Genomic DNA, 57,671 nt, shown 5'->3' on the forward strand with positions numbered 1-57,671 from the left:
TGCGTATTCCGGTCCAACGTGACCGTTGATTCCGGCGGATCGTGACCGCCGATTCTGGTTCATCGTGACCGGCCATTCTGGTCGAACGTGACCGATTTTTGCACCTGACCGGAATCTCGGTCACGATGCCGGAATCACCGGTCACGATGCCAGCATGGCGTCGTATGCCACCGTGATGGTGTTGCGCAAGTTGTCTCACCCAATGCAGTTAGCCTGCCCAGTTTTTTGCTGGAGCCGGCATGCCTGCACCAAGGATTCACATGCGCAAGATCAAGGACGTTCTGCGTCTCAAACTCGATGCTCGGCTCTCGCACGAGCGTATCGCCGCCGCCCTGGGCATCTCCAAAGGCGTGGTTACCAAGTACGTCGGTTTGGCCTCGGTCGCAGGTCTGGATTGGCACTCCATCCAGCCCCTGGACGAGACCGCTTTGCAGCATCGCCTGCTGGCACCGCCGCCACGGCCGCAGCACTTCGTGCACCCCGACTACGCCCAGATTCACAAAGAACTGCGCCGCAAGGGCATGACGCTCATGCTGCTGTGGGAGGAGCACACCCAGCAGCACCTGGACGGTCATACGCACTCCTACTCGCAGTTCTGCGAGAACTACCGCCGCTACGCCAAGACACTCAAACGCTCGATGCGCCAGACCCACCGCGCAGGCGAGAAGCTGTTCATCGACTTTGCAGGTCCCACGATCGAGTTGGTGGACGGCAGCCGTGCCCACATCTTCGTGGCCGCTCTGGGCGCTTCGAGCTACACCTTTGCGTGTGCCACACCGCGCGAGACCATGGCCGACTGGCTTGATGGCTGCGCCCGCGCCCTGACATTCATCGGTGGGGTGCCCCAGCTCATCGTGCCGGACAACCCCAAAGCCCTCATTGCCAACCCCAACCGCTATGAGCCTCGCGCCAACGAGACGGTGGAGGACTTCGCTCGCCACTACGGCACCTCGATGCTACCGGCGCGGCCCTATCACCCGCAGGACAAGGCCAAGGTCGAGTCTGCCGTGCAAGTTGTCGAGCGTTGGATCCTGATGCGACTGCGCCACCAACGCTTTGCGAGCGTGGACGATGTCAACGAGGCCATCGCGCCGCTGCTGGAACAACTCAACAACAAGGCATTCCAGAGGTTGCCTGGCAGCCGAGTCAGCACGTTTGCAGAGTTGGATGCGCCAGCACTGCAAGCCTTGCCTCTGCAGCCCTGGGAATTCGCCACCTACAAGACCGTGCGCGTGCACATTGATCACCACGTCGAGATCGAGGGGCATCGCTACAGCGTGCCGCAGTCCTTGGTCGGGCTGGTCCTGGAGGCACGCATCACCACGCGCGGCGTGGAGATCGTCCACCGTGGTCAGCGTGTTGCCGCTCATCTGCGCTGTCTCCACAAGGGGGGCTTCACCACCGTGGCGGAGCACATGTCGGCAGCGCACCGCGCGCATCGGGAGTGGACCCCTGAACGCCTGATTCACTGGGGCGGCACCATTGGTGTGGCCTGTGCCAGCACCGTCCAGCGTCTGCTGGAGGAGCGACGCCATCCCGAGCATGGCTACCGCGCCTGCCTGGGGCTGCTGTCACTGGCCAAGAAGTACGGCAAGCCCCGACTGGAAGCCGCTTGCCTCATCGCCCTGGAGCTCGGCACCGTCAAGTACAGGCACGTCAGCGACATTCTGGCAAACGGCCGGGATCAGGTGCCCGCCACGACCGCCACCGACTGGACCAGCCCGCACCATGCCCACGTTCGTGGCCCCGGTTACTACCAGTGAACAGACAGGATTGCACCATGATGATGAACACGACTTTGAACCAGCTGCGTGAACTCAGGCTGATGGGCATGCTCACAGCCCTTGATGAGCAACTGACGCAGGCCGGCATGAGCGCTGTCAGCTTTGAAGAACGCATGGCTCTGATCGTCGAGCGCGAGCTCCATTGGCGCCACGACAAGCGGCGTGCACGCCTGCTCAAAGAGGCCAAGCTGAAGTACCCCCAAGCCGCCATTGAGGACATCGATACACGAGCTGGACGCGGCCTGGATCGCAAGGCTGTCATGAGCCTGGCCTTGGGTGATTGGATCGACAGCGGCCACAGCGTGCTGATCACCGGCCCCACCGGAGCTGGCAAATCCTGGCTGGCTTGTGCGCTGGCCCAGCACGCCTGTCGCCGCGGTCGCTCTGCCTTCTACCAACGTGTGCCACGTCTGAGCGAAGAGCTGCGCATCCGTCACGGCAATGGCACCTTTGGCAAGTGGCTCATCCAGTTGGCCAAGACCGATGTCCTGTTGCTGGACGACTGGGGCATGGCTGGGCTGGACAACCAGGCCCGCGCTGACTTGCTGGAGATCATCGACGACCGAGCTGCCAGCAAGGCCACCATCATCACCAGTCAGCTGCCCATTGAACACTGGCATGCCTGGGTCGGTGACGCCACGATTGCCGACGCGATCCTTGATCGCCTGATGCAGCGAAACCACCGATTCACTCTGACCGGTGAGTCCCTGCGACAAAAGCCCAAACCCACGAAAAAGGAGCCCGACTCAGACCCATCGTGACCGACACCCCTACAATTTGAACGCGCAACACCTCACACGGTGCAACCGGTCACGATGGGCCGGAATCGTCGGTCACGTTCGCCAGAATACGCATCAAGCTGATCAAGGGCCGATCAGCCCTGCCAGAGCGTGCATGCAAGGCTTGGGCAACCAGTTCTTTGCCCACACCCGTCTCACCGGTGATCAACACCGTCAACTCACTGGCGCCAACCAGGTCAATCTCCTTGAGCAACTGCTTGAACGCGACGCTGTGTCCGATGAGTTCGCGCTCAGGCTGTCCTGCAGCTCGCCTGTAGGACTCGGCACGCAGGCGCTCGGTTTGCAGCAGTGTCGCCAATCGGTTGATACGCATCACAGCACCGACCGTGGCCGACGCAAGGTTCGCAAACGACTGCAGCCGCTCCAGATGTTCATCGCTGAAACGCCCTCTCTCAACGGCATCCAGCGTCAACAGCCCCCAGATTCGCCCTTCCACCTGCAGCACGCAACCCATGCAGTCATGAACCTCCAGGTGCGCATGATCTCCCTCGATCAGCCCATCGTAGGGATCGGGCAGGGTGCTGTCGGCATCGAAGCGTTTGGCTTGTCCACTGGCCAACAGAAATTGAAAGCGCGGGTGATCTGCCACCTTGAAGCGTCGCCCCAGGGTGTCTCTGCTCAGCCCCTCGGTCGCCAGGGGCAACAACACATCCCCGTCCAGCTTGAGCAAAGCCACGGCATCACAAGGAAAAAGCGAGCGCGCCGCGTGCAGCAAGCGCCGATAACGCTCCCCCTCTGGCAGGTCCTGAGGCAAGTCCCCCACCAGAGCAACCAAGGTTCTCAACCAATCAGCTGTTGTCATACCGACATGCAATCGAGTCAATATGACTCGAATCAATTATGGGTCAATTGGACATTTTCACCCGCAAGTACTTGATATGACAGGACAAGGGTTTTGGCATGTGCATTGCGATGTATCAATGCCGACCACTCCAAGTGTGGAGTCACGCTCTTTCAGATACCACAGGCATGCAGACCATCTCCAGAACCGTACAGATCAAGACTTTCATGCTCATGCGCTTGCGCCATTGGCTGCCCGCACCACCCATGCCGGTCGGCCGGCAAACGCTGTTTCTCGGCGTGCTGAGCGCCGCCATCGGCTTGAGTTTCATGGAGTGGGTGAGCCATCACTGGCTGGGTGCCCACGCCCATGGGTTCATTGCGCCCATGGGCGCTTCGGCGGTGTTGCTGTTCATGCTGCCACTGAGTCCCATGGCGCAACCCTGGTCCGTGATCGGGGGCAACGTCGTGTCTGCCTTGATCGGCGTCTTCCTGCAGCACTGGCTGGGCGACACCGGATGGTGCGTGGCCTTGGCGGGTGCCACTGCCATCGGAGCCATGTGCACACTGCGGTGCTTGCACCCGCCAGGCGGGGCGGTGGCCATCATGGCCGCGCTGGGAGGAGGACCCGCACACGAGATCGGGTACGAGTTCGCGCTGACGCCCGTGGGGCTGAACTCGATCCTGCTGGTGCTGATGGCACTGCTGCTGAACAACCTCACGGGGCGGCGATATCCACACCGTGCGTCAGTTCCCCCCTCTTCGCCCCATCACACGAATGACCCTCGGCCCAGTCACCGCATGGGTGTTCAAGCCCAAGATCTGGATGCCGCCCTGGCATCGTTTGGCGAGTTGCTGGACATTGAGCGCGACGATCTGGAGGAGATCGTCTCTCGCGCGAACTTGCAAGCACAGCGCCGCCAGTGGGCGGACGTGCACTGCGAGGACATCATGTCGCGCGATGTCGTCACGGTCAGGGACACCGAGAGCGTGGAAACCGTCTGGATCCGATTGTCACGACACAAGGTCAAAGCTCTGCCGGTGACCAACAAGGCCCACCAACTGGTCGGCATCGTGTCCCTGCACGACTTCTTTCTCAGCCATACCGATCAGACCTTGAGGAAGCTGGCGCCCGGCAGGCTTGTCAGCGACATCATGACCACGTCGGTGAGCAGCGTGTACCCAGATCAACCCATCGCCGATCTTGTCCCCGCCTTCTCCGACGGGGGACTGCATCACATGCCCGTGGTCAATGCAGAGGGGCATGTGGTGGGCATGGTGACGCAATCTGATCTGGTGGCGGCGCTGTTTCACCAAACCATCCGCCGTTCACATGTGACAGGTCGGTGAGGATTCGGGGCGCGCGCGCTTCACGCGTCGCTGCGACGACAAACAAAACGGGCCAGCACCTCACGATGCTGACCCGTTGGATTCAATGGTCGGGGCGGTGGGATTCGAACTCACGACCCTCTGCTCCCAAAGCAGATGCGCTACCAGGCTGCGCTACGCCCCGACTAGACCGCTAGTATAGCCTGTGAAGCACCCTGCCCCACACCCCGGTGTGCAGAAAAATGCAACGGGGCGCGGCAATGTCTTTTTGACGCGCTATAAAGAGACATGCTCACCCCTGTTCAACAGGCCATCACGCTGCTGGGTGACACGCTGCTGGCGGTGTGGCGTGGCACGCGGCGCGGCTGGCAGTTCCGCCCGCAAGACTTTGCGCGCATCCTGGCCGATGCCAGTGCGCGGGCCTTGCTCATCGTGCTGGTGGTCAATGTGCTGGTGGGCGCCATCATCGCTTTCGTCGGCGCGGTGCAGTTGCTCAAGTTCGGGGCCGGCATCTTCGTGGCCGACCTGGTGGCGATTGCCATCTCCCGCGAAATGGCTGCCGTCATCACCGCCGTGGTGATGTGTGGGCGCACCGGCGCGGCCTTTGCGGCCGAGCTGGCCACCATGCAGGCCAATGAAGAGATCGACGCGCTGGCCGTGCTGGGGCTCAATGCGGTCGACTACCTGGTGTTGCCGCGCGTGCTGACACTGCTGTTCATGATGCCCCTGCTGTATCTGTTCGCCTGCGTGGGCGGATTGGTGGGCGGATTCGCGGTGAGCTCGTCGCTGCTCGACCTGGCTCCGGTGGCCTACTTTGACCGCAGCGTGGCCGCACTCACCTACACCCACCTGGGCCTGGGCTTTTTCAAGAGCATGGCCTTTGGCCTGCTGGTGTCGCTGGCAGCCTGCTTTCACGGCCTGTATGCACCGCGCAATGCGGCCGGCGTGGGTTCGGCCACCACGCATGCGGTGGTGGCGGGCATCGTCGGCGTGATCGCGCTGGATGCCGTGTTCGCTGTGTGTGCGGACGCGCTGGGGATCTGACATGAGCTTGCTCGGCGTGCGTGACCTGAAGCTGCAGTACGGTGCCAACCTGATCCAGGAGCACATCAGCTTCGACATTGAACCCGGCACCATCTTTGCCGTGATGGGCGGCAGCGGCTGCGGCAAGAGCACCTTGCTCAAGTGCCTGATCGGCCTGCTACCACCGGCCTCTGGGCAGGTGCTCTACCGCGAGCAGGATTACTGGGCCAGCCCGGAGCGCACCCGCAACGAACTGCGTGCCGACATTGGCGTGCTGTTTCAGAGTGCGGCGCTGTGGTCCTCGATGACGGTGCTGGAAAACGTCCTGCTGCCGCTGGAGGTGCAGGGCACCTTGCCCAAGGCACAGCATGAAGCCCGCGCCCTCGAAGCACTTGAATGGGTGGGCATGGCGGCCGCGCGCGACCGCCCGCCCGCCGATCTGAGTGGCGGCATGAAAAAGCGCGTGGGCCTGGCACGCGCCATCGTGGCCTGCCCTCACCTGCTGTTCCTCGACGAGCCCTCGGCCGGGCTGGACCCGATCAGCTCGGTCAAGCTCGACCGTTTGATTCTGGACATCCGTGAACGCACCGGTGCGGCCATCGTCATCGTCACGCATGAGCTGCCCAGCATCTACGCCCTGGCCGACGACGGCATCTTCCTGGACGCAGAGCACAAACGCCCCATTGCCCATGGCAAACCCACGCTGATGCGCGACACGGTCATGCACCCCACGGTGCAGGCCTTCATGCGCCGAGAGGAGATCGACACCCTATGAAACGCCATGCTTTTCTGGTGGGCGCCTTCGTGCTGCTGGCCCTGGTGCTGGTGGTGGCCGGCGTGCTCACCCTCAACAAATCCGGCTGGTTCCACACTCGACACCAGGCGGTGGTGTACTTCGATGACAGCGTCAAGGGCCTCTACATTGGCGCGCCGGTCACCTTCCGCGGCGTGAAAATGGGCGAGGTCACACGCATTGGTGTGGAAGTGAACCAGCAGACCCTGGTCGCACGCATCCCCGTCACCCTGACTCTGGGCGCCGAATCGCTGCAGATGGACTCGGGCAGTGGGCAAGCCCAGGAGCTGGATCTGCCAGAGCTGGTCAAACGTGGTCTGCGCGCTCGTCTGATCCTGCAAAGTGTGGTCACGGGGCAGACCGCCATTGAGCTGGACTTCCGACCGGACCTGCCTGGTCGTTTGCTCGCTGATGGCAAAGGGCCCATCCCGGAGATCCCGACCATGCAGGACAAGCTGGACGCCCTGATCACCCAAGTGCAAGAGCTGCCGCTGGGCGAGATGGTGGCCGAACTGCGTCAGACCATGCGCACCCTCAACGACACGCTCAAGACGAGTCAGACTGCGATTGAAAAGACCAGCCAACAGCTGAACGCCACCGGTGTTCAAGCCCGCCAGACCCTGGCCACCGCCGATGCGGCCTTGAAGAATGTGGAGGCGCAAACCACGCTCACCTTGCAGTCCCTGCAGCAACTGAGCGACACGACGCGCGGCACCGTTACGCAGATGCAGCCGACTCTGCAACAGACTTTGCAGGAAACCCGACTGGCCGCCGAAGGCGCACGCCGGGCCATGCAGGACCTGGCGGCGGTGGCCGCACCGGGCTCTCCCTTGCGCACCGATGTGAATGCGGCGGTGAGCGACCTGTCGCAGGCTGCACGCAGCCTGCGTTCGTTTGCCGACCAGGTCGAGCGTGAACCCAACAGCCTGATCTTTGGAGGAAGCCAGCCGTGACGATGCAAGCTGTTTCGCCGGCCCGTCGTAAGACGCAGCCTGGGCGTGCGTTCAAAGCCTGTTGCCTGCCGCTGTGTGTGGTGCTGGGCATGACGCTGGCAGGCTGTGCCAGCTCCCCGCCTGAGCGAACCTGGTTGTCGCTGCCTTGGGACGCCAGTCCCGCAACGCCGCAGGCGCCTGCGCCGGCCACCGGGAGTGCCTCGACGCCTGTCACCACCGGCATCGCGTCGCGCGGCACCCCACAGCTGCGCCTGCTGCGCGTGCAGATCCCCGAATACCTGCAGAGCAACCGAGTCCGCTACCGCGACAGCGCCGCCACCCTGGCGGAATGGCCGGGCGTGAGATGGGCGGAGCGTGTCGAGATCGGCCTCACCCGCCACCTGGCTGCGCAATTGAATGGTCTGGTGGGCGCAGGCGCGGTGTGCGACGACATCTGTAACGCCACGCCCAATGTCGGCAACCTGCAAGTGAGCTTTGTCGTGCTGGACCACGACCGGCCCCAGGCACGTCTGCATGCCCAGGTGAGCTGGGCGCTGACCCCGACACCAGGCAGCGCCGCCACCCCGCGTCAAGGGCAAGTGCGCTGGGCGGAACCCGTGCAGGACGACAGCCCAGCGGGACAGGCCGCGGCCATGGCACGTGTCAATGCCGCCATCGCTCGAGAGCTGGCGCAACAACTGGGCCTGTGAAACGTCTAGCTCGGCAGATCAGGCCTTGCACGGATCAGGCGGCGCACACCCTGGCGCTTCCGCCTCGGGTGATCAAGCCGTGATCTGCGCCCAGGCCTTTTCCAGTCGCTTGATGCTGACGGGCTGGGGCGTACGCAGCTCCTGCGCGAACAGGCTCACGCGCAGCTCTTCCAGCAGCCAGCGGAACTCGTCGGTGCGCGCATCCAGCACGCCTTTGAGCTCGGCCAAGCGGCGGGTGTAGCGCTGGTCCAGCGGGCGCAGTTCGCTCAGGCGTTGTGCGTCGCGGGCCGGGTCACCTTTGAGCTTGTCCAGGCGCAGCGTGATGGCCTTGAGGTAGCGCGGGAAGTGCTGCAGCTGCGTGTACGGCGTCTGCACGATGAAGCGCTTGGGCATCAGGCGCTGGAGCTGGCCCGCGATGTCGTCGGCCACGTCCTTGGGCGGCTTGGCGTCTTTCAGCTTGCGCGTGGCGGCGGCGTACTCCACCAGCACCGTGCCCACCAGGCGCGCCACTTCCTGCGCGATCAGGTTCAGGCGGGTGCGCCCTTCTTCCACGCGCGCCTTGAAGCTGGCGGCATCGGTGGGCAGTGGTTCGGCCAGGTAGGCGCGGTCCAGCGCCACGGCGATGATCTGGTCGCGCAACTCGTCCGCCGTGCCCAGGCTCATGTAGGCCATGGCCATCTTCTGCAGATCGGGGATGTTCTTTTCCAGGTACTTCAGCGGCTCCTTGATCTGCAAGGCCACCAGACGGCGCAGACCGGCGCGGTGTTTGGCCGCGGCCACGTCGGGTTCGTCAAAGATGTCGATCTCAACGTGAGCGCCCTTGTCGATCAAGGCAGGGAAGCCCACCAGGGTGTGCCCACCGCGTTGGATCTCCATCAGCTCGGGCAGTTCGCCAAAGGTCCAGTCGGTGAAGGCTTGCGCAGCCTGAGGCTTGGCGGCGGCACCGCCGGACGCCCCACCTGAGCCACCCTTGCCTGCGCCCCCCTGGGCGCCTGCAGGCACGCGCTGCGCCCCACCACCCGGCATCGCACCTCGACCGTCGGCCTTGCTTGGCGCTCCCTGTGTTCGCACCCCGGGCTGAGAGGCAGAGGCCCCCTCGCCTGCCGCACCACCCGAAGTAGCACCGCTCGCACCGCCTTGTGCCACCGCCTGCGCCTTCAGGGCCGCCAAGGCTTGGAAAGCCCCCCGCGCCAGGGAACCCAGCTCAGCCTTGAGCACCGCGAGATTGCGTCCCATGCCCAGCTGTCGACCATGCTCGTCCACCACGCGGTAGTTCATGAACAGGTGGGGCGAGAGCATGTTCAGCTTGAAGTCGTTGCGCTTCACATCCAGCTGGGTCTTGTCGCGCACGGCCTTGAGCAGCACGTCCATCAGGCCGCCCTGCCCGAACGGCACCGACTGCACGAAGGACTCGGCGTAATCGGGCAGCGGCACGAGGCGCGCACGGGGCTTTTGGTGCAGGCTCTTGAGCAGCGCCAGCACCTTGTCCTTGAGCATGCCAGGCACCAGCCATTCGCCGGGCTCTTCCTGCACCTGATTGAGCGCGAAGATGGGGATGGTCACAGTCACGCCATCGCGGGCGTCGCCGGGTTCGTGCAGGTAGGTGGCCGAGCAGTCCACGCCGCCCATGCGGATCACCTTGGGGAATGCCGCGCTGGTGATGCCTGCCGCTTCGTGGCGCATCAGCTCCTCGCGGCTCAGGTAGAGCAGCTTGGGGTTCTCGCGGCTGGCCACCTTGTACCAACGCTCGAAGCTGTGGCCGCTCATCACCTCGGGCGGGATCTGTGCGTCGTAGAAGGCGTAGATCAGCTCGTCGTCCACCAGCACGTCTTGGCGGCGCGACTTGTGTTCGAGCTGCTCGACCTGGCTGATCAGCTTGCGGTTGGCCGCCAGGAAGGGCAGACGCGTCTCCCACTCCTGCCCCACCAGCGCTTCGCGGATGAAGATCTCGCGGGCCTTGAGCGCATCGACCAGACCGAAGTTGACGCGCTTGTTGTTGTAGACCACCAGGCCATACAGCGTCGCCCGTTCCAGCGCCACCACCTCGCTGGCCTTCTTTTCCCAATGCGGGTCGAGCAGCTGCTTTTTGAGCAAGTGGCCACCCATCTGCACCAACCAGGGCTGTTCGATGTTGGCAATGCCACGTCCAAACAGGCGCGTGGTCTCGACCAGTTCGGCCGCCAGAATCCAGCGCCCCGGCTTCTTGCTCAGGTTGGCGCCGGGGTGCTTGTAGAACTTGATGCCACGCGCGCCCAGGTACCAGTCTTCCTCGTCGCTCTTGCAGCCGATGTTGCCCAACAAGCCCGACAGCAGCGACAGGTGCACCTGCTCGTAGGTGGCCGGGGCACCGTTGAGGCGCCAGCTGTGCTCGGCCACGACGGTGTGCAGCTGGGTGTAGACATCCTTCCACTCGCGCACGCGGCGCGGGTTGATGTAGTTGTCGCGAAGCAGCTGCTCGTACTTGCGGTGGCTGAGCTTGTGCTTTTCTGGCTGGCCCGGTTCGTGGTGCCCATGCCCACCGCGCGACTCGTCCAGCCACTTCCACAGCTTGAGCGTACCCATGAACTCCGACTTCTCGTCGTCGAACTGCTTGTGCTTGGTGTCGGCCTGCTGTTGCTGGTCAATGGGCCGGTCGCGCACGTCCTGCACGCTCAAGGAGGCAGCGATCACCAGCACCTCGGCCAGCGCCTGCCGGTCCTTGGCTTCCAGGATCATGCGGCCCACGCGCGGGTCGAGCGGCAAGCGGGCCAGGTCCATGCCCAGCTTGGTGATCTCGTTGTTGTCGTCAACCGCGCCCAGCTCGTTGAGCAGCTGGTAGCCGTCGGCAATGGCCTTGCGCAGCGGGGGTTCAATGAAGGGGAAGTCGTCCACCAGGCCCAGGTGCAGCGACTTCATCCGCAAGATCACCCCGGCCAGCGAGGAGCGCAGGATTTCAGGGTCGGTGAAACGCGGGCGGGCGTTGAAGTCCTTCTCGTCGTACAAACGGATGCAGATGCCGTTGGCCACCCGGCCGCAGCGACCGGCCCGCTGGTTGGCCGCCGCCTGGCTGATCGGCTCAATCTGCAGTTGCTCGACCTTGTTGCGAAAGCTGTAGCGCTTGACACGCGCCAGGCCCGAGTCGATCACGTAACGGATGCCCGGCACCGTCAGTGAGGTTTCGGCGACGTTGGTGGCCAGCACGATCCGGCGTCCACCCCCGGTTTTGAAGACCTCGTCTTGCTCCTGTTGGCTCAGGCGTGCAAACAGCGGCAGGATGTTGGCGGTGACGCGGTGGTGGGCAAAGTGCTTGCGCAGGTGGTCGGCGGCTTCGCGGATCTCGCGCTCACCGGGCAGGAAAACCAGGATGTCGCCACTGCCTTCGCGCCATAACTCGTCGGCGGCGTCGGTGATGGCCTCGTTCAAGCCGTATTCGCGGCTTTCCTCAAAGGGACGGTAGCGCTGCTCGACCGGGAACAGGCGCCCGGACACCATGATGACTGGCGCCGGGCCCTTGGCAGACTCGAAATGCTTGGCAAAGCGGTCGGCATCGATCGTGGCCGAGGTCACGATGATCTTCAGGTCCGGACGGCGCGGCAGCAACTGACGCAAGTAGCCCAGCAGGAAGTCGATGTTGAGGCTGCGTTCGTGCGCCTCGTCGATGATGAGGGTGTCGTAGGCGCGCAGGTCCGGGTCGCCCTGCGTCTCGGCCAGCAAGATGCCGTCGGTCATCAGCTTGACGCTGGCGCCTGGCTGCAGCCGGTCCTGGAAACGCACCTTGTAGCCCACCACCTCGCCCAGGGGCGTGTTCAACTCCTCGGCAATGCGCTTGGCCACACTGGAGGCCGCAATCCGCCGCGGCTGGGTGTGGCCGATCAGCTTGGGTCGCAGGTGACGCGGCGCCTTCGGGTCACGCGGCTGGCCCCAGCCCCCGCGCCCCATGGTCAGCGCAATCTTGGGAAGCTGCGTGGTCTTGCCCGAGCCCGTCTCGCCGCAGACGATGATGACCTGATGCTCGCGCAGGGCGGCTTCGATCTCGTCGCGTTTGCCGCTGACGGGCAGCGATTCCGGAAAGGTGATGGCGGGAAGGAACACGGGTAAGACTGGAGAAAGCCGCAGGGGAAAAGTGCGCATTATCCCGCCATGCACTTCGACGACTACCAACGCTACGACGCCCTGGGCCTGGCCGATCTGGTCCGCCGGGGCGAGGTTCACCCCAGCGAGTTGCTGGACGCGGCCCTGGTGCGCGCCGACGCCACGGCTTCACTGAACGCCATCGTGATGCGGCTGGATGACAGTGCACGCGCACGGACCCAGGCGCCATTTGATCCCTCGGCCCCGTTTGCCGGCGTGCCCTTCCTGGTCAAGGACCTCTTCCAAGACCTGAAGGGACTGCCCTCCTCAGGTGGCTGTCGCGCCCTGAAAAACGTGCCCGTGCCCGAGGATGCCGACGTGGTGCGTCGCTGGCGTGAGGCCGGCCTGGTCATTTTCGGCAAGACCAACACGCCCGAGTTCGGCGCCAAGAACGTGACCGAGCCCCTGGCCTGGGGTCCGGCTCGCAATCCCTGGGATCCCACCCGCACCCCCGGTGGCTCCTCCGGCGGCTCGGCGGCGGCCGTAGCGTCGGGCATCGTGCCCGTGGCGGGCGCCAACGATGGCGGCGGCTCCATCCGCATCCCGGCAGCGGCCTGCGGGTTGTTCGGGCTCAAGGCGGGCCGCGGACGCATCTCCATGGGCCCGATGATGGGCGAGGCGCTTAACGGCGCGGCCGTGCAAGGCGTGGTCTCCCACAGCGTGCGCGACACCGCCGCGATGCTCGATGTGCTGCAAGGCCCGGAGGCGCACGCGCCCTATCACATGCCCGCGCCCGAGGTGCCCTACCGGAAATGCCTGGAACGCCCGCCGGGCCGCCTGCGCATTGGTTACAGCACGCACTCTCCCATCGGCACCCCGGTGGACCCGCAGGCCATCGCGGCCGTGGCCGACGCGGCGGCCTTGCTCACCGACCTCGGCCACCACGTCGAGCCTTGCGACACGCCCTTCAACGGCGTGCAACTGGCGGAAGACTTTCTGCTGGCCTGGTTCTGCGCCCAGGCCGTCATCATCGACCACATCGAGCGCACCCACGGGGCCAGCCGGAACGACTTTGAAGCCGACACGCGCCTGATGGCCGCCATCGGTCGCCGCACCTCGGCCTTGCAACTGCTGCAGTGCGAGGCACGCTGGCATGAGCACAACCTGGCGCTGTCCACCTTCCACGCCCAATACGATCTGTGGCTGTCCCCCACGCTGGCCGCGCCACCGCCCCTGATCGGCAGCCTGGCCACCCCGCCGGCCCTGGCCATGGTCAGCGACGTGGCCGCTCGCCTGGGCCTGGCCGGATGGCTCAGCGACACGCCGCAGTTCAAGCAAACGGTGCTGAGCAACCTGGGCTGGACGCCATACACCCAACTCGCCAACCTCACTGGGCGCCCCGCGATGTCGGTGCCGCTATACCGCACACCCGAAGGCCTGCCCCTGGGTGTGCAGTTTGTGGGGCCACTCAACGGTGAAGCGCAGTTGCTGCAATTGGCATCGCAGTTGGAAGCAGCACGCCCATGGCATCAGCCCCTCAGCGCAATTGCAGCCTGAAAAAGAGGTAGAGAAAACGGATGGGCTGTTTCGAATACACGGATCAAGACCCGGATTTTCGGAAACGGGGAAGACAACCGGTAAGATCAGGACAGACTGGTTCGTCACTGCCGGAGTCTCATGGCCCTGCCCCCTCCACTGTTGCGCCTGTTGCTGGGCTCGGATCCTGAACGCCATGCGGCGATCGGTCTGACCCTGTCAACCAGTGGGCGCTACCTGTTCAACGCGGGGCTGGTCCTCGCGGCCGTGCCGCTGGGGTATGCATCCGCCAAAACGGCGCCCTACCTGCTCGCCTGCATGCTGACAGGCGCGGTGGTGTTTTACGCCTTGCTCCGCTTAGGGCTGAGTCGGCGCTTGCCTGACCCGAACCTGGTCATGGCGCAAGCCCTTTACTGCGCACTCACCGTGGCCGTGGGTTATCTGACGGTACACATGCACTTTCGAGGCGTCGTGCTGGCCTTCATGCCGGCGATCCTGTTGCCCACACAGTTTGCCCTGTCGCCACGGCGCATCCGTCAGCTGACCCTGGCCATGTTCCTGCTGTTGATCGGCACGACTGCGGTCAACTGGTACGTCAACGAGGGAGAAACTCACATCTACGGCGACATCCTGCGGTGTGCATATGTCAGTGCCATCTTGCTGGCAGTGTGTGAGGTGGCCCTGCGCGTCAGCCGCGCCCGACACGACATGAAGCTCAAAAGCGAAGCCTTGGCCAAGGCCCTGCACAAGGTGGAGCACATGGCCTCTCACGATCAACTCACCGGCTTGATCAACCGGCACCGCATGCACGAGATTCTGGACAAGGAATGGCATCGACTGCAGCGCCAGCATCATCCCACCACCCTGATCATGATGGATCTGGATCACTTCAAGCGGGTCAATGACAGCCATGGTCACCAGGTGGGCGATGCCGTCTTGCGGCAGTTTGCGCTGCTGGCCGACACCTGTCTTCGTGACGCTGACGTGGTGGCGCGTTGGGGCGGAGAAGAGTTTCTGGTGTTTTGCCCAGACACCACCCCTGAGCAGGCTCTGGTCGCCCTGAATCGCCTACGCGAGCAAGTGCGCTTCCAGCCCTTCCTGGGGCAGCATCCCACCGTGACCATCACCTTTTCGGCCGGTTTGGCTGCGGTTCGCCCGAGCGAGAGCATGGATAGCGCCATCGATCGCGCTGACCAGGCGCTGTACCAAGCCAAAGAGGCGGGGCGTGATCGCTTCATGCAAAGCCCATAATACGGCCGGCTGACGCTTTTCACCTACCCCCATGGATCTGGTCTTCCCCCACACCTTCGTGCCCTGGTTTCGTTCGGTGGCACCCCACATCCACGCCCATCGAGGCAAGACCTTCGTGGTCGCCTTGTCGGGGGAGTTGATTGCGGCCGGCAAGCTGGAAAGCTTCGTGCAAGACCTTGCGCTGATGCACGCCATGGGCATCAAGATCGTGCTGGCGCACGGCTTCCGCCCCCAATTGGAAGAGCAGTTGCGCGCCAAGGGGCAGACCTCGCACTTCAGCCATGGCATGCGCATCACGGACCCGGTGGCACTGGACTGCGCCCAGGAGGCCGCCGGCCAGCTGCGCTACGAAATCGAGGCCGCTTTCTCGCTGGGCTTGCCGAACACGCCCATGGCTGGCGCGGCCATCAGCCTGATCTCCGGCAACTTCATCACAGCCCGCCCCGTCGGCATCGTGGACGGCGTGGACTTCATGCACACCGGTCTGGTTCGCAAAATCGATGCGGTGGCCGTGCGCCGCGCCATCGACACCGGCGCCCTGGTGATGCTCTCGCCTTTCGGGTTTTCGCACACCGGTGAAGCGTTCAACCTGAGCATGGAAGACGTGGCCACCAGCGCAGCCATCGCCTTGCAGGCCGACAAGCTGGTCTTCGTGACCGAAGTGCGCGGCATCTTGCAGAGCATTGTCGCCGACCCGGCCCGTGCCGTGGCCCTGGAGGCGCGCCAGTACGATCCCGACGAGGAGGTGGACCAGGAGCTTGCCTTGGCTGATGCCAAGCGCCTGCTGGCCGCGCTGCCCAACCCCACCCAGCCCACGGATACGGCGTTCTACCTGCAGCACGCCGTGAAGGCGGCCGAAGGTGGCGTGGAGCGGGTGCACATCATCCCCTATCGGGTGGATGGCGCCTTGTTGATGGAGGTGTTCACCCACGATGGCGTGGGCACCATGATCGTGGACGAGAAACTGGAAAGCCTGCGTGAGGCCACGCCCGATGATGTGGGCGGCATCCTGCAGTTGATCGAGCCCTTTGAACAGGACGGCACCTTGGTCAAGCGCAGCCGCACCGAGATCGAACGCGATGTGGCCCAGTACACCGTGATCGAACACGACGGGGTGATTTTTGGATGTGCGGCGCTCTACCCCTTCCCTGAAGCCGGCACGGCCGAGATGGCTGCGCTGACGATTTCGCCCAGCGTGCAGGGCCAGGGAGACGGCGAACGCATCCTCAAACGCATCGAGCAGCGCGCACGGGCAATGGGCCTATCCACATTGTTTGTATTGACAACGCGTACCATGCACTGGTTTATCAAACGCGGCTTCGCGCCGGTCGATCCGAACTGGTTGCCCGAGGCTCGCAAGCGCAGCTACAAGTGGGACCGGCGCTCTCAAGTGCTGGTCAAGCACCTCAAGTGATTTTTCTTCAGAACTGACAAGACAACACCATGGCACGCACCATCCAATGCAAGCACCTCAACAAGGAAGCCGAGGGACTGGATTTCGCCCCGTATCCGGGCGAGCTGGGCAAGCGCATCTACAACGAGATCAGCAAGGAAGCCTGGCAGATGTGGCTCAAACACCAGACCATGCTGGTCAATGAGAACCGACTGAACCTGGCAGATGCCCGGGCACGCCAGTACCTGGCCCGACAGATGGAGCAGTTCTTCTTTGGCGAAGGTGCCGAGCAGGTGCAGGGCTACGTGCCACCGTCGGCCTGATCAGACGGCGCACTCAGCGACAGCCGAGTTAGACGACCAAGCCGACCCTAGTGGGTCGGCTTTTTCATGCCTGAGACGGCCGCGGTTCGGCCGCATGCATGGCTTGAGGCAATGGACGGAATACCCACCACCCCCGCAAACTGCTGGCAGCCAGGGTGAAAACACCGGCCAGGCACTCCAGCCCCTCTTCGAACATCAGCGCCCAAAGGGTCCATACATCGGTGGCTGAACTGCTTTGATGGCCCGCCCAGCGTTCGGCCAACTGCGCTGTCACCAGCAGCCCGAATGCGATCGTGAGAAATTGACCATCGGGGCGACGCCAGCCCTGCTCACGCCACAGGTAGCGCAGGGTGGACACGACGCTGGTCACCAAGGCTGCGAGGAAGATCAGCAGCAGAACCCCGGTGATGGCGCGGCGAAGCGGATCCACCGCAGCGTCCACGTAGTAGCGCCAAGTCAGCAAAGCTTTGCCGCTGGGCACCAGATCAGGCGGCAGGCCGGCTTCGCGCACGCCCATCAAGACCTTCACCAACACAAAGGCCAAGGGCAGCAGACGCTGTGCGCGCATGGTACGACCCAGCGTCCACACGGCGGCGACCAACCACACCCACACCGATCCCTGCTCGATGGGCCCTGACTCCTCACCGAGCAGAAACACGGTTTCCTGCGCCAGCATCAACGGCGCCAAGGCCAATGCCAACACAGCCCACCACAGGAGGCGCAAACCCCATTTCAGTTGAACAGACATATCGCGCAGCAGCCCCAGTGGAGCTTCGAAAGCAAAGCGCGATTATGACGATTGCATGACAAATGCAATCGTTATAAGGGAATAGCGTAACGTTTTACGCGGGCATCAAGAAGTCCCGACTGATGCCATAACCCAAGTCACTGACCCGGTCGAGGAACTGGGTCAGGTAGGCGTGCAGACCCGTCGCCAGGATCTCGTCAATGCGGCTGAACTGCAGATCGGCACGCAAGCGCCCGGCACGGCGGATGGTTTCATGGCTCTGGTCATTGGCCACAGCGCGCAGGTTGCTCACCACCTCATCCATGCAATACACCAGAGAGCGCGGCATTTCGGCGCGCAAGATCAGCAACTCGGCCACTTTCTCCGGACGGATGACGTTGCGGTAGACCTTGCGATACACCTCGAACGCCGACACGCTGCGCAGCACGGCCGACCAATGGTAGAAGTCGACCTCCTTGCCCTCGTTGCCAATGCCTGAGCCGAAGAACTCGGTGTTGCGGGCGTGGAACTTCACGTCCAGCAGACGCGCGGTGTTGTCGGCCCGTTCCAGGAATGTGCCGATGCGCTGGAAGTGGAAGGACTCGTCCTGCAGCATGGTGCCCAAGGTCACGCCTCGCGACAGGTGCGAGCGGAACTTGACCCACTCGAACAGCTCACCCGGGTCTTTCGCCAGCGCACCTTCCTTGACGAGGCGGTTGTACTCCAGCCAGGTCTGGTTCATGGTCTCCCACACCTCGGTGGTGAGGGCGCCACGCACGGCCCGAGCGTTCTCGCGCGCGGCACGCAGACAGTTCAGGATGCTCGACGGGTTGTTGGCGTCGGTCACCATGAAGGCCATCACGTCACGGGCGTTGACCGTGTCGTAACGCTTGAGGTACTCGGGCATCAACTCGCTGATGCTCAGCAAGCCCTTCCAGCCCTGCAAGGCGGCCTCGCTCGACTGCGGCAGCAGCGAGGTCTGGTAATTGACGTCCAGCAGGCGGGCGGTGTTTTCGGCCCGCTCCATGTAACGGGCCATCCAGAACAGGTGGTCGGCGGTGCGCGACAGCATGGGCTTGATCTCCAGGTGTGAGGCGTTGCTGGCGCGCAAGGCCCCCGTGGCAGTCTCGATCAGATGGGCAGGCAGATGGTCTTCAATGCGTTCGTTGAGCATGATGCTTCCCTTCTTTGTCGGTGTCTTACTCTTCCAGCACCCAGGTGTCCTTGGTGCCGCCGCCCTGTGAGCTGTTGACCACCAGCGAGCCTTCTTTCAAGGCCACACGGGTCAGGCCACCGGGCACCATCTGCACCTCTTTGCCAGACAGCACAAAGGGACGCAGGTCGATGTGACGCGGCGCGATACCGGACTCGACGTAGGTGGGGCAGGTGGACAGCGAGAGCGTGGGCTGGGCGATGTAGTTGCTGGGGTTGGCCAGCAGCACCTTGCGGAAGTCCTCGATCTCGGCCTGGGTGGCGGCCGGACCGACCAGCATCCCGTAGCCGCCCGCGCCATGGACTTCCTTGACGACCAGGTCGGCCAGGTTGTCGAGCGTGTACTTCAAGGCATCCGGCTCGCGGCAGATGTGCGTGGGCACGTTCTGCAGGATCGGCTTTTCGCCCAGGTAGAACTCGATCATCTTGGGCACGTAGGGGTAGATGGACTTGTCATCGGCGATGCCCGTACCGAAGGCATTGGCGAGCGTGACGTTGCCGGCGCGGTAGGCACGCAGCAGGCCCGCCACCCCCAGGGTCGAGTCCTTGCGGAAGACCTCGGGGTCCATGAAGTCGTCGTCCACCCGGCGGTAGATCACGTCCACGCGCTGCGGACCCCGGGTGGTGCGCATGTAGACGAAGTCGTCCTTGACGAAGAGGTCCTGCCCTTCGACCAGTTCGATGCCCATTTGCTGCGCCAGGAAGGCGTGCTCGAAGTAAGCCGAGTTGTGCATACCCGGGGTCAACACCACCGCAGTGGGCTCGTTGACGGAGGCCGGTGCCATGGCCCGCAGGGTGTCGAGCAGCAAGTCCGGGTAATGCGCCACCGGGGCCACGCGGTGCTCGGCGAACAGCTCTGGGAAGAGGCGCATCATCATCTTGCGGTTTTCGAGCATGTAGCTCACCCCGCTGGGCACGCGCAGGTTGTCTTCGAGCACATAGCAGGTGCCCGAGCCGTCCGGATTGCAAGCCCGCACGATGTCGATGCCTGAAATGATGGAGTAGATGCCCCCCGGCACATTCAGGCCCATCATCTCCTTGCGGAACTGGGCGTTGTTCAGCACCGGCTCGGCCGGGATGACGCCAGCCTTGAGGATCTCCTGGTCGTGGTAGATGTCGTCCAGGAAGCGGTTCAAGGCAGTGACCCGCTGCTTGAGGCCCTTCTCCATCTCGCGCCATTCGGCCGCCGGGATGATGCGTGGGATCAGGTCGAAAGGAATGAGGCGTTCGGTGCCCGAACCATCCTCGTCCTTGTCGCCGTACACCGCGAAGGTGATGCCCACGCGGCGGAAGATCATCTCGGCTTCGTCACGACGGGAGCGCATCAGCTCCCCCGCCTGACGTGCCAACCAGCGCTCGTATACCTTGTAGTGATCTCGCACCGCCGTTTCGGCGCTGTGCATTTCGTCAAAGAATCGCATCGCTTGGTCTCTCATCGGGCTCACACGTTGACCGTGTGCAGGAGTCAATGCATGGACTGTGCCAACACCTTGTCACACGCAGGGACATGGGCACGGTTTCAGGGCGCGCCCCATCTTGGGGCTGGGCTCGACAAGCCGCTTCCCTCGGCCAACAAGCGGGTGGTGACACGCACCAAAAGGGTGTGCTCGCCCCCACCGCGGATGACACCGCGCAGGGGTGTGACGTCCCCAAAGTCGCGACCGTGGGCCACACGCACGTGGTGCAGGCCCGGCACGCAGGCGTTGGTGGGGTCCAGGTCCAGCCAATCGTCGGCCGCGTCCAGGCCCAGGCCCGGCACCCAGACGCTGAGCCAGGCATGGGAAGCGTCCGCCCCCACCAGAGGCGCCTGGCCCGGCGGCGGCAAGGTCAGGAGGTAGCCACTGACGTAGCGGCCTGCGAGGCCACAGGCGCGCAGGCAGGCCAGCATCAGGTGGGCAAAGTCCTGGCACACGCCTCGCCGTTGCGCGAACACGGTCAACACCGGGGTGGAGATGTCGGTGGACGCCGGGGCGTAGGTGAAGTCGCGGTGGATGCGCTGCATCAGGTCGATGGCCGCCTCGGCCAAAGGACGCTCGTCTTGCAGGGATTCGGCCGCGTAGGCGCGCAACTCGGGCAGCATGGGCACATAGGGCGACGCGTGCAGGTACTCGCTGGCAGGCTCGAAAGGCGCGTGCGAACGGTAGCGCAGGCGCTCGCGCACCTCGGCGCAGGTTGGCCCCTGGCTTGGCTGCAGGCCGGCATAGCGCTCGCGCACCAGCACCTCGCTCACCGCCTTGACACGCAACTCACCATGCGCCGCATGCAGGGCGAAGTGCGCGCGGCTGTTGCCGTGGCTGTCGGTGCGGGTGTGGTGCTGGGCCGGATGCGGGTGCACAGCCATGTCGAACTGCCGCAGCGCCTGCCCGGCGTCAGACAGCGGACGCAGGCAGGCCACGTGCAGCGCTTGCTCCACCGGCACGCTGTAGGTATAGAGGGTTTCGTGCTCAACCCGCAAGCGGGCCCAATCGGCTTGAGGAGCGAGGTGCGGTTGAAGCGTGGGATGCGTCATGCACTCACCATGGAATCAGTGGGTTCGGCATGGGCGAAGTACAGGCGCCCGACCTCGTCGGACAGACGCCAGCTGGCCTCCAGCAAGCGATCGAGCAAGCCCAACACCGCAGCATGGCCTCTCACCGGGTCACACAAGGCCGCTAAGGTGGCGCCCACGCCCTCATGCGGCAAGAGTGCCAGCAGGTCGGCCGGAGAACCCGCGCGCGCGGGCAGCTTGCCCAGCTCGGTGCGCAGGCGGCGCACGACGCAGGCCAGCGAGCGCTGGTTGGCATCGTCCATGACCAGCAGCGCCACCAAGGCGGGCACCTCCAGGCGGCGCTGAAAGCGGGCGCGGAAGGTGATGGTGCTGTCGAACATCTCCAGGATCTGGTCAAAGCCCTGCGGGTGCTGCAGGGCCTGGTGGGTCCAGAACGCCTTGAGGATGTGGGCGTGGCCATGCAGTCGCTCGATCAGGCGCCCCACCGTGAGCAGGCGCCAACCAGGATCACGCGTCATGCTGTCCGACTGCGCTCCGGTGACGGCGCCGAGTTGCACGCTCAGGTGGGCCAAGGCGTCCTGCACGGTGTTGACGCGTGCGGCCAGGTTCGCGGGATCCAGCGGACCGCTGGAGCGCAAGGCCTGCTGGAAATCGGCGGCCATGGCGCGCAGCAGGCGGGCGTGCGCGGGCGACAGGCGCTCGCGCAAGGCCTGCGCGGTGCGGGTGAGCTCAGACAGGTTGAAGGCCAGGCTGTAAGCGCCCTGCCCTGCCTGGGCATCGCCCAAGGCCTCCAGGGCCACGCGCTCGAACACACGGTTGGACCTGTCGAGCGCAGGGGTGTCGGCAGGCACCATGCCGAACTGCACGCCCAACTCGGACAGCGCCTTCAGCAAGGCGGGCTCGGGCTCGTCGTCCTCTGCCCGCAGGCTGATGAGGCGCTCTGCCAGACGCAACTGCTGCTCACAACGCTCGGTGTAGCGCCCCATCCAGAACAGGTTTTCGCCGGTGCGGCTGGCCACCGGTCGCTGGCGTTGCTCCAGCTCTTCCAGCTTGATGGACTTGGGCAACATCGAAAACGCGTCGATGGGCTCCTGGCTGATCACCCAGGTGTCCAGCGAGCTGCCCCCCAGTTGCAGGGACACCGGCCCGTCGTCGCGGGTCGCAATGCGGGTCATGCCGCCAGGCAGGACACGCCAGCCGCCTCGCCCGTCCGACAAGGCGTAGACCCGCACCGAGGCACTGCGCAAGCTCAGGCCGCCCTCCGACCAGACGGGGGTCTGGCCATAGGGCATGAAGGTCTGCACGGTGTAGGCCGCTGGGTCTTCGTCCACCGCCTCTTCCCAGGCGCGGACCTCCTGGGGCGTGAGGCTGGCACCGAGCACCGTCTCCTTCAGTCCTTTGCGACGCGCCGACACCCCACCCGGTGTGTTCAACAAGGGGTAAGTGGGGCGGATGACCTGACGGGCCAGCTGCGGCCGCACGGCCTCCCACGCCGAGGCCTCGCCGCACCACCAGCTCGGCAAGGACGGCAAGATCAGGTCTTCGCCCAGCAGGTGCGAGGACAAGGCCGGCAGGAAGCCATGCACTGCAGGTGACTCCAGGAAACCGGTGCCCAGTGCGTTGGCCAGCACCACATTGCCAGCCCGAACCACCTGGGTCAGGCCCGGGATGCCCAGGGTCGAATCGGTGCGCAGCTCCAGCGGGTCACAGAAGTCGTCGTCCAGCCGGCGCAGCAGGCCGTGGATGGGCGTCAAGCCCTGCACGGTCTTGAGGAACAGGCGGTCGTCGCGCACGATGAGGTCGCAGCCCTCCACCAGGGGCAAGCCCAGGTAACGCGCCAGGTAGGCGTGCTCGAAGTAAGTCTCGTTGTAAGGGCCGGGGGTGAGCAGCGCCAGGCTGGGCGTGTCGCCCTGGGCACAGGGTTGCGCCAGCGTGCTGATCGTGTCCAGCAACTGGCGGTAGGTGCTGGCGAGATGCTGCACATTGAGCGCCCGGTAGGCCTCGGGAAAAAGACGGGACACGATCAGGCGGTTTTGCATGACGTAGCCCAGCCCCGACGGAGCCTGGGTGCGTTGCCCCACCACCCACCAGGCGCCATCCGGGCCGCGAGCCAGGTCAAACGCCACGACATGCAGGTAGACGCCCCCCAAGGGTTGCGTGCCTTGCAGGCCACGCAGGTAACCGGGGTGGCCCAACACCAGCGCGGAAGGCAACAGGGCCTCGCGCAACAGGGTTTGCGGCCCGTAGGTGTCCACCAGGATCCGGTTGAGCAAATCGGCACGCTGGGCGATGCCACGCTCCAGCCAGGGCCACTCCTCAGGCGCGATCAAGTGCGGCAAAGGCTCCAGCGACCAGGGTCGGCTGCTGCCGCCCGCGGCGTTGTAAACGTTGTAGGTGATGCCGTCTTCGCGAATCTGACGCGCCAGTGCCTCCTGACAGCGGCTGAGCTCGGCCAAGGGTGTGCCCAGTTGCTCGGCCAAGGCCCGCCAGACTGGCCGCAACTGGCCGTTGGGCAAGCGCAACTCGTCGTGATGACCCGGCTCGACGGGGCGAGCCTGGCTGAGCCACGCTTCGGCCCAGTCCGTCTGGACCGTGGCAGAGGGGGCGCGCATGGATGAGAAAGTGGACATGATGAGGCTCAAAGGACGGCATCGGTGCGCGACAGGGCGTGTCCCCGATTCTCAACCATGCAAGCAAATAACCGGCCAAGGGTTGTTCAGCACAACATGACCAAGACGCCATGACTCAATGGCCGGGCGCCATCAGCAACTCATCCAGGCAGCGCAACAAGGCCACCACATCCAAAGGCTTGGTCAGGTAGGCCGCGAACCCGCGATCCTTGGCTGCGTGCACGCGATCCGGCATCGCGTCGGCCGACAGTGCCACACGGGGCACATGACGCAGGCGCGGATCAGCCTGCAGGGCGTCATCCAGTTCGAAACCCGTCATGTCGCCCAGGTGCATGTCCAGCAAGAGCAGATCGGGCGGCGTCGCCGTGATCAAGCTCAAGGCCTCTTGCCCACTGGTCGCCACCTTCAGCGCCCAGGCGGGCCGCAAGGTCATGATCTGTCGAACCAGTTGCACATTGATCTCGTTGTCCTCCGCATAAACGATGGTCGCGGCGTGAAGTGAAGGCGGTGTCTCTTCGCCCAGCCCAGCAAAGCTCGATGACTCCGCGACCGCTCCGGCTGGCAAGGCAACAGTGAACACACTGCCCACGCCATGTTGGCTCTGAACGGACAGGGTCCCGTCCATCAAAGCCAGCAGGCGTTGCACGATCACCAGCCCGATGCCCGTGCCTTCGATTCCGCTCTGCTCTGCCCCCAATCGGTTGAAAGGCTCAAACAGGTGGTCAAGCTGTTCAGGCGTCAGGCCCCGTCCGGTGTCAGACACCGCACACCGCACCAGATCGCCCTCGGACCACACCTGCACGCGCACCATCCCACCAGCGTGGTTGTACTTGATGGCATTGCTCAGCAGGTTCACCAACACCTGACGCAGACGCACCCGATCGGCGCGAACTGTGAGCTCGGCATCTTGAGGGGCAATGTCCAGGCTGACCCGCGCCTGCTCCGCCGCATCGGCCACCATGCTCACGGCATCGTGTAGCACGGTCTCGAGATGCAAGGATTCCACCGACATGGGCAGGGAGCCCGCCTCGATGCGCGACAGATCGAGGACGTCGCTGATCATCGCCAGCAGGTGCGCCCCTGCCCGCTCGATCAACCGCACCTTGCGCAACTGGTCGTCCAGCAGCGGTTGTTGGGGGTCCATGCGCAACAGTTGCGCAAAACCCAGCACGGCGTTCAACGGCGTGCGCAACTCGTGGCTCATGCGAGACAGGAACTCGGACTTGGCCTGGCTGGCGCGCTGCGCGGTTTCCGCCACCACACAAGCTTCTTGATACAGCTTGTGTTCGGTGATGTCGGCAATGTAGCCACAGCGAACCTCATGCCCATCGGCATCCAGGCCCGAGATCGAATCAGCCGCACACCAGCGCCACTCGCCACGCGCGTTGCGCACGCGAAACTCGCTGTGCAAGCGCACCGAACCGGCCATGGCAGCGTCTCGTTGCTGGAAGAACAGGGCCAGGTCTTCCGGCATCACCCGGTCATACAACACCCAGGGCGAGGTCATGGCCTGCTCTGGTGTGGCGCCAAACATTTCGCGCACGCCTTCACTGACGAAATCAAGGTGTCCACCCACGTCCGCACCAGCCCGGAACACATAGATCATGCCTGGCAGGTTGTGGGACAAGGCTGTGAGCAGCGCATTGCGCTCGTTCAGCCAGGCGGCGTGTCGCTTGCGATCGGTGATGTCGTTGAAAACGCAATACCAGCGCAGTCGCCCATCCTCCACCTGATGAGCGCGTGCCTGCACAGCGAACCATCGAAGACCGTGGACGGGTGAAATCACCCGGCAGTCCATCTCAAAAGGATCCAGGGTGCGCGCACTGTTTTCGATGGTGTTGAACAGCACAGGCTGTTCTTGCGGGTGCACCAGATCTGCCAGACGCTGCCCGAGCAAGCGACCCTTTTCATAACCCAGGGCCGTACAAGCCAGCTGATTGACATCGTCGATGCACCCCCGGTGATCCATGATCACCTGGGCGGCGGGCGAGAGATCAAAGGCGGTCTGGTACGGCGAAAGGGGCGCAAACACGAATGAGGCCGAGTCATGACAACAGTGGGCCCTTGATTAAACCCCAGAATGGACGGCGGCCCACGTAACAAGCCGTGTCAGGACCGCACCCGGGCACGCCGCAAGTCCAGCGTCAACGGGTGTTCGATGCCGGGTTGCAGCGGCTTGATGAACATCTTGCCCGGCGTGTGCCCCATGCGGAAGAAGCGCGCCAGGCGCCGGCTTTCCGCCTCATAGGCATTGATCGGGAAGCTGTCGTAATTGCGGCCACCGGGGTGGGCCACGTGATACTGACACCCGCCCACCGAGCGCTGCAGCCAACTGTCCACCACATCCAGCGTCAGCGGCGCATCGGCTTCGATGGTGGGGTGCAGACACGAGGGCGGCTGCCAGGCCCGATAGCGCACCCCGGCAACGTACTCGCCCACGCGACCGGTCGGATGCAGCGGCAAGACCTCGCCATTGACGGTGATCACATGGCGATTGGGGTTCAAGCCTGTGGCCCTCACCTCGATGCGCTCCAGAGACGAGTCCACATAGCGCACCGTGCCCCCGGCCGAACCCTCCTCACCCATCACATGCCAGGGCTCCAGGGCTGCGCGCAACTCGACGTGCACGCCCGAAGCGGCCATGTCGCCGATGTGCGGGAAGCGGAAGGAGAAATGCGGCGCAAACCAGGTCGGCTCGAAGGCAAAGCCTGCCTGATTCAGTTCCGTCAACACGTCGGCAAAGTCTTGCTCGACAAAGCTGGGCAGCAAGAAGCGATCGTGCAAGGCGGTGCCCCAACGGGTCAGGCGCTGCGTCCCGTGACCGCGGTAAGGCTCACGCCAGAACCACGCCACCAAGGCGCGCAACAAGAGCTGCTGAACCAGGCTCATCTGCGCATGCGGCGGCATCTCGAACGCACGCAACTCCAGCAGTCCGAGGCGCCCCGTCGGCCCATCGGGCGAGTACAGCTTGTCGATGCAGAACTCGCTGCGGTGCGTGTTCCCGGTGGCATCGATCAAGAGATTGCGCAGGGTGCGGTCAATGATCCAGGGCGGACACTCCCCGTACATCGCCATCTGCCGCTCGATCTCGGCCAGCCCCAACTCGACCTCGTAGACCTGGTCGGTGCGAGCCTCGTCCACGCGCGGCGCCTGGCTGGTCGGCCCGATGAACAGGCCGGAGAACAAGTAGGACAGCGACGGGTGGTTGTGCCAGAAGGTCAACAGGCTGGGCAACAGATCTGGCCGACGCAAGAAGGGACTGTCCGCGGGCGTCGCGCCCCCCAGCACGAAGTGATTGCCGCCCCCCGTGCCGGTGTGCCGTCCATCCACCATGAACTTCTCGGTCGACAGTCGGGTTTCGTGCGCGGCCTGGTACAGGAACTCGGTGTGGTCCACCAGTTGCGCCCAGCTGGATGCCGGATGAATGTTGACTTCGATGACGCCCGGGTCCGGGGTGACCTGCAACAGCTTGAGACGGGCGTCGCGCGGAGGTGGGTACCCCTCCAGCACGATGGGCATGCCCAACTCCTCCGCTGTCGCTTCCACGGCGGCAAGCAGGTCGAGGTAGTCATCCAGCACAGGTAGGGGCGGCATGAACACATACATGACACCCCCACCGCGCCCCTCCCTTTCAACCTTGGGGCCACTTGCACGATCGGGATTGCGCACTTCCACGCACAAAGCGGTACGGGTGATCCAGGCGGCGGACTCAAAGGCGGCAGGCACCGCATTGGCATTCGCGGGCAAGTCGCCCCACTCACCGTTGCGTGCAGCCCCGCCAAGCCCCCCGACCCCTTGCCCCTGCACAGACACGGCGCCACCTTCTGCAAACCCACCGCCCACGCTGTGCGGCGCGTACTGCGTGCGCAACTGGCTGGCATCCGGCAAGGCATCGCGCGGTGCGAAAGGATCGTGTGCATGCACGTAGGGGTAGTCGGCCTTCGACACCCATGGCAAGGCATCCAGAGGCAGGCGGTAACCCATGGGCGAGTCGCCTGGGATCAGGTACATGCGCTCGTCGCGGAAATGCCAGGGACCGCTGAGCCACGGGGCACCACCCGGAACGCCCTCACCACGCCGAATCGGCAGCACGAAGCCCACCTCGTGGTCCAGTCCCTGGTCGAACACCCGACGCAAGCGCACGCGCTCCATTTCGTCGTCCAGACGGGCGTCAAAGGGGTCCACGTTCACCGGCAGACGGCGTTCACGCCACAGGTAGTAAAACGTGTCTTCATAACCCGGCTGAACATGCGCCCCGCCCACGCCCAGCTTGTCGGCCAGAGTGTGGATGAACAGTCGGGCATCGTCGGTGCTGTAACGCACCCCGCTGCGCTCATCGGCAAACAACAAGGGGTTGTGCCAGCAAGGCTGACCATCGGTGCGCCAGAAGATGGACAGGGCCCACCGGGGCAATTGCTCGCCGGGATACCACTTACCCTGGCCAAAGTGCAAGAATCCGCCCTCACCATAGCGCGCGCGCAGCTTGTGCACCAATTCGGTGGCCAGCCCGCGTTTGGTGGGCCCGAGCGCATCGGTGTTCCACTCCGCGCCATCACGGTCATCGACCGACACAAAGGTTGGCTCCCCGCCCATGGTCAGGCGCACATCGCCTGCCGTCAACAAGCCGTCCACCTCGTGGCCCAAAGCATCGATGGCCCGCCATTGCGCCTCGGTGTAGGGCTTGGTCACACGTGGCGACTCGAAAATACGGGTGATGGCCATGTGGTGGTCGAACTCGCATTCGCACTCGTCCACAGCGCCAGACACCGGCGCAGCCCCGGTCGGTTCGGGGGTGCACGCCACCGGGATATGCCCCTCCCCCGCCAGCAAGCCCGAGGTCGGATCCAGGCCAATCCAGCCAGCACCGGGCAGGAAGACCTCGCACCAGGCGTGCAGGTCGGTGAAGTCCACCTCGGTGCCCGATGGGCCATCCAGGGCCGCCACGTCGGCCTTGAGCTGAATGAGGTAGCCCGATACAAATCGAGCGGCCAAGCCCAGGTGGCGCAAGGTCTGCACCAACAACCAACCGGTGTCACGGCATGAGCCAGACTTGAGCGTCAAGGTCTGCTCCGGTGTCTGCACCCCTGGCTCCATGCGGATGGTGTAGGCAACGTCGCTTTGCAGGCGCTGATTCAGGCCGACCAGAAAATCAATTGTGCGCGTCTCGCGGCGGTCAATCGTGTCCAGAAAGGCCTGAAAAGCGGGCGTGGGGGCCGATTTGACCAGATAGGGCTGCAGGTCTTGGAGCGAGGCCGCGTCATACTGGAACGGGAAGGTTTCCGCGTACGGCTCCAGGAAGAAGTCGAACGGGTTGTACACCGCCATCTCGGCCACCAGGTCCACCGTGATCTTGAACTCGGTGGTCTTCTCCGGGAACACCAGGCGAGCCAGGTGATTGGAGAACGGGTCCTGCTGCCAATTGACAAAGTGGGTCGCAGGCTCCACCCGCAGCGAGTACGACAGGATGCGCGTGCGGCAATGCGGTGCCGGTCGCAAGCGGATGACCTGAGGCGACAGGCTCACCGGCCGGTCGTAGCGATAGTGCGTGACGTGATTGAGGGCAACGTGGATGGACACACAGTTCTCCGTGAAACGGTGCTGCCGCAAGCGTGCAGCCTGTGTGTGACACCAGCAAGTTACGGGCCACCAAGCTGGTGCATGGCGACCTGTGCCCTCTCATGCTCTCACTTCAAACGTCGACCCGCCAATGCGCCAACACCAAGGAGCCCCAGGCTCATCAACGCCCAGGTGCCAGGCTCGGGCACGGCGGTGATGGTGATGTTCGAAGGCATCACAGACCACTGATCGCCCATGGGGTCCGATAACGTGGACTGGTACAAAGCCCAGAAATTGAAGGACTGTCCATTGGCCCACACGCCCGACAGATGCCCGCCGGCATAACTCACATTGGATGCCTGAATCTCCACGGCAGCATCCGGGCTGTTGATGATGAGCCAACTGATGTCATCTGCGCCCGAAATGGTCACCGAGGCCTGATCGTAGACATGCAGCCAGGAAACATCCCCACCTGTCATCGTCACTTGAGATTGGCCACGCGCATCAAGCCAGCTGATGTTCGCTCCGGGCAAAACCATTGCGGTGTCGACACCCGTGAGCACGACACTCACTTGACTGCCATCAATCACCACATCGCCCGCTTGCGCAGCGAATGGGACCGCAATCGCACCTGCCAGCGTCAGCCTGGCAAGCATGTTCAAGACTTTGGAGTGCACTGTGAATTCCTTTCAGCGTCAGCGCCGGCCATCAAAGGCTGAATTGGAACGTTCACCAACCTGACGCACCACCCTCTTTCGTGTGATGGGCCATGAGGAGAGGGAGTTTTCGCGACAAAACTCAACCCCAACACCACGCCAGCAAAACGGGCAAGAGCAGTGCGGTGAGCAGGCCGTTGAGGCCCATGGCCAAGGCTGAAAACGCGCCGCAGGTCTCGCCAATCTGCAAGGCACGCGAGGTGCCAATGGCATGCGCGCAGGTGCCCAGTGCGGTACCCAGACCTGCGTCGTCGCCGGGCAGCAGTCGGTGAAAAATCCAAGGGCCCACCACGGCCCCCAGCAACCCTGTCACCAGCACGATGGTTGCAGCCAAGGCCACATTCGCCCCGACCTCGTGCGCGAGCACCGTTGCCAAGGCAGTGGTCACCGATTTGGTGCTCAAGGCGAGAACCAGCTCGCGGTTGCCACCCAACCAGTGCGCGACCAACATGGCCGTGACCACGCTGACCACTCCTCCCACCAGGATCGCAGCCAGGGTGCTGCGCCAGCGCGCCCCCACATGCTGCAGCTCGGTGTACAGCGGGATCGCCAGAGAGACGATGGACAGACCCAGCATCCAATGCAGGAACTTCGTCGCCTCGAAATAGTGGGCGTATGACATGCCCAGCCCTTTCAGCGCCACGATGACCATGGCCACCGAAAGCACCAACGGATGGACGAAGGGGGACTGCCCCGCCTTGCGATACAGCCAGGTGGCCACCGCATAAGCCGACAAGGTCAGGAACAGCGGAAACAGCTGATGCGTCAGCACCGCCGACGATGCCTGATGCCACAGCGCCATCAACTCAGACATCGTGAGACTGCTTTCCGTCAAGTTTGCGCAACCAGCGAATGGTCAGGCCCGTGGCCAGCATGCCCGCCACGATGCTCACCAGCAAGGCCACGGTCAGAGGCCACCAATTGGCTCGCAGCAAGTCTGCCTGCTCCATGATGCCCACGCTGACGGGCACCAGCAGCAGCGGCACCAGCAACAACATGGTGGAGCCAGCTCGCCGCAGCTCCGGCAAATGGCCTTTCCTGGCCAACAAGGCCAGCAGCACCAGCACCATGCCGACCACCGAACCCGGCACAGGCAAGCCTGTCACGGCAACTACCGCCTCGCCCATCAACTGCCCGGCCACCAGCAGTGCCATGCCCTGGATCATTTCTTCACACCTCGCTCAACGCATCTCGAACAATTCCTGATGGAAGTCATCGGGCGATCTGCCTTGAGCCGCCCAATCATCACGCAGCGCCTGTCCAAAGCTGGCCGGCCCGCAGAACCAGACGCTGGCCTGCGCCCACTCGGGCACCAACTCGCGAACTCGCTGCGGCGTCAGTCGCCCCTGCTCCGCGGCCTTCACCACATGCAGCGTCACACCCGCCTGCTCAGCCCGCTGACGCACGCGTCGGATGAACTCGGCATCAGGCGCACTGGTGCTGTAGAACAGATCAATGGCCTTGCCGTCAGGCTTCTCGCACAAAGCCTGCATGCGCGCGATGAAGGGGGTGATGCCAATGCCACCGGCCACCCAGATCTGACGTGGGTGACGCCCCTGGAAGGAAAAGCGACCATAGGGCCCCTCCACCTGCGCCACATCTCCCACCTTCACCTTGGATGGCAACGTCTGGGTGTAGTCTCCCAAGGCCTTGATCAGAAAAAACATCTTGCCGTCATCCTTCCAGGCTGACGACATGGTGAACGGATGCGGGCCCTCCCGAGGGTCCAAGGTGACGAAGGCAAACTGCCCCGCCTGATGCCCCGGCCAGCGACTCTGTAGCGTCATGGCCACACGCAACACCTGGTTGTCGGCGTGGTACTCCACGTCATCCACGACCGCCACGGCACGTCGGGTCTGGCCCACGCTACGGGTCAGGCTCACCAGCGCAGCGAAAGAGCCTCCCGCGAGCAACACCGCCATGACGGGCCCGATGCCCTGAGTCCAGTAGCTGAACTTCATCAGCACAACCGAGTGGTAGACCAGCACCAAATAAACGACTGCCAGCCAGCGGTGTGTCTTGAAGAAGTAACGGTACGGGAAGCGCTTGATCAAGGCCAACCCGATCATGACCACCGCGGCGTAAAAAGCCCACTCGCCCACGTCTTCGGCCATACCGCGCTGGCTTGACAACCAAGCTTGCAGACCTTCATACGCAGGGCGTGCACCCTTGCGCGCAGGCCTCTCCAACCACCCCCAACCCACAGCCCACTTCACGGCCTCCACCCAGAGCCAGTGCGCGATGGCCATCACCAGCGCGGTGATGCCCAGCCATTTGTGGAGCCGATACGACTTGTCCAGCCCACCGAAGAAGGACTCGATCCGCCCCCTCGGACGCAGCGCGAGCAACATCGCCACACTCATGGCCCCGATCGCAAGGATGCCGGTGTAGTTGAGCATGGCTGTGCGGAAACTGAAGATGGCAAACGCCTCCGACCAGACCGGGTCCGCCGCCAGCCACAAACCGGACAACAAAAGAATCAACCCGACCAGGGTGAGTTGTATGTGTTTCATGGGCGCAGGAGGCAAAGCAGCAGAACCCTTCAAGTCTACGCCTGTCCAACTCAGCCTCGTTCGTCGGGACACGGCGTGCACGTTCAAGTCGAATTCCCGGCTTTTTTGTATGCAGATGCGCCGCTCCCGGTATATTCTCAAAATCGGACATGTGGAGCATGGCCTCCCTCACGCCCCCACCACGGAGATTCGTCAAATTGCGCCGTTTGCTGTTGCGCCTCGGGATATCCCTGTGTCTCCCTCTGCTGACATCTCTGCCCCACACGGCGCGTGCAGACACGCCTGTGCTCCGTGTGCTGGCTTGGCCGGGTTATGTGGAATCCGAGGTCGTCAGGGAATTCGAAGCGCGCCATCAGGTCCGTGTCGAACTGACTGTCATCGACACCGACGAAGCGCTCTGGCAAAAAGTCACTGCCACGCAAGGGCCTGCTTTTGACGTGTTCGCGGTCAACACGGCCGAATTGCAGCGTTATGTGGCGAGCAATCACGTGCAGCCCATTGACACGACGCGCATTGCAAACATCGAACGGCAACAGCCTCGCTTCCGTCAAACCGCGGCCATCCCCGGTCTGGTACGGCCCAGCCCACACGGTGAAAGGGTGTACGCCATCCCGTTCACCTACTCGGCCATGGGCCTGATCTACGACAAGCGCCAGATGCAGGTGCCGCCCTCATCCATCCATGCACTGTGGGACTCGCAGTGGCGTGGCAAGGTGATTGCCTACAACGGTGGCTCCCACAATTTCTCTCTGGCCGCCCAAACCTTGGGCTTGACGACGCCCTTCCACATCCCGCCAGATCAGCTGGAACCCAGCGTGACCAAGCTGATCGAATTGCGCCGCAATGCGCTGGGCTTCTACACCCAGCCCGAGGAGTCGGTGCACCTGTTCGTGCGCCACAAGGCGGCCCTCATGTTTGCCAACTATGGCATGCAGCAAGTGCATCTGCTGCGGGCAGCCGGCGTTGACGTGGGCTACGTCATCCCGCGAGAAGGAGCTCTGGCCTGGCTGGACTGCTGGGCCATTCCCCGTGATGCACACCACGCCGCACTGGCCCATGCATGGATCAACCACCTTCTGGACCGCACGGCCAGCCAACTGCTCGTCACGCGGCAAGGCCTCGCCAATACCGTTGCCCCCGTCGATCAGCGCATGGGCGGCAGCAACCTTGTCTGGCTTCAGCCGGTCGAAGATGCCGCCCAACGTGAACGACTGTGGGGGCGGATCCACACCGGCAATCGGCTGAGCAAGGTCCTGACACCATGAGGCTGGGCATCGTCTGGCGCACGGGCATTGCCATGGCCCTGATCGGCGTGCTGGCAGCAGGGCTGACCGGCTACTACGGGTACACGGAAAGCCGTGCACTGCTGCAAACCGCGGCCGAGCAGCGATTGTTGACCGCCACACGGGTGCTGGCGCGGCAACTCAGCGTGGGACTGGACACTGCCAGCCGAGACGCTCTGATGCTGGCGCAGCACCCGGGCACCATCGTGTTGCTTGACACCTGGCACCGTCTGGAACCTGAGGCCCGCGGCAGCACCATGGCGGCGATGTTCAAGACCATTCTGCAAACCCGCCCAGAGTATTTCCAGATGCGGCTGATTGCGGCCACCGACCATGGTGCGGAGCGCGTGCGGGTCGAGCGCAGCGAAGACGGTCTCTCACGGACACCGGAAGATGCCCTTCGGGAGAAAGGTCACTATCCCTTCGTGGTGGAGACCTTGGCGCTGCCCAATGGGGCGGTGTATGTTTCTCGGGCCAGCCTCTATCCTGAGTCCCCTCGTCACGAGGGTGGCGCGCGTCCGGCCTTGCAGGTGGCCACCCCGGTCTACGGCCCGCATGCACAGGCCATGGGCCTGCTCGTCATTGACATTGACCTGGACCGGCTGTTCACGCAACTGGCGGCCGACCTGCCAGCCACCTTGAGCCTCTACCTGAGCAACAGCGACGGTGACTTTCTGATCCACCCAGACCCGAAGCAGGCCTTTGCTTTCGACCGTGGCCAGCGCGCGCTGATACAGGACGCCTTTCCCGAGACCCGCAAGCTGATCGGCGCCCCCTCGGAGGACATCCAGCAGGTCGTCACGACGCAGGTGAGCAACGCGTCGGATCAGGCCCTGGTGGCCGCCTTCGTTCGCCACCGCTTGAGTGGCATGCACAACGACGAGGGTTACGTGATCGGCCTGGGCCAGCCCTTGCGTGACGTGCTGGCCGATGCCGACCAACTGGGACGAACCAGCTTGCGCATCGCGCTGGCCTTCAGCGCACTGGCGATCGTGCTGGCGGCCTTACTGGCACGGCGACTGTCCAAACCGCTCCAACAGTTGCTGCGTGCCATCCGCGAGTTCGGGCATGGCTCGCACGATGCCCCGCTGCCCTTGCCCGTGCTGCGGCACGACGAGTTCGGCACCCTGGCACGCGCCATCGATGAGATGCAGGGCCAGATCCGCGCCCAGTTCGCTTCATTGGAACTGAAGCAGCACGAATTGGACCGACTGGCCAGCCACGACACCCTGACGGGATTGCCCAATCGCCGCCTCTTCATGGACCGTCTGACGCAGGCCATGGCCCGTGCCCGGCGTCACCAAAGCCAACTGGCGCTGCTCTTCATCGACCTGGACAACTTCAAGGACATCAACGACAACGAGGGCCATGCCGCCGGTGATGATGTGCTCAAGCTGATGAGCCAGCGCATGGGGGCGCTGGTGCGAGAAGTCGATACCGTGGCGCGGCTGGGTGGGGACGAGTTCATCATCTTGCTCGACGGCGCCGACAACCGCGATGAAATCACCCAGATCGCTCAGCGCATGGTGGACGTGTTGCGCCAACCGGTGCTCTACGAAGGCAAGCTGCTGCAGTGCGGGGCCAGCATCGGCATCAGCTGCTTCCCGGACGATGCCACCGACATGACGGAACTGATCGCCACCGCCGATCAGGCCATGTACCGAGCCAAGCACAGCGGTCGCAACCAGCTGTGCTTTGCCTCGCCAGCAGGCCAGGTCAAGTCAGGTCCTTGACCTCGGCCTGGGCGGCGTGCCGCTGTGTGGAGGCGATCACGGCCTCGCGCGAGGTCTCGACCTCGTAGAGACGGCTGCTGCCGATGACCTGCCCGTTGGCTGCCTTGAGGTTGAAATAAGGCTTGCCATTGGCCGATACCTGCCGCTCGTAACGGGCATCGTTGTTGGCGTTGGACTTGACCGATGCGATGCCGTTCTCGGCCGAGGCTTTGGACTGGTACAACTCGCTGGTCAGTACGGTTTCACCGTTGTCCGCCTTGAGCACAAAGCGGAACTGGCCGTCTGAGCTTTTGCTCAGCTCGAACATCATCGTCATCTCGGATCCCCTGATGTTGAAACTGCGAAAGCGCCACCCCATGCGATCGTGACGCGGTGGCCTTCGCCCACTCTGCCAGACTAGGCCTGCGCCGACAAGGCCGCCACCGCCAGCACCACCGCACCGACGCTCACAACAGCCAACCAGATCGTGCGCACCCGATTTCGCTCAATGCGCTGAACCAATTGCGCGTTCTGCTCGGCCAACTGCTTGGTCAACTCTGACGAGGCCAACATCTGGGCGTGCAACTCGGCCACCACACCTTCCAGCTCGCGGATGCGCAACTCCAGGGCCGCGGGGTTGAGCGCCTCGGCGGGCGCAGGAGCCGGCATCGGACCGCTCTGCGGCGCGGCGCTCCCTGTCTTGCCTGAAACGGACTTCCACAACTTCTTGGCGCCTTCAGCCACCTTGGGAGCGTTGTTGATGACCTCCGTCCAAGGGACCTGAGACAGAACCGTGAGCCAGCCAATCGCCATGAAACCTCCTACGCCATCCGGTCAACTCACCCCCTTGGGGTTGAGCCCATACTGATTACCGCCCGGCTGACTGTCTTGCACCGTAAAGAACAACAAGATCAAGCCCCCCAAGAAGGGCAGCAAGGCGATGAGCATCCACCAGCCACTGCGACCGGTGTCATGCAAGCGGCGGACCGTGACGGCCAGACTGGGCAGCAACACACCCAAATAGTACAGGCCGCTCAACAACCCGATACCCGCATCGTCATCGAAGCTGCCCGTGATGCTGTCGATGATCACCAACCCAATGATGGCCAAGCAGTTGAACAACACAAAGTACCAGTACTCAGCCCGTTGCGCACGGCCGCTGAACACCGCGTACTTCTTCAACACCCAGAGATACCAGTCAATGCCCGAACTCCTGTTGTAATCAACTCTTTGTTGCTCTTGTTCAGTCCGTTGACTGGCCTGCGAGGGCTGAATGGGTTGACCCGCAACGGGACGCCCATGGCGCAAGGCAAGCCCAGCGTAAAACTGCAAATGATGGCCTGACTGCCCAGCTGTGGGGTTATCTTGGCCTGCAACTCCAGTTTGTGCGCCGCACGCCGCACAGAACTTGTCTTCAGGGTGGTTTTGCGCCCCACATTGCGTGCAGAACATCGGCTTCCTCAACTTGAATTGCTATGTATGCTGGAACCATAGCGCATACAGTTGGCTCTGGTGTGTCCAGTTGGACACAGCACATGAGCAAACCGGGCTAACCCTGAGGCCTTGGCCGCGTCAAACAGCAGGATTTGCCGAGTTGGGTACGATGAACCATCCTGTTGACACCTGCCACACCATGTCCGCCACACTCAAGATTGACTTTGTTTCTGATATCTCTTGCCCATGGTGTGCCATTGGATTGTCGTCGCTGCTGCAGGCCTTGGCGCGCCTCCAGGACGAGGTCCAGGCCCGGCTGCAATGCCAACCGTTTGAGCTGAACCCCCGCATGGCCCCAGGCGGCCAGGACATTGGTGAGCACCTGACCGAAAAGTACGGCAGCACCCCAGAGCAACAAGCGCAGATACGCGAGACCATTCGGCTGCGCGGTGCCGAGGCGGGCTTTGAATTCAGCCCTGACGGCCGCGGTCGCATCTACAACACCTTCCAGGCCCACCGTCTGCTGCACTGGGCCGCCGTCGAATATCCGGAGCGACAAGTGGCACTGAAGCTGGCCCTGCTGCAAGCCTGTCACCGAGACCGCCAGGCCATGGACCAACCAGAGGTGCTGCTGGCCGCCGTCTCAGAGGCTGGGCTGGATGTGGATCACGCCCGCGCCATCTTGCAAAGTGACGAGTTTGCCGACGAGGTCCGTGAGCAAGAGTCGTTCTACACCAGTCACGGCATCCACTCTGTACCGGCCGTGATCGTGAACAACCGGCATCTCATTTCAGGCGGCCAGCCCGTGGAGGTGTACGAGCGTGCGCTGCGCGAGATTGCGGCGGCCGCTGAGAGCGAGGCCCCAACGGCCTGACACCCTGGGACTCAACGCTCGGTCACCCCGGTCACCGCCAGGGTTTGCGTGCCGGTCACAATCATCCGCACCATCAGCACCAGTTGCTCGGTCAACTCATGGAGTTTGTCAGGCGGCGCGTCCATCACCGTGGCCCCAATGGCGAACACCAAACGGGTGATGGCCTTCGCCGTCAAGGCCGGCTCAAACAAACCGGTCTTGTTCACTTCGGCCAGACGGATCAAGTCCAGTCGCAACTCTTCCTCAAAGTAGTTGAGCTGACGGTCCACCGCCTGTTTGAAAGCGTCAGAGCCCACCGAGCCCTCGCGCAAGAGAATGTGCAGCAACTTGTCGTCGCTTCGCAGTTGCTCCATGAAGGCCTCGACGGAGCCGCGTACCACGCTGCGGTCGGTGCTGGCACGCTTTCGGGCCTCACCAATGATCTGCCGCAGCGATTCCCCGGCGCGCTCGATCAGGGCCACGGCCAACTCGTCCATGTCCCGAAATTGTCGATAAAAGCTGTTGGGGGCAATGCCTGCTTCTCGCGCCACTTCGCGCAAACTCAAGGTCGACACGCTGCGATTGGGCCCAGCCAACTTCAAGGCGGCCTCAATGATGTCATCTCGTGAAATGACGGCTTTTCGCCCAGGCGTACCCGGCGTGGTGGGCTTGTTCACAGGGATGTCAGATAGCGCGGTCAGGATGCTGCTCATGGTGTGGGTGGCCAAGGCAACATCATATCGCCCAGCAATTAATGCACAAGTGTATAGACAAATGTTCGCTTGTGCGTATACTTCGTCCATCAAGATTCAAGAACCGCCTCTGTGACCGTTTCCTACTCCGCTTCTCGTGGCCAGGCCAATGTGGCACCCAGCGCTTTGCGCAAGGTGGTGGCACCCTTCGTGAACCCGGGCATCTTCGATTTCTGGGTCAGCAAGTTGAACCCGGCCTGGTCGTGGGACCGCCCGCTGGCCCGCGTGGTTGAACGCAAGGTCGAGGCGCTGGACACCGTCACCTTGCTGCTCAAGCCCAACGCGCACTGCGGCACGTTCGTACCGGGGCAGCACATCAACGTCACCGCCGAGGTGAATGGCCGCCGCACGACGCGCAGCTACAGCCTCACGGGTATTCCGCGCCGCGACGGCCGCCTGTCGCTCACCATCAAGCGGGTGGACAAGGGCGTGCTGAGCACCCACCTCGTGCAACACACGCAGGTGGGCGACGTGCTGGAATTGGGCCCCGCCTTTGGCGAGATGACCTTGCCCGCCAAGCCCGAGGGTGAATGGTTGTTCCTGGCAGCTGGCAGCGGCATCACTCCCTTGATGAGCCTGACGCGCAGCCTGGTCGCGCAAAACATGCCGGTAGACCTGACCCTGATCTACTGGGCCAAGACCCGTGCCGAGTTGTGTTTCGTCCGCGAATTGCGCGAACTGGCGACCCAGTTCCCCCGCTTCAAGCTGCAGTTCGTGCTGGAGAAAGAGCCGCAACTGCTGCAAGGCGAAGAATCGGGCCTGATCAGTGCAGAACAGCTCGCCCGCGTGGTGGGTGACCTGTCGGCGAAGCAGGTGTACGCCTGCGGCCCCAGTGGTTTTGTCGATGCGGCCCGCGGCCTGACGGAAGGCCAGGTGCGCAGCTTCACGGCCGAGGGGTTCACGCCCGTGGCACCCATCACGGTGGCCGATGCGGCCACCGCCACGGTGAAGGTGCACCTGGCGGCCAGCGGACGCGACCTCGAAATCCCCACCAATCTGTCGATTCTGGATGCACTGGAAGCCCAGGGGCTCAAGCCCAAGGTGGGTTGCCGCATGGGCGTGTGCCGCACCTGCGTGTGTACCCGCACCGAAGGCACCACCCTCGACATGCAGTCGGGCGAACAAGACGCCCAGCCGGGCATTGACGTGCGCATTTGCATGACACGCGCCCGCACCGACCTCACGCTTGACCTGTGAAAGTGATTGCTGACATGAGCAAACCGACCAGCCGCGTTCTGAGTGGCGACGAACTGGAGCGCTTCGGCGCCGAGATTGACGACCTGCGCGCCCGCACCGTGGCCGACCTCGGTGAGCGCGATGCACGCTACATCCGCAATGTGTACAAGGCCGTGCGCTACTCCGAGATCCTGGGCCGCGCGCTGTTGATGGTGGCGTGGTTCCTGCCTGAAGGCTGGGTGTTCGGCACCGCGGCCCTGGGCGCCGTGATTCTGGGTCTGTCCAAGATCCTGGACAACATGGAGCTGGGCCACAACGTCATCCACGGTCAGTATGACTGGATGGGGGACCCCACGCTGAACGGCAAGAGCTTCGAGTGGGACATCATGGGCACCAGCGACAACTGGCGCAAGACCCACAACTTCCGTCACCACACCTACACCAACATCCACGGCATGGACGAGGACCTGGGCTATGGCGTGCTGCGTCTGTTCCCCGAGCAGAAATGGCACCCGGCTCGCCTGGGTCAACCGATCTACGCCATCATCTTTGCCATCCTGTTCGAGTGGGGTGTGGCCATTCAGGACCTGCGCCTGGGTCGCTGGCTGACAGGCCGCGTCAACAACAAGCAGATGTTCCAGATTGCACAGCCCGCTCTGGTCAAGATGCGTCGTCAACTGATCAAGGACTACCTGATCTGGCCGCTGCTGGCTGGGCCGGGTTTCCTGGTGGTGCTGGCCGGTAACGCGGTGGCCAACGTGATCCGCAGCCTGTGGACCTACACAGTGATCTTCTGCGGCCACTTCACGACCGACGTGCAGACCTTCCCCAAGAGCGTGCTGAAGAACGACAGCCGCGCCCACTGGTATGTGCGCCAGATTGCCGGCTCGTCCAACCTGAGCGGCGGCTTCTTGCTGAACGTGATGACGGGCAACCTGAGCCACCAGATTGAGCACCACCTGTTCCCGGATGTGCCCGCCAACCGCTACGCCGAGATGGCCGTGCAGGTGCGCGACATCTGCCAACGTTACGGCCAGCACTACAACACCGGCTCGATGGTCAAGCAGTTTGGACAGGTGCTGTGGCGCATCCTGCGTCACTCCTTCCCCAGCTCGCCGGCGCGCACCCTGCGCCCGAAGATGGCCAAGTAAAGGACGACGGGCCGCACGCCTTGCGGCGTCCCCGCCAACCGCATCTGTGCTTACCGGCCGGATGCGGTTTTTTCTTTCCTGTTCAGAGCTGCGCCATCAGGCGTGGAAGATGTGGCAAGGCACGGTGTGCTGTTGCAGCGCGACGCGGATGGGGTACTCGGCCACGTCACCCGGCAACATGGCCTGGTGCAGCAACTCCAGCTTGTCTTCCCCTGTGAGGTGGACGATGAGTTGGCGCGTGTCGAGCAAGGCCCGACGTGTGAGACTCACGCGGGGCACGGGGACATTGGGCGGCAGGGGTGCCTCCACGGCCAGGCAGCGGGCGGGCGCCGCGTCCAGCAGGGCATAGGGCAGTTCGGGCGCGTCGGGGAAGAGCGAGGCGGTGTGACCATCGCCGCCCATGCCCAACACCACCGCATCGGCCGGCCAGGACAGCGCGGCCAAGGTAGCTTCGAGCGCGGGCACCCCCTCGGCGGGGGTGGTGGCACCGTTGTACAGGGGCACGAAGTGGGCTGCTGCCGCATGGGCTTTCAGCAGGTGAGTGCGCACCAGGGCTGCGTTGCTGTCCGGATGATCGGGCGGCAGCCAGCGTTCGTCGGCCAAGGTCACCGTGACCGCAGACCAGTCGAGCGCGCAGCGGGCCAGGGCCTGAAAAAACGGCACAGGCGTGCTGCCCCCTGACACGATCAGCAGGGCCCGCCCGCGCTCGGCCAACCCCTGGCGCAACAAAGCGGCGACATGGTCGGCCAGGTCCAGCGCCAGCAGGGCCGGATCGGCGGCGTGGTGAAAAGTGTGGTGCAGCGAGGGGGGACAAGACAGCTCAGGCATCAGCCCATCATAATGAGCCATGCCTACTGCTCCCCAGCATCCCCCTCTTCACGACACGGTGCGGGCGGTGACCGACCGCATCCGGGCTCGCAGCGCGGCCACGCGTACGGCCTACCTGCAGCGCATCGACGCGGCGGTGCGCGACAACGCGGTCGAGCGGGCGCAACTGGGCTGCACCAACCTGGCCCACGGCTACGCCGCGGCCCCGGCGGGCGACAAGATCTGGCTGCGTCAGCAGCGCGCGCCCAACATCGCCATCGTCTCCAGCTACAACGACATGTTGTCAGCCCACCAGCCGCTGGCGGCCTACCCGGACTGGATCAAGCAGGCCGCGCGCGAGGTGGGGGCCACGGCGCAGTTTGCCGGCGGCGTGCCCGCGATGTGCGATGGGGTGACGCAGGGCCAGCCGGGCATGGAGCTGTCGCTCTTTTCGCGCGACGTGATCGCGATGGCCACCGCCGTGGCCTTGTCCCACAACATGTTCGACGCCACGCTGTGCCTGGGCGTGTGCGACAAGATCGTGCCGGGCCTGCTGATTGGCGCGCTGAGCTTTGGCCACCTGCCCACCATTTTTGTGCCGGCTGGCCCGATGGGCACGGGCCAGAGCAACGAAGACAAGGCCAAGGTGCGCCAGCGCCACGCTGCCGGCGAGCTGGACGATGCCGCCTTGCTGGCCGCCGAAGAAAAGTCGTATCACGGGCCGGGCACCTGCACGTTTTACGGCACCGCCAACAGCAACCAGATGCTGATGGAGATCATGGGCCTGCACCTGCCGGGCACGGCCTTTGTGTCCCCAGGCACCGCCTTGCGGGAGGCGCTGACCCGCGCGTCGGCGCAACGTGTGGCCCAGCTCACCCGCCAGGGGCCGCAGTACACGCCTGTGGGCCAGGTGGTGGACGAGCGCGCCGTGGTCAACGGCATCGTGGGCCTGCTGGCCACCGGGGGCTCCACCAACCACACCCTGCACCTGGTGGCCATGGCACGGGCAGCGGGCATCGTCATCAACTGGGATGACTTCGATGCGCTCTCCAGCGTCGTGCCACTGCTGGCCCGCGTCTATCCCAACGGCAGCGCCGATGTGAACGCGTTTCAGGCCGCGGGCGGGATGGCCCTGGTGATCCGCGAGTTGCTGGACGCCGGTCTGCTGCACCCGGATGTGCGCACCGTAGCCGGACCCGAGGGCCTACGGCACTACACCCGGCAACCGGTGCTGCAGAACGGCACCTTGACATGGGTGGAAGCCCCTGCGCACAGTGGCGACCCCAGCATCATCGCCACCGTGCAGGCGCCCTTCTCCCCGGATGGCGGTCTGAAGCTGCTGCAAGGCAATCTGGGCCGCGCTGTGATCAAGGTGTCGGCCGTCAAGCCCGCACACCGCGTGGTCGAGGCGCCTGCGCTGGTCGTGCACAACCAGCAGGCCTTGCACGAGGCCTACCAGCGAGGCGAGCTGAACCGCGATGTGGTCACTGTGGTCATCGGCCAGGGCCCACGCGCCAACGGCATGCCCGAGCTGCATGCGCTCACCCCGCTGCTGACGAATCTGCAAGACCAGGGCTTCAAGGTGGCGCTGGTGACCGATGGGCGCATGTCGGGCGCATCGGGCAAGGTGCCGGCGGCCATCCACGTGACACCCGAGGTGCTGGCGGGCGGGCCACTGGGCAAGCTGCGCACCGGCGATCTGGTCCGGCTGGACGCCGAAGCGGGTACGCTGCAGGCTCTGGTGCCCGAGGTCGAGTGGGCTGATCGCACCGAGTTGGCGCTGGACGTGAGTGACGCCCATGTGGGCGTAGGCCGCGAGTTGTTTGGCGGCCTGCGGCAGATGGTGAGCGGCGCCGAACAAGGTGCCATGACCTTTGGTGGGACGGAGCAAAGCGAAGCATGAAGGGTGACGAACTGACACTGGAGAAGGCATTGACCCGCGGCCCGGTGATCCCGGTGCTGGTGATCGACCGGGTGGACGACGCCGTACCGCTGGCGCGTGCGCTGCTGGCCGGCGGCGTGCAGGTGCTGGAGGTGACGCTGCGCACCCCGGCGGCGCTGGACGTGATCCGCACCCTGGTGCGCGAGGTGCCCGAGGCCCTGGTGGCCGCTGGCACGGTGACCACGCCCGAGCAGTGGGAAGCCGTGGCCCATGCCGGCGCCCATCTGGCCGTGTCCCCCGGGCTGACGCCGCGCCTGCTCAGTGCCCTGCACAGTGGTGCGCCCACCCCGCTGTTGCCTGGCGTGGCCACGGCTTCCGAGCTGATGACCGCGATGGACGCCGGCCTGAACCGCTTCAAATTCTTCCCCGCCCAGCAAGCGGGTGGCGTGGGCATGCTCAAGGCTTTTCACGGGCCCTTTGCCGATGCGGTGTTTTGCCCGACCGGGGGCATCACCTTTGACACGGCCTCCAACTTCCTGGCCTTGCCGAATGTGGCATGTGTGGGCGGCTCGTGGCTGGCCCCGACCTCGGCGGTGCGGGCGGGCGACTGGGGTCGCATCACCGAACTGGCCCGCGACACTTTGAGCCTGGGCGGCACGCTCACCGCCTGATTGGCGACACTCATGGGCAACGCGCCCACACCCTCTTTCTGGGGGGGTGATCTGGCATTCCCTAACCGTGAAGCAATTCACGCTGGCTTAGTCTGACAACAAGCCCAGCCAGTCTGGGTGTCCCTGCCTCGGCAGAGTCGTTGTCGATCAACCCAGAGGGCACATGCCAAGCTCCGCGCCAGACACCGCTGCTTCTCGTCGCATCGTGCTCACCACCTTTGGGACACATGGCGACGTTGTGCCTTTCATTGGTCTGGCCAAGCAGCTGCAGGCCCTGGGCCACCGCCCGGTGCTGGCCACCTCGGACTTCTTTCGGGACCTGGTGACCGCGCATGGCGTGGAGTACGCGCCCGCCGCCCCGCACCACAGCCAGCATGAACGCGATCTGGGCCTGACCCAGGCCGAGCGCCTGCAAAAAGCCTTTCACCCGCTGCTAGGTGGCAAGTTCGTGATGGAGAAGCTGGTCTATCCCTACATGGACCAGATCTGCGCCGAGCTGGACGCGGCCTGCGAAGGCGCCGACCTGCTGGTGGCGCCTCCCACCACGCCCTGGGCCCACATGGTGGCGCACAAGCGCGGCCTGCCCTGGAAGTCCGTCATCCTGCAGGCGCTGACCCTGAGCCTGCACAGTGCCCAAGACCCTCCGGTGGTCTCCAATGCCTTGTCGCTGCGCCCCTGGCCGCGCCTGCTTGGTGAGGAGCGCTACCGTCGGTGGTTCCGCACCCTGCGCAACTCGGGCCGCAACTTCATCAAACCGCTGGACGACAAGGCGCGCGAGTACGGCATGTTCGACCCGGCCCGCAACCCGATCTTCGAAGGTTGCATCTCGCCCTGGGGCAGCGTGGCCATGATGGCACCCGAGATGATGCGCCAGCCCATGCCCACCGACCTGCCCGGTCCGGTGGACTTTGCCGGCTTCAACTTCTTTGACGGCAACACGGCCCCCTTGTCCGACGAGCTGGAAGCCTTCCTGCAAGACGGCCCTCCGCCCTTGCTGTTCAGCCTGGGCTCGTCGTTGTGGTTCCAGGCCGCGCGCTTTTACCCCGGCTGGTCGAAGCTGTGCGCGCGCCTGGGCGTACGGGCCATTTTCCTGGCTGGCCAGAACGCGCTGACCGGCCCCCTGCCCGCAGGCCAGATCACCGTGCCCTGGGCCTCGGTGGGCGCGCTGTTCCCGCGCTGCCATGCGGTGGTGAACACGGCCGGTTGCGGTATTTCCTCGCAGGTGATGCACGCCGGGGTGCCGCAGTTGCTGGTGCCCTTCGGCATGGACCAACCCGACAACGCCGCGCGCCTGGTGCGCCTGGGTGCAGCCCTGAGCGTGCCACCACGCAAGGCCCGCGGCAAAACCTTTGAGCAGGCCCTGCATCGCCTGATCCATGACCCCACCCTGCACGCACGCGCACGCCAGTTGCGACAGGACATCAACCCGGTGTGTGGCACGGTGACCGCCGCACGCCTGATCGCCCAATCTTGCCCCGCCCGCCATGAGCAGCCATGAAGTACCCCAGGCCTCCGCCCTGTCCAAACTGAAGATCGACCGCAGCGCGCAGGCGCCGGTGCGCAAGAAGTCCGGGGTGACGACCTGGTTGCTGCTGGGTGGCCTGGCCGTGGGCGCCGCAGCGTATGCGTGGATGCCGCGCGCCACCGAAGTGAGCACCACCTCGGTGGTCTTGAGCACGCCCTCGCAGCAGTATGTGCAGTTGACTGCCTCGGGCTATGTGGTGGCCCAGCGGCGTGCCGCCGTGGCGTCCAAGGCCTCGGGCCGACTGCTGGAGTTGAACGTGCGCGAGGGCTCTCAGGTCAAGCGCGGCGAGTTGCTGGCCCGTCTGGATGCCAGCGACATCCAGGCCGCGATCTTGGGTGCCGAGGCCGCCGTTCTGCAGGCCGAAGCCAACCACAAGCAACTGTGGGTGCAGCTGATCAACGCCCGCGCCGAAACCGCGCGCGCGCGCAGCCTCGAAGGCCAGGGCTTCATCTCGCCGCAAATGGTGGACACCACGGTGAGCAAGAACAAAGCGGCCTTCGCGGCGGCCGCCGCAGGCCAGGCCGCGCTGGAGCAGGCCCGCGCCCAGCTCAAGGCTCAAAAAGTGGCCCTGGACTACACCGAGATCCGCGCCCCCTTTGACGGCGTGGTGCTGGTGAAGAACGCCAACGTGGGCGACATCATCACCCCCATGTCGAGCGCGGCCGGCGCCCAAGGGGCCGTGGTCACCATGGCCGACATGAGCACGCTCGAAGTCGAGGCCGATGTGTCGGAGGGCAACCTCTCCAAAGCCCAAGTGGGCCAGCCCGTCGAGATCGTGCTGGACGCCCTGCCCGGCGTGCGCTTCAAGGGTCGCGTCTCGGGCATCGTGCCCACGGTGGACCGTGCCAAGGCCACGGTCATGACCAAGATCCGCTTCGAGCAGCTCGACGCCCGCATCCTGCCCGAAATGAGCGCCAAGGTCAGTTTCCTGTCGCAAGACATCAGTGCCGCCGATCAAAAGACCGTACTGGCCGTGCCCGCTCACGCCATCGTCACGGACCAGGGCAAGAGCGTGGTGTACCGCATTGCCTCGGTGGACGGCAAGGAGGTGGCGCAGGCCGTGCCTGTGACCCTGGGTCGCCAGTTGGGTGACCTGCGCGAAATCAGCGGCGAACTCAAGCAAGGCGACAAGCTGGTGGGCACGCCACCCGCTCGACTGTCTGACGGCGCTCGCGTGCGCCTGGCCACGTCCTGAGGCGAGGGCTTCGCAGTATGAACGCCACGCATGAAGCGCCTGAGAGCAGCACCGACGACACGCTGATCCGCATCGACCACCTCAGCAAGACCTACAGCCGCGGTGGCCAACCCATCCCGGTGCTGAAAGACATCAACCTGGCCGTGCGCCGCGCCGAGTTCGTCTCGCTGATGGGCCCCAGCGGCTCGGGCAAGAGCACCCTGCTCAACCTGATCGCGGGCATTGACCAGCCCACCTCCGGCACCATCCGCATCGCCGGGGTAGACATTGCCACGCTGGACGAAACTGCCCTGGCCGACTGGCGCGCGGCAAACGTGGGCTTCATCTTTCAGTTCTACAACCTGATGCCGGTGCTGACAGCCTTCGAGAACGTGGAACTGCCCTTGCTGCTGACCAACCTGACCCGCAAGCAGCGCAAGGCCCATGTGGAGGCCACGCTGGAGATGGTGCGCCTGGCCGACCGCATGGACCACTACCCCAACGAGCTGTCGGGCGGCCAACAGCAACGCGTGGCCATTGCCCGCGCCCTGGTGACCGACCCCACGCTGATCGTGGCCGACGAACCCACAGGCGACCTCGACCGCGCCACGGGCGAAGAGGTGCTGGCCCTGATGGACGAGTTGCACCACGACCTGGGCAAGACCATCGTGATGGTGACGCACGACCCCAAGGCCGCCGCCCGCGCCAGCCGCATGATCCACCTGGAAAAGGGCGTGCTGGTGGACGACCCGAGCGACGCGCACTGATGTTCCTCTTCAAGCTCCTGCTGAAAAACGCCTTCCGGCACAAGCTGCGCACCCTGCTGACCATGGTGGGCCTGGTGGTGGCCATCAGCGCCTTCGGGCTGCTGCGCACCATCGTCGACGCCTGGTACGCCGGCGTGGAAGGCACGTCCAGCACACGCCTGATCACCCGCAGCGCCATCTCGGTGGGCCAGCCCCTGCCACGCTACTACGCCGAACGCATCCGCAAGATCGAAGGTGTGAGCGGCGTGACCTGGGCCAACTGGTTTGGTGGCATCTACTTGGACCGCCGCAACTTCTTCGCCCGCTTCGCGGTCGATGGCCCCAGCTATTTCGCCCTCTACCCCGAGTACCAGGTGAGCGACGCCGAGCGCGCCGCCTTCATGGCCGACCGCCAGGGTGCCATCATCGGTCGCGACCTGGCCCAGCGCTTTGGCTGGAAGGTGGGCGACACCATCCCGCTCAGCGGCACCATCTACCCCGGCAACTGGAGCTTCACGGTCCGCGGCATCTACGCCTCACCCGATCCGGCCACGGATGAGAGCATCATGCTGATGCACTGGTCGCTGCTGTCCGAGAACCTGCGCAAACGCCTGGGCAACCTGGCGGCCGAGCAAGTGGCCCTGTATGTGGTCGGCATCAGCGATCCCAGCCGCGCATCGGCCATCTCGCAAGAGATTGACGCGCTGTTTCGCAACTCCAACGCCGAAACCAAGACCGAGACCGAGAAGTCGTTTCAGCTCGGCATGGTGGCCATGAGCCAGACCGTGCTGATGGCCATTCGCGCGGTGAGCTTTGTCGTCATCCTCATCATCATGGCCGTGATGGCCAACACCATGACGATGACCGCGCGCGAGCGCCTGGCCGAGTACGCCACGCTCAAGGCCCTGGGCTTTTCGCCCGCCTTCGTGGTCAAGCTGCTGTTTGGCGAAAGTCTGATGATTGCCGTGATTGGCGGCGCGGCCGGCATCGCCCTCACCTTCCCGCTCACCGCAGCCTTCGTGCAGCAAACGGGCACCTTGTTCAAGGTCTTCGAGGTGTCGCAAACCACCTTGGTGTACCAGGCCCTGGCGGCCTTGGTGGTGGGCCTGCTGGCCGCCGCCTGGCCGGCCTGGAAGATGTCGCGCATCGACATCGTGCAAGGCTTGCGCCACGTGGCCTGAGGCAGAACACCCATGCGAGCCATTCCCCTGTCTTATGTGATGCGCAACCTGTGGGTGCGCCGGGTGACCACGGTGCTGACCGCCGGCGGCATGGCCCTGGTGGTGTTCGTGTTCGCCACCGTGCTGATGATGAGCGAAGGCATCAGCGAGACCATGGTGGCCACCGGCCAGGACGACAACGTGGTGGTGATGCGCAAGGCGGCCGTCACCGAGATCAACTCCAACATCACCCGCGACCAGGCCAACGCCATCGACACCCTGCCCGGCGTGGCCAACGACAACCTGGGCCGCAAGATGGTGTCGCGCGAGGTGGTGGTGCTCAACAACCTGCCCAAGCGCGACGGCACCATGGCCAACGTCATCATGCGCGGCATGTCGGAGTTCGGCATCAGCCTGCGACCTCAGGTGAAGCTGCTGGAGGGGCGCATGTTCCGCCCCGGCACCTCCGAGATCGTGGCCGGCAAGGCCATCGCCAAGGGCTTTGCCAACGTCGAGGTGGGCCACATCCTGCACTTTGCGGGGCGCGATTGGACCGTGGTGGGCATCATGGACGCCGACCGCAGCGCCTTTGATTCGGAGCTGTGGGCGGACTCACACCAGGCCATGCAGGCCTTCCGCCGGCCGGCTTACTCGACCATCTTGTTCCGCCTGTCGCGCCCCGATGCGCTGGAGGCCGCCCGCCAGGCGGTGGACGCCGACCCACGACTGCAACTCGACGTGAAGCGCGAGACGCAGTTCTACGCCGAGCAGTCGGAATCCATGTCGCGCTTCATCAAGCTGCTGGGCATGTCCTTGTCGGTGATTTTTTCGATCGGGGCCATCGTGGGCGCCATGATCACCATGTTCGCGGCTGTGGCCTCGCGCATTGGCGAGATCGGCACGCTGCGCGCACTGGGTTTTCGCAAGGAAGCGGTGCTGATCGCCTTCCTGGGCGAATCGCTGGGCCTGTCACTGGTGGGTGGGCTGATCGGTCTGGGAGCCGCCTCGCTGCTGCAGAGCGTGGACGTGTCCACGGTGAACTACGCCAACTTCTCGGAAATGGCCTTTCGCTTCCGCTTCACCGCCAGCGTGGCGTTTCAGACCCTGGCCTTTGCGCTGTTCATGGGCGTGGTGGGCGGCTTCATCCCGGCCTGGCGGGCGGCGCGCCTGAGCATCATCGAGTGTCTGCGCCAGGCTTGAGGAGCTTGCCTTGCCCACATCCGACCCCAAGCACTACCTGCCGGTGCTGCAAAAAAGTCTGTGGTTCAACGGGTTGCCAGCTGCGGCCGCACAAGACCTGCTCAGCGAAGCCACGGTGCTGCACCTGGGTGCAGGGCAGCAGCTGTTCCTGCGCGGTGACAGCTTCGACGGCATCTACTGCGTCCTGGAGGGAGGTCTGCGTGTCACCGGAATCGCCCCCAACGGACAAGAGAACCTGTTCAGCGTGATCTCGCCCCCCACCTGGTTTGGAGAAATCGCCTTCTTTGACGGCTTGCCACGCACACACGACGCACTGGCCGTGGGGCCCACGGTGCTTCTGAGGGTCTCTCCTGCGCGACTCCATGAACTGGTCCGCACCGACCCACAGTGGAGCTTCAGGCTGGCGGTCTTGATGGCGCAGAAAACCAGGTTGCTGTTCTTCGCGCTGGAAGCCATCGCGAGGTTGGACACGCAAGCCAGGCTCGCCCGCGTCATTGCGATGACGGTCACGCAAGGCGGCACGGCCATACCTGACCTCGTGGGCCGCATTTCCCCGCTGAATCAAGGCTCACTCGCAGAAACCCTGGGCGTGACGCGTCAAACCGTGGCCGCCGGGTTGAAGGTGCTGCAAGACCAAGGCATTGTGAGCCTGAGCTACCGCCGGGTCACGGTGACCGACTGGCCACGCCTGTGTGAGATGGCCAAAATCGATGCCGAGTACCCGCCTCCTTCCCGGCAGCGCGATGACACCCCTGCGAATGAGGGGGTGACGCAGAACATGCCCCATCGAAAACCCGGAGATTGTTAAATACCACACGTTATTCCAGACCTTGGCTGATCACCATCGCGGCAGCCACTCGCGCCGACTGACTGCGTTCACGGCGCCTGCTGGCGGTTCGCCCCCACAACCGAGGAAACATGGAATGACCAACAGAAACCATCTTGCTGCAGCGGGCCGTGTGGCCCTCGCCTGTGTTGCTTTGCTCGCTGGCACCGCATCGAATCCAGCCTTCGCCCAATCCGCCAAGAAGATCCTGGTCGTGGGCGACTCCGCCGGCGGCACCCTGAGTTTCGTGGACGAAACATCGCTGAACAGGCTGGGTTACGTCAACGCCATCCCCGACCTCAAGGAACGCCTGGCCGAGATGGACATCATCCGGCGTGCGACCTACGAGGTCGCCAAAGCCACCAAAGGCGGCGACCGCTTCGTCGATGACATCGCCGTCTCGCTGGATGGCAAGACCGTCTTCATCTCGCGCTCGAACCTGTCGGACGTGATCGCCATCGACCTGAGCTCGCCTGATCACCGCATCCTCTGGCGCTTCCCGATCCCCGGCATCAACGCCGACCACATGGGCATCAGCCCCGATGGCAAGCACATTGCCGTCTCGGCCACCAGCGCCGGCAACTTCTTCGTGATCGACACCGCCACCGGCAAGCAAGTCGCCAAGGTGCCGACCGGCGCCTTCCCGCACCAGAACGACTACTCGCCCGACGGCAAGTACATCTACAACTCCAGCCTGGGCATCATCCCCCTGCCCTACGCCATGAACGCCCTCAAAGGCAAAAAGCAGATGACCGTGGTGGATGCCAAAACCTTCCAGGTGGTCAACAAGTGGACCTTGCCCTACGGCATTCGCCCGAACGTCATCACCCGTGACGGCAAGCTCACCTACCTGCAAATGTCTTACCTCAACGGCTACGCCAAGGTGGACATGGCCACCGGCAAGGTGCTCAACAAGGTCGAGATCCCGATGAGCGATTACGCCAAGGAACACTTCAAGACCAAGGACGACTATCCGCTGAACTCGGCCTTCCACGGCATGGCCATCAACGGCGCCGAGACCAAGCTGTGCATGGCCGGCACGATCGACAACTACATCGTGGTCGCGTCCGTGCCGTCCATGACGACCGACCGCATCCTCCCCTCCGGCTCCAAGCCCTACTGGGCCAGCACCAGCTCGGACGGCAAGCGCTGCTACGTGTCCAACAGCGAAAGCAACGACCTGTCGGTGGTGGACTTCGAATCGGCCACCGAAGTGGCGCGTGTGAAGGTGGGCCAATACCCACAGCGCAGTCGCCTGGCCACCGTGCCACAGGCCATTCTCGACAACCTGAAGAACTGATCGCACTGACCCGGAGCTGGGGGCCATCGCCGCCAGCTCAGAGGCCTGCAATCCAGAGGAAAGTCCCCCATGAAGACCATGTTGGCCCCATTGCTCGCAGCCATGGCCCTGTGCATGGGTGCACACCTGAGCCCTGCTCATGCTGAGAGCGTCACACCGCCCCTGGCGGCGCCCGGCGTCATTCAGGTGCCGGGTGTCGAGCGCTACCAACTGGGAGACATTGAGGTCTTTGCCTTGTCGGACCAGCGCTTCGTCATCGATGCGGCCCCGTTCGCCAAGCTGCCGCAGAGCGAGTGGCCCCAGGCCATGGCACGCTCATTCCAGACCGATCCAAGCCTGCACAGCGTGACGGCGTATGCGATTCGCCAAGGCAACACCGTGGTGCTGGTCAACGCGGGTCGCGGTGCGCGTCTGGGCGAGGATCTGGGGCAGGTCACAGAGAACCTGAAGTCTGCGGGCATTTCTCCCGATGAGGTTCAGGCGGTGTTCCTGACCAATCTGCACGCGCACCAGGTCAGCGGCTTGCTGGGCCGTGACGAACAACGCCAGTTCAAGAACGCGCAACTCTATGCCTCCCCGGAGGCCATGATCCACTGGCTCGCAGACCACCACTACGTTCAGGCCCCAGACCAGGAGAAGGTGGCCTTTGCCGCCACGATCACCAGCCTGATGCCGTATGTCAAGTCCGGCAAGCTGCAGGCGGCTGACAGCGGCGTATCGCTGGTGCGGGGTCTGAGCGTCTTGCCCCTTGCGGGCGGCGCACCGGGCTCCGTGGGCTACCTGATCGAGTCGGGAGGGCGCAAGCTCTTGATCACCGGTGATTCGACAGCATCAAACCGGGATCGTCGCCAGACCCTGTCCCAGGCCGCGAAGCAGCGCTGGATCGTGGCCGACAGCTTGGCGCCCTTTCCGGGCTTTGACCGCCGCCCAACAAATGCGAAAGGCCAACTGAGTCAGGCCCCTCGGGGTGTCACGCCCAAGTGATCCCTCGCTGCCCCACTCCTTCGTCACGTCACCTCACGTCTGCTGTTTCATGATCAAGATCCAATCCACCCGGTTCACCCTACGTTGGCTTTATCTGATAGCGGCGGGCATCGGGCTCGCCGCCATGGGGCAGTTCTGGCTTGCCCCTGTCGAGGACGCTGTGGGCGGAGCGGCCACGCAGCAGCGCAGCGCCGCCCCGCTTCCGGCAAACCCTGGCGGCCAGGGGGCGGCCTTCGTGGCTTCGCCTGACACGACCAACGCCCCCCTGCACGCCCAAGGCAGCAACGAAGATGGCAGCACGGCCCTCGAAACAGGCATGGAGGACTGGCAGAAGCCCGAGAACGTGGCGCTGCGTGCCGAGCTTCAACGCTGGTACGACCACCGTGAAGAGACATCCCTGGAGCAACGTCGGGCCGATGCCAGCGCCCTGATGGCCAAGGTGGAGGCTCGGCAAGCGGCGGGCAAGATCAATCAGACCAGTGCAGCCCTGGCCAAGCTGATGTTGTTGCAGGGCGCGCCCAGTGACGACCCTCAGCACGCGGCACGCCTGCAAGAAGTGATGACGCACCTGGCCGGGACACTCTCGTTTGGGGAGTGACAGCCCGACCGGCAGCCCAGAGGACGGCCAGTGGAACACCTGTGCTCGCGTGAGGCACCCGGTGCTCCGCTTTGAGCTCAGTTAATTTCCGCGTGTGACGCGGGAGCGCTGTGGAGTCATGACCCCCGCCAATATGCTCAACCCCGCCTGAATCTCCTGCTCGGTGCTGTTGAGCCTCGGCATGAAGCGCAAGCAGTGCGGCCGCGCGGCGTTCACCAGCAAGCCTTGTTCGCGGCAAGACTGCACCACCTGGGCCGCGTTGTCGCAGCCAAGTTCAAGCGCCCACAACAAGCCCGCCCCGCGAACTTCACCCAGGCCGTACCGCTGCGCCGGCTCCAGCAAGCCTTCTTGCAACTGCTGCCCTCGCTCACGCACCTGCGACAAGAAGTCCGGCTGACTCAACTCCTGCAATACGGCCAAGCTGACCGCGCACATCAGCGGATTGCCGGCATAGGTGCCGCCCTGGTCGCCATGCTCGAACACGCTGCAATGCTGCTGGGCCAGCACAGCAGACATGGGCACGCCGCCCCCCAACCCTTTGCCCAAGGTCAGGATGTCGGGCTTCACGCCGTAGTACTGAAAACCAAACAACTCCCCCAGGCGGCCGCAGCCGGTCTGCACCTCATCAAAGATCAGCAACAGGCCACGCTCGTCGCACAACTGGCGTAGCGCCTGCAAAAACGCCTGCGTGGCCGGGCGCACCCCGGCTTCGCCCTGCACCGGCTCCAGCATGATGGCCACCGTGCGGTCGCTCAACACCCGGTGGACTGAATCCAGGTCGTTCAGCGTGGCCTTGGCAAAGCCCGGCATATTGGGCGGAAACAAGGCGTCCCACCCCGCTTTGCCGCTGGCCGCCATGGTCGCCAGGTTCCGTCCGTGAAACGCGTTGTCGAAGGTGATGATCTCGAACGCCGCACGCCCCCCTGTTCGCCCCCACTTGCGGGCCAGCTTGATCGCCCCTTCGTTGGCCTCCGCCCCCGTGCTGCCAAAGAAGACCTGATCGAACCCGCTGAGCGCACACAGGCGCTCAGCCAACACCAGCGACGGCAGGTTGTACAGCGCTGGACTGGGCGTGAGCAACTGGGTGGACTGTGACTGCAGCGCCTGGGTGATGACCGCTGGACAATGCCCCAGTGCATTGACCGCCCAGCCTTGCAACCAATCCAGGTAGCGGCGGCCAGCCTGGTCCCACAGCCACGCGCCTTCGCCGCGCACGAAGACGTCGGCAGGACGTGCGGTGACAGACATCAGATGCTGGGACTGCTGTGGAGGTTGTGGCTGAACGGTGTTCATGGTCAAGGGCCTTTCATGCGGAGGGACAAAGAAAAAGGCCACGGGGTGAGCCGTGGCCTTTGGGGGAGGAAATCGGTGCGTCGTTTACATCTTCACCATTTCAACCTCGCGCGCAGGACACGGCAACGAGCGACGGGCTCGTGCGGCTCGGGCTGCGGCGATGTGGAGGGAAATGTGATGCATGTTGGACATCGTACAAGAAAGGCTGCTGCGTTGCGACAGGTTCAGGGTCAATCAGAGTGCGAAGGTCTCCCAACCGATGTTGGATTCAAGCTGATTCCGAGGGGTGAAGCATGCCATCCGCTACGAGGGGCGATACATGCGGAACCGCTGCTCATCGCCAATCGAGAAATAGTCTGCTGGGCCTCCCCCGCGCAAAATCACCCCGGAACTGGCCGTGTCGAACACTCCGTCCTTGAGCAGCCGACGATCGATGTAGACCTTGACCACCTCCCCGAGCACGAGCCAAGTCGGAATCGGCTCATGGCCAGCGGTACGCAACTGGTGGATGTCGGTCAATCGACATTCGAAAGTCACCGGGCTCTGGGCGACTCTGGGCACCCGGATCAACTCCGAATCCACGGCTTCCAACCCTGCCAGCTCGAACTCATTGACCTCCGGCGGGACAGCGGCACAGGTCTGGTTCATGGCATCGGCCAGCTCACGCGTGGCCAGGCTCCACGCGAACTCGCCAGTCTCCTGGATATTGCGCACCGTGTCTTTCCAACCAATGCTGGAGAAGCCGATGATGGGAGGGACGTAGTTGAAAGCGTTGAAGAAGCTGTAGGGCGCCAGATTCACCTGACCGCTCGCGCTCCTGCTCGAAATCCACCCGATGGGTCGCGGACCGACGATGGCGTTGAAGGGATCATGCGGCAATCCGTGCCCGTTGCGGGGCTCGTAGGTATGCGAGTCAGTTTTCATCGCTGTTGGCTCTGGCGTGTGGCCTGTCGGGAAGTGCTCAACTGCAGTTGGGGCGATCGTGCAAGTCTAAGGTCGCAGAGGTGGATGCTGGACTGCAGGAGGGTCCACCAAGCCTGCAGTCTGAGCAGTCATTACAGCCGACTGACCTTCCCACGCAACCACTGAATGACCGGTTTGAAAAGCGATGGTCACTCGATCGGTGAGCACTGATCGCCGGTAGCCAGCCAAGCGTGTTTCTACGCACCGATTACTGCTTTGCAGCGGGATCGGTCTTCCGGTTCATCGAACTCAACGCGCAAAAGCTGCCGTTCAACCTTTGAGCTCAGCCGAGCTGGCCGGCGCAGTAGCGACTTGGTTATACGTGGCAAGCTAGCTAGCCCCTTGCGGGTAAGCCACTTGTGTTGGGGCCCGCGATCTAATTTTGGCCAGCCCAGTTGGTTACCATATGCTTGCAGGACCAGCATAGACGCTTGCGGTCAAGAGCCATCCGGGTCTTGTTGCAACACATTGTACGCAGACTGCCTGACAGGGATCAGAGACCGCTATTCGCAATACCGTAGGTGATGTATGTCCAATGCAAAGTTGCTCAGACAATTGATTAAGGCAGGTATTGACGGAGACGTGGATCGCTTCAAGGCGGCTTCGGAGGCCGTCATCCGTGAAGAACGCGAGAAGAAACACCACCTGCTCGCCAACGACCTGGAGCGGCTGCTTTACGGCGAACGGTCTATCGCTGGCCGGGGCCACCTGCGCCTGCTGCCCGCCAAGGAGTTGCCCATCAACAAGGAGAGCGGCCTGGCTCTGGTAGAAGAGCGGCAAGCCGTCCGCGACGAGACTGACATCGTGCTGGGCGACTGCGCGCAGTCGGCGCTGGACGAGGTACTGATGGAGCACCGGCGTGGTGACGTCCTGCTGGCCCACGGGCTGCAACCGGCCCAACGCCTGCTGTTCTGTGGCCCCCCCGGCTGCGGCAAAACGCTGGCCGCCGAGGTCATTGCCAGCGCGCTCGAACTGCCGCTGGTGGTCGTTCGCCTAGACTCCGTCATCTCGTCGCTGCTGGGCGAGACCTCTGCCAATCTGCGCAAGGTCTTCGACTATGTGTCGGAACGTCCCGTGGTCGCGCTCTTCGACGAATTCGACGCCCTGAGCAAGGACCGAGGCGCCAGCGACGACCACGGCGAGCTGAAGCGCTCCGTCAACGCCGTGTTGCAGATGATGGACGGTTACCGGGGCCCGAGCATCTTGATTGCGACGACGAACTACGAAACGTTGCTCGATAAGGCGGTGTGGCGGCGCTTCGACGAGGTCATCCGCTTCGAGCCGCCGAACCTGGAGCAAGCCAAGAGGCTGCTGGCCGTGAAGCTGTCCGGAGTGCGCCGGAACTTCGAGACTGACGACTCGAAGATCGCCGCACTCTTCAAAGGCCTGTCCCACGCCGACATCGAGCGCGTGCTTCGCCGCGCCGTCAAGGACATGGTCCTGTCCAACCGTGAGTTCCTCGCCAAGGCCCACCTAGAGGCTGCGCTGGCGAAAGAATACCAACAACTGTCCGCGCCGATCCAAATCTGAGCCACCGTGCCGATCCAATATTGAGCCAGGGCTGGTAGCCGACCAAAGGGTGGTCAGCTGTGGATAAGTGTAGAGCCTGGCCTGGGTTTTGAGTTTTCCGGCCGG

48 protein-coding genes, 1 tRNA gene and 1 pseudogene are annotated in these 57,671 nt (G+C 64.1%); 28 read left to right on the top strand and 22 right to left on the bottom strand.

Annotated features, from left to right (window positions below; all coding sequences use genetic code 11):
* Positions 1-239 precede the first annotated feature (239 nt).
* Together istA and istB are read left to right on the top strand one after the other, a co-directional pair.
* The gene (gene istA, locus WIT60_RS15010; protein WP_339582727.1) at positions 240-1,763 is read left to right on the top strand and encodes an IS21 family transposase; all 1,524 of its coding nucleotides are present in this window, start codon (positions 240-242) and stop codon (positions 1,761-1,763) included.
* A gap of 17 nt (positions 1,764-1,780) precedes the next feature.
* The gene (gene istB / locus WIT60_RS15015) at positions 1,781-2,545 is read left to right on the top strand and encodes an IS21-like element helper ATPase IstB (RefSeq protein ID WP_339582728.1); all 765 of its coding nucleotides are present in this window, start codon (positions 1,781-1,783) and stop codon (positions 2,543-2,545) included.
* A gap of 49 nt (positions 2,546-2,594) precedes the next feature.
* Here the strand turns inward: istB and WIT60_RS15020 are convergent, their stop codons facing one another.
* A complete protein-coding gene (locus tag WIT60_RS15020) occupies positions 2,595-3,386 on the bottom strand; it encodes a GAF domain-containing protein (protein WP_339584686.1) in 792 nt (263 codons plus the stop codon).
* A 167-nt stretch (positions 3,387-3,553) separates the two neighbouring features.
* Here WIT60_RS15020 and WIT60_RS15025 point away from each other — a divergent pair, with 167 nt between their 5' ends.
* The gene (locus tag WIT60_RS15025; RefSeq protein WP_339584687.1) at positions 3,554-4,714 is read left to right on the top strand and encodes an HPP family protein; all 1,161 of its coding nucleotides are present in this window, start codon (positions 3,554-3,556) and stop codon (positions 4,712-4,714) included.
* A gap of 86 nt (positions 4,715-4,800) precedes the next feature.
* On the opposite strand, the gene WIT60_RS15030 is transcribed toward WIT60_RS15025, so the two are convergent.
* Positions 4,801-4,877: transfer RNA gene (locus WIT60_RS15030), tRNA-Pro, on the bottom strand.
* 104 nt (positions 4,878-4,981) lie between these two features.
* Between WIT60_RS15030 and WIT60_RS15035 the strand changes: the two genes are divergently transcribed.
* Genes WIT60_RS15035 through WIT60_RS15050 form a run of 4 tightly spaced genes read left to right on the top strand, consistent with a single transcriptional unit; the run spans position 4,982 to position 8,151 of the window.
* A complete protein-coding gene (locus WIT60_RS15035; protein WP_339584688.1) occupies positions 4,982-5,737 on the top strand; it encodes an MlaE family ABC transporter permease in 756 nt (251 codons plus the stop codon).
* Position 5,738: 1 nt separating this feature from the next.
* Entirely contained in the window at positions 5,739-6,491 is a 753-nt protein-coding gene (locus WIT60_RS15040; protein WP_339584689.1) for an ABC transporter ATP-binding protein, read from the top strand.
* Positions 6,488-7,462, top strand: a complete 975-nt coding sequence (locus WIT60_RS15045; protein ID WP_339584690.1) for an MlaD family protein — start codon at positions 6,488-6,490, stop codon at positions 7,460-7,462. Before WIT60_RS15040 ends, WIT60_RS15045 begins: the two co-directional genes overlap by 4 nt.
* A gap of 2 nt (positions 7,463-7,464) precedes the next feature.
* Entirely contained in the window at positions 7,465-8,151 is a 687-nt protein-coding gene (locus WIT60_RS15050) for a PqiC family protein (protein ID WP_339584730.1), read from the top strand.
* A gap of 72 nt (positions 8,152-8,223) precedes the next feature.
* Here WIT60_RS15050 and hrpA read toward each other — a convergent pair whose 3' ends face one another.
* Positions 8,224-12,261: an ATP-dependent RNA helicase HrpA gene (hrpA, locus tag WIT60_RS15055; RefSeq protein WP_339584691.1), complete on the bottom strand. Its 4,038-nt coding sequence runs from the start codon at positions 12,259-12,261 to the stop codon at positions 8,224-8,226.
* A gap of 9 nt (positions 12,262-12,270) precedes the next feature.
* On the opposite strand from hrpA, the gene WIT60_RS15060 reads away from it, so the two are divergent.
* From WIT60_RS15060 to WIT60_RS15075, 4 genes are all read left to right on the top strand, one after another.
* On the top strand, positions 12,271-13,758 hold the full coding sequence (locus tag WIT60_RS15060) for an amidase (RefSeq protein ID WP_339584692.1): 1,488 nt from the start codon (positions 12,271-12,273) through the stop codon (positions 13,756-13,758).
* A 120-nt stretch (positions 13,759-13,878) separates the two neighbouring features.
* Positions 13,879-14,988: a GGDEF domain-containing protein gene (locus WIT60_RS15065; RefSeq protein WP_339584693.1), complete on the top strand. Its 1,110-nt coding sequence runs from the start codon at positions 13,879-13,881 to the stop codon at positions 14,986-14,988.
* A 31-nt stretch (positions 14,989-15,019) separates the two neighbouring features.
* Positions 15,020-16,402 carry an amino-acid N-acetyltransferase gene (gene argA / locus WIT60_RS15070; protein WP_339584694.1) on the top strand — a complete coding sequence of 461 codons (1,383 nt, stop codon included), beginning with the start codon at positions 15,020-15,022 and terminating at the stop codon, positions 16,400-16,402.
* Positions 16,403-16,431: 29 nt separating this feature from the next.
* The gene (locus WIT60_RS15075; protein WP_339584695.1) at positions 16,432-16,704 is read left to right on the top strand and encodes an oxidative damage protection protein; all 273 of its coding nucleotides are present in this window, start codon (positions 16,432-16,434) and stop codon (positions 16,702-16,704) included.
* A 64-nt stretch (positions 16,705-16,768) separates the two neighbouring features.
* Here WIT60_RS15075 and WIT60_RS15080 read toward each other — a convergent pair whose 3' ends face one another.
* The 11 genes from WIT60_RS15080 to WIT60_RS15130 all read right to left on the bottom strand — a co-directional run bounded on the left by WIT60_RS15080 (position 16,769) and on the right by WIT60_RS15130 (position 32,546).
* Positions 16,769-17,452 (bottom strand): hypothetical protein, encoded by a 684-nt coding sequence (locus WIT60_RS15080; RefSeq protein WP_339584696.1) that lies wholly within the window; start codon positions 17,450-17,452, stop codon positions 16,769-16,771.
* Between the two features lie 94 nt (positions 17,453-17,546).
* The gene (locus WIT60_RS15085; protein WP_339584731.1) at positions 17,547-18,503 is read right to left on the bottom strand and encodes an alpha-E domain-containing protein; all 957 of its coding nucleotides are present in this window, start codon (positions 18,501-18,503) and stop codon (positions 17,547-17,549) included.
* 127 nt (positions 18,504-18,630) lie between these two features.
* Positions 18,631-20,064, bottom strand: a complete 1,434-nt coding sequence (locus tag WIT60_RS15090; RefSeq protein WP_339584697.1) for a circularly permuted type 2 ATP-grasp protein — start codon at positions 20,062-20,064, stop codon at positions 18,631-18,633.
* A 98-nt stretch (positions 20,065-20,162) separates the two neighbouring features.
* Positions 20,163-21,152 carry a transglutaminase family protein gene (locus WIT60_RS15095; RefSeq protein WP_339584698.1) on the bottom strand — a complete coding sequence of 330 codons (990 nt, stop codon included), beginning with the start codon at positions 21,150-21,152 and terminating at the stop codon, positions 20,163-20,165.
* Positions 21,149-23,761: a circularly permuted type 2 ATP-grasp protein gene (locus tag WIT60_RS15100; RefSeq protein ID WP_339584699.1), complete on the bottom strand. Its 2,613-nt coding sequence runs from the start codon at positions 23,759-23,761 to the stop codon at positions 21,149-21,151. The genes WIT60_RS15095 and WIT60_RS15100 overlap by 4 nt, the downstream gene beginning before the upstream one ends.
* Positions 23,762-23,876: 115 nt before the next feature.
* On the bottom strand, positions 23,877-25,793 hold the full coding sequence (locus WIT60_RS15105; RefSeq protein ID WP_339584700.1) for a hybrid sensor histidine kinase/response regulator: 1,917 nt from the start codon (positions 25,791-25,793) through the stop codon (positions 23,877-23,879).
* Positions 25,794-25,870: 77 nt separating this feature from the next.
* Positions 25,871-29,338, bottom strand: a complete 3,468-nt coding sequence (locus WIT60_RS15110; RefSeq protein ID WP_339584701.1) for a transglutaminase family protein — start codon at positions 29,336-29,338, stop codon at positions 25,871-25,873.
* Positions 29,339-29,445: 107 nt separating this feature from the next.
* Entirely contained in the window at positions 29,446-29,994 is a 549-nt protein-coding gene (locus WIT60_RS15115; RefSeq protein ID WP_339584702.1) for a PEP-CTERM sorting domain-containing protein, read from the bottom strand.
* Between the two features lie 121 nt (positions 29,995-30,115).
* Positions 30,116-30,847, bottom strand: coding sequence for an LrgB family protein (locus tag WIT60_RS15120; RefSeq protein ID WP_339584703.1), 732 nt, complete (start codon positions 30,845-30,847; stop codon positions 30,116-30,118).
* Positions 30,840-31,187 (bottom strand): CidA/LrgA family protein, encoded by a 348-nt coding sequence (locus tag WIT60_RS15125; RefSeq protein ID WP_339584704.1) that lies wholly within the window; start codon positions 31,185-31,187, stop codon positions 30,840-30,842. Before WIT60_RS15125 ends, WIT60_RS15120 begins: the two co-directional genes overlap by 8 nt.
* A 27-nt stretch (positions 31,188-31,214) precedes the next feature.
* On the bottom strand, positions 31,215-32,546 hold the full coding sequence (locus tag WIT60_RS15130; RefSeq protein ID WP_339584705.1) for a ferredoxin reductase family protein: 1,332 nt from the start codon (positions 32,544-32,546) through the stop codon (positions 31,215-31,217).
* Positions 32,547-32,830: 284 nt separating this feature from the next.
* Between WIT60_RS15130 and WIT60_RS15135 the strand changes: the two genes are divergently transcribed.
* Positions 32,831-33,811: an extracellular solute-binding protein gene (locus WIT60_RS15135; protein ID WP_339584706.1), complete on the top strand. Its 981-nt coding sequence runs from the start codon at positions 32,831-32,833 to the stop codon at positions 33,809-33,811.
* Positions 33,808-35,562, top strand: a complete 1,755-nt coding sequence (locus WIT60_RS15140) for a diguanylate cyclase domain-containing protein (protein WP_339584707.1) — start codon at positions 33,808-33,810, stop codon at positions 35,560-35,562. The genes WIT60_RS15135 and WIT60_RS15140 overlap by 4 nt, the downstream gene beginning before the upstream one ends.
* Here the strand turns inward: WIT60_RS15140 and WIT60_RS15145 are convergent.
* The 4 genes and pseudogenes from WIT60_RS15145 to WIT60_RS16920 form a co-directional block, all read right to left on the bottom strand.
* Positions 35,546-35,878: a YegP family protein gene (locus WIT60_RS15145; RefSeq protein ID WP_339584708.1), complete on the bottom strand. Its 333-nt coding sequence runs from the start codon at positions 35,876-35,878 to the stop codon at positions 35,546-35,548. The genes WIT60_RS15140 and WIT60_RS15145 overlap by 17 nt on opposite strands.
* 80 nt (positions 35,879-35,958) lie before the next feature.
* Positions 35,959-36,354, bottom strand: a complete 396-nt coding sequence (locus WIT60_RS15150) for a hypothetical protein (RefSeq protein ID WP_339584709.1) — start codon at positions 36,352-36,354, stop codon at positions 35,959-35,961.
* A gap of 21 nt (positions 36,355-36,375) precedes the next feature.
* Positions 36,376-36,726: a DUF805 domain-containing protein gene (locus tag WIT60_RS15155; RefSeq protein WP_339584710.1), complete on the bottom strand. Its 351-nt coding sequence runs from the start codon at positions 36,724-36,726 to the stop codon at positions 36,376-36,378.
* A 204-nt stretch (positions 36,727-36,930) separates the two neighbouring features.
* Positions 36,931-36,993: pseudogene (locus tag WIT60_RS16920) on the bottom strand (zinc-ribbon domain-containing protein); the annotation flags it as partial.
* A gap of 181 nt (positions 36,994-37,174) precedes the next feature.
* Between WIT60_RS16920 and WIT60_RS15160 the strand changes: the two are divergent.
* Positions 37,175-37,849: a DsbA family oxidoreductase gene (locus WIT60_RS15160; protein WP_339584711.1), complete on the top strand. Its 675-nt coding sequence runs from the start codon at positions 37,175-37,177 to the stop codon at positions 37,847-37,849.
* A gap of 11 nt (positions 37,850-37,860) precedes the next feature.
* Here the strand turns inward: WIT60_RS15160 and fabR are convergent, their stop codons facing one another.
* Positions 37,861-38,541, bottom strand: a complete 681-nt coding sequence (gene fabR, locus WIT60_RS15165; protein ID WP_339584712.1) for an HTH-type transcriptional repressor FabR — start codon at positions 38,539-38,541, stop codon at positions 37,861-37,863.
* 111 nt (positions 38,542-38,652) lie between these two features.
* On the opposite strand from fabR, the gene WIT60_RS15170 reads away from it, so the two are divergent.
* Both WIT60_RS15170 and WIT60_RS15175 read left to right on the top strand, forming a co-directional pair.
* On the top strand, positions 38,653-39,777 hold the full coding sequence (locus tag WIT60_RS15170; protein WP_339584713.1) for a ferredoxin reductase: 1,125 nt from the start codon (positions 38,653-38,655) through the stop codon (positions 39,775-39,777).
* Positions 39,778-39,791: 14 nt separating this feature from the next.
* Positions 39,792-40,907 (top strand): fatty acid desaturase family protein, encoded by a 1,116-nt coding sequence (locus tag WIT60_RS15175; protein WP_339584714.1) that lies wholly within the window; start codon positions 39,792-39,794, stop codon positions 40,905-40,907.
* Positions 40,908-41,003: 96 nt separating this feature from the next.
* On the opposite strand, the gene pgl is transcribed toward WIT60_RS15175, so the two are convergent.
* Complete coding sequence (pgl, locus tag WIT60_RS15180) at positions 41,004-41,756, bottom strand: 6-phosphogluconolactonase (protein ID WP_339584715.1); 753 nt, start codon at positions 41,754-41,756, stop codon at positions 41,004-41,006.
* Between pgl and edd the strand changes: the two genes are divergently transcribed.
* The 11 genes from edd (at position 41,755) to WIT60_RS15235 (ending at position 53,780) form a co-directional block, all read left to right on the top strand.
* The gene (gene edd / locus WIT60_RS15185) at positions 41,755-43,617 is read left to right on the top strand and encodes a phosphogluconate dehydratase (protein WP_339584716.1); all 1,863 of its coding nucleotides are present in this window, start codon (positions 41,755-41,757) and stop codon (positions 43,615-43,617) included. The genes pgl and edd overlap by 2 nt on opposite strands.
* Positions 43,614-44,267 (top strand): bifunctional 4-hydroxy-2-oxoglutarate aldolase/2-dehydro-3-deoxy-phosphogluconate aldolase, encoded by a 654-nt coding sequence (locus WIT60_RS15190; protein WP_339584717.1) that lies wholly within the window; start codon positions 43,614-43,616, stop codon positions 44,265-44,267. The genes edd and WIT60_RS15190 overlap by 4 nt, the downstream gene beginning before the upstream one ends.
* Before the next feature lie 163 nt (positions 44,268-44,430).
* The gene (locus WIT60_RS15195; protein ID WP_339584718.1) at positions 44,431-45,765 is read left to right on the top strand and encodes a glycosyltransferase; all 1,335 of its coding nucleotides are present in this window, start codon (positions 44,431-44,433) and stop codon (positions 45,763-45,765) included.
* The gene (locus tag WIT60_RS15200) at positions 45,752-46,987 is read left to right on the top strand and encodes an efflux RND transporter periplasmic adaptor subunit (RefSeq protein ID WP_339584719.1); all 1,236 of its coding nucleotides are present in this window, start codon (positions 45,752-45,754) and stop codon (positions 46,985-46,987) included. Before WIT60_RS15195 ends, WIT60_RS15200 begins: the two co-directional genes overlap by 14 nt.
* 17 nt (positions 46,988-47,004) lie before the next feature.
* Positions 47,005-47,733, top strand: coding sequence for an ABC transporter ATP-binding protein (locus WIT60_RS15205; protein WP_339584720.1), 729 nt, complete (start codon positions 47,005-47,007; stop codon positions 47,731-47,733).
* A complete protein-coding gene (locus WIT60_RS15210) occupies positions 47,733-48,893 on the top strand; it encodes an ABC transporter permease (protein ID WP_339584721.1) in 1,161 nt (386 codons plus the stop codon). The genes WIT60_RS15205 and WIT60_RS15210 overlap by 1 nt, the downstream gene beginning before the upstream one ends.
* Positions 48,894-48,905: 12 nt before the next feature.
* The gene (locus WIT60_RS15215; protein ID WP_339584722.1) at positions 48,906-50,072 is read left to right on the top strand and encodes an ABC transporter permease; all 1,167 of its coding nucleotides are present in this window, start codon (positions 48,906-48,908) and stop codon (positions 50,070-50,072) included.
* A 10-nt stretch (positions 50,073-50,082) separates the two neighbouring features.
* The gene (locus WIT60_RS15220) at positions 50,083-50,880 is read left to right on the top strand and encodes a Crp/Fnr family transcriptional regulator (RefSeq protein WP_339584723.1); all 798 of its coding nucleotides are present in this window, start codon (positions 50,083-50,085) and stop codon (positions 50,878-50,880) included.
* A gap of 115 nt (positions 50,881-50,995) precedes the next feature.
* A complete protein-coding gene (locus tag WIT60_RS15225) occupies positions 50,996-52,198 on the top strand; it encodes a YncE family protein (RefSeq protein WP_339584724.1) in 1,203 nt (400 codons plus the stop codon).
* A gap of 69 nt (positions 52,199-52,267) precedes the next feature.
* On the top strand, positions 52,268-53,182 hold the full coding sequence (locus tag WIT60_RS15230; protein WP_339584725.1) for an MBL fold metallo-hydrolase: 915 nt from the start codon (positions 52,268-52,270) through the stop codon (positions 53,180-53,182).
* A 49-nt stretch (positions 53,183-53,231) separates the two neighbouring features.
* Positions 53,232-53,780: a hypothetical protein gene (locus tag WIT60_RS15235; RefSeq protein WP_339584726.1), complete on the top strand. Its 549-nt coding sequence runs from the start codon at positions 53,232-53,234 to the stop codon at positions 53,778-53,780.
* 81 nt (positions 53,781-53,861) lie between these two features.
* Here WIT60_RS15235 and WIT60_RS15240 read toward each other — a convergent pair whose 3' ends face one another.
* Entirely contained in the window at positions 53,862-55,073 is a 1,212-nt protein-coding gene (locus WIT60_RS15240) for an acetylornithine transaminase (RefSeq protein ID WP_339584727.1), read from the bottom strand.
* A 303-nt stretch (positions 55,074-55,376) separates the two neighbouring features.
* Positions 55,377-55,997: a flavin reductase family protein gene (locus WIT60_RS15245; RefSeq protein ID WP_339584728.1), complete on the bottom strand. Its 621-nt coding sequence runs from the start codon at positions 55,995-55,997 to the stop codon at positions 55,377-55,379.
* A gap of 621 nt (positions 55,998-56,618) precedes the next feature.
* On the opposite strand from WIT60_RS15245, the gene WIT60_RS15250 reads away from it, so the two are divergent.
* Entirely contained in the window at positions 56,619-57,566 is a 948-nt protein-coding gene (locus tag WIT60_RS15250) for an AAA family ATPase (RefSeq protein ID WP_339584729.1), read from the top strand.
* Positions 57,567-57,671: the final 105 nt, after the last annotated feature.

Origin of the sequence: Aquabacterium sp. G14, assembly GCF_037482285.1 — a bacterium.
Classification (GTDB): domain Bacteria; phylum Pseudomonadota; class Gammaproteobacteria; order Burkholderiales; family Burkholderiaceae_C; genus Aquabacterium.

Coding starts and splice junctions, on each gene's coding strand:
- WIT60_RS15045 (WP_339584690.1), top strand. CDS start 6,488: ATGAAACGCCATGCTTTTCTGGTGGGCGCCTTCGTGCTGCTGGCCCTG.
- WIT60_RS15040 (WP_339584689.1), top strand. CDS start 5,739: ATGAGCTTGCTCGGCGTGCGTGACCTGAAGCTGCAGTACGGTGCCAAC.
- fabR (WP_339584712.1), bottom strand. CDS start 38,541: ATGAGCAGCATCCTGACCGCGCTATCTGACATCCCTGTGAACAAGCCC.
- WIT60_RS15160 (WP_339584711.1), top strand. CDS start 37,175: ATGTCCGCCACACTCAAGATTGACTTTGTTTCTGATATCTCTTGCCCA.
- WIT60_RS15020 (WP_339584686.1), bottom strand. CDS start 3,386: ATGACAACAGCTGATTGGTTGAGAACCTTGGTTGCTCTGGTGGGGGAC.
- WIT60_RS15245 (WP_339584728.1), bottom strand. CDS start 55,997: ATGAAAACTGACTCGCATACCTACGAGCCCCGCAACGGGCACGGATTG.
- WIT60_RS15230 (WP_339584725.1), top strand. CDS start 52,268: ATGAAGACCATGTTGGCCCCATTGCTCGCAGCCATGGCCCTGTGCATG.
- WIT60_RS15100 (WP_339584699.1), bottom strand. CDS start 23,761: ATGTCCACTTTCTCATCCATGCGCGCCCCCTCTGCCACGGTCCAGACG.
- WIT60_RS15150 (WP_339584709.1), bottom strand. CDS start 36,354: ATGGCGATTGGCTGGCTCACGGTTCTGTCTCAGGTCCCTTGGACGGAG.
- WIT60_RS15120 (WP_339584703.1), bottom strand. CDS start 30,847: ATGTCTGAGTTGATGGCGCTGTGGCATCAGGCATCGTCGGCGGTGCTG.
- pgl (WP_339584715.1), bottom strand. CDS start 41,756: ATGGCTCATTATGATGGGCTGATGCCTGAGCTGTCTTGTCCCCCCTCG.
- WIT60_RS15200 (WP_339584719.1), top strand. CDS start 45,752: ATGAGCAGCCATGAAGTACCCCAGGCCTCCGCCCTGTCCAAACTGAAG.
- WIT60_RS15195 (WP_339584718.1), top strand. CDS start 44,431: ATGCCAAGCTCCGCGCCAGACACCGCTGCTTCTCGTCGCATCGTGCTC.
- WIT60_RS15235 (WP_339584726.1), top strand. CDS start 53,232: ATGATCAAGATCCAATCCACCCGGTTCACCCTACGTTGGCTTTATCTG.
- WIT60_RS15125 (WP_339584704.1), bottom strand. CDS start 31,187: ATGGCACTGCTGGTGGCCGGGCAGTTGATGGGCGAGGCGGTAGTTGCC.
- WIT60_RS15060 (WP_339584692.1), top strand. CDS start 12,271: ATGCACTTCGACGACTACCAACGCTACGACGCCCTGGGCCTGGCCGAT.
- edd (WP_339584716.1), top strand. CDS start 41,755: ATGCCTACTGCTCCCCAGCATCCCCCTCTTCACGACACGGTGCGGGCG.
- hrpA (WP_339584691.1), bottom strand. CDS start 12,261: ATGCGCACTTTTCCCCTGCGGCTTTCTCCAGTCTTACCCGTGTTCCTT.
- WIT60_RS15225 (WP_339584724.1), top strand. CDS start 50,996: ATGACCAACAGAAACCATCTTGCTGCAGCGGGCCGTGTGGCCCTCGCC.
- argA (WP_339584694.1), top strand. CDS start 15,020: ATGGATCTGGTCTTCCCCCACACCTTCGTGCCCTGGTTTCGTTCGGTG.
- WIT60_RS15175 (WP_339584714.1), top strand. CDS start 39,792: ATGAGCAAACCGACCAGCCGCGTTCTGAGTGGCGACGAACTGGAGCGC.
- WIT60_RS15145 (WP_339584708.1), bottom strand. CDS start 35,878: ATGACGATGATGTTCGAGCTGAGCAAAAGCTCAGACGGCCAGTTCCGC.
- istB (WP_339582728.1), top strand. CDS start 1,781: ATGATGATGAACACGACTTTGAACCAGCTGCGTGAACTCAGGCTGATG.
- WIT60_RS15065 (WP_339584693.1), top strand. CDS start 13,879: ATGGCCCTGCCCCCTCCACTGTTGCGCCTGTTGCTGGGCTCGGATCCT.
- WIT60_RS15215 (WP_339584722.1), top strand. CDS start 48,906: ATGCGAGCCATTCCCCTGTCTTATGTGATGCGCAACCTGTGGGTGCGC.
- WIT60_RS15090 (WP_339584697.1), bottom strand. CDS start 20,064: ATGCGATTCTTTGACGAAATGCACAGCGCCGAAACGGCGGTGCGAGAT.
- WIT60_RS15080 (WP_339584696.1), bottom strand. CDS start 17,452: ATGTCTGTTCAACTGAAATGGGGTTTGCGCCTCCTGTGGTGGGCTGTG.
- WIT60_RS15240 (WP_339584727.1), bottom strand. CDS start 55,073: ATGAACACCGTTCAGCCACAACCTCCACAGCAGTCCCAGCATCTGATG.
- WIT60_RS15085 (WP_339584731.1), bottom strand. CDS start 18,503: ATGCTGTCGCGCACCGCCGACCACCTGTTCTGGATGGCCCGTTACATG.
- WIT60_RS15035 (WP_339584688.1), top strand. CDS start 4,982: ATGCTCACCCCTGTTCAACAGGCCATCACGCTGCTGGGTGACACGCTG.
- WIT60_RS15210 (WP_339584721.1), top strand. CDS start 47,733: ATGTTCCTCTTCAAGCTCCTGCTGAAAAACGCCTTCCGGCACAAGCTG.
- WIT60_RS15205 (WP_339584720.1), top strand. CDS start 47,005: ATGAACGCCACGCATGAAGCGCCTGAGAGCAGCACCGACGACACGCTG.
- WIT60_RS15050 (WP_339584730.1), top strand. CDS start 7,465: ATGCAAGCTGTTTCGCCGGCCCGTCGTAAGACGCAGCCTGGGCGTGCG.
- WIT60_RS15140 (WP_339584707.1), top strand. CDS start 33,808: ATGAGGCTGGGCATCGTCTGGCGCACGGGCATTGCCATGGCCCTGATC.
- WIT60_RS15075 (WP_339584695.1), top strand. CDS start 16,432: ATGGCACGCACCATCCAATGCAAGCACCTCAACAAGGAAGCCGAGGGA.
- WIT60_RS15025 (WP_339584687.1), top strand. CDS start 3,554: ATGCAGACCATCTCCAGAACCGTACAGATCAAGACTTTCATGCTCATG.
- WIT60_RS15190 (WP_339584717.1), top strand. CDS start 43,614: ATGAAGGGTGACGAACTGACACTGGAGAAGGCATTGACCCGCGGCCCG.
- WIT60_RS15095 (WP_339584698.1), bottom strand. CDS start 21,152: ATGACGCATCCCACGCTTCAACCGCACCTCGCTCCTCAAGCCGATTGG.
- istA (WP_339582727.1), top strand. CDS start 240: ATGCCTGCACCAAGGATTCACATGCGCAAGATCAAGGACGTTCTGCGT.
- WIT60_RS15130 (WP_339584705.1), bottom strand. CDS start 32,546: ATGAAACACATACAACTCACCCTGGTCGGGTTGATTCTTTTGTTGTCC.